Here is a 57,671-nt window from a genome sequence, read left to right on the forward strand (position 1 = left end):
AAGAAAAATTAAACCACCTATCCCCTAAAGAATTTAGGGAACAGATGGTTTAGGTGTTTTAATAGGTGTCCCGTTTTCAGGGTTCACTTCAAGTCATTAATGAAAGGTGTTTTTTATATACATTATCTTTATTGATGTAGCGATTAGTCTTATTGCATTATTTCTTCAATAATCGGTACCTGCTATATAAAGGTTAAATTTTTATAATACTTTCAGAATGAAAACGTGATGTCTTTTATGGCAACCAAGTTTATTTTTATCGTTGTGGGGGGCATTAAAACCTTAAGTTGATGGGCATGTGGGCAGGAGACCCCATTAGGCTCCCTTTATCATAGTTCTATGTTTTTAGAAGCATTTTCTCTTTGCTTCTCTTCTTCTTTCACTAACTGTATATTTGCATAAGCTAAATTTGCAATCATTAAAAAGTGACCACCTAAAATCCCTGTACCAAATGCCCACATTTCCATTTCATGCTCAATTTCATACATAATGATAGCTCCTAATATGGCAGCTGCAAATCGGTTTAAAACTCCTAATCCAGGAGCCTTTTCTTTCAGTACAATACTTCTTCCTATTTTCTCCACTCTGCGAGCTAATAACCAAAGGCAGTATGCACTTACCGCTAATCCAATACCAAACCCTGTCACTTGTTTTCCAAACGGAGTAATCGTCCACATAAGTAGTAAACCACTAAAGATCACATACAATTGTAATCGATATACACGTAAGGCTACTTGAATCAAAATATCCGCTCCTAATTTCGCATTTTTTATACTTTAGAAGAAAAGCAGCAACTTAAACAGTTGCTGCTTTCTCTTGTTCTTGTTCATGATCCATTTTACGAATTTCAACACGTTTAATTTGATAAGCGTCTTTTTCTAACACTTTAAATTCATAACCTTCTGCTTCAACGTGTTGTCCTTCTTCAATTTCATGGTTTTGCATCATAATCCATCCACCGATTGTATCTACATCATCTTCTTCAATGTGTAATCCAAACAAATCTTTCACTTCTGTGATGAGCACTTTTCCATCAACAATTTTATGGTGCTCGTTCACATGCTGAATTGGTGGTGCTTCATCTTCATCATATTCATCACGAATTTCGCCGACGATTTCCTCCAATATGTCTTCAAGCGTTACAATTCCAGCTGTTCCTCCGTACTCATCATATAAAACAGCCATCGGAATTCGCTTCTTCTGCATTTGCAGTAATAAATCATGAATCGGAGTCGTTTCCATCACTTCAATAATCGGACGCATATACGTGCGAATCGATGATAAATCTTCTTTATCGTTGTTCATATATCGAATAAAGAAATCTTTTACATTGACCATACCGATAATATCATCTTTATCTTCTCCAAAAATCGGATAACGTGTGTATCGTTCATTTTGGATTACTTTCATGTGCTCTTCTACTGAATCTTCAAGATAGAAACCAACGATTTCCGTACGCGGTACCATGATTTCTTTCGCAATACGATTATCAAATTCAAAGATGTTATTTACATACTTGTATTCAGCTTGATTAATTTCTCCACTTTCGTAGCTCTCTGAAAGAATAAGACGTAACTCTTCTTCTGAATGAGCTACTTCATGTTCAGAAGCTGGCTTCAAACCGAATAAACCAGTTACTACACGAGCAGAACTATTCAACACCCAAATAAACGGATACATAACTTTATAGAACATCATTAACGGACCCGCAAATAACAATGTCACTTTTTCAGCTTTTTGAATTGCCATCGTTTTCGGAGCTAATTCCCCGACTACAACGTGCAAGTACGTCATCGTCATAAATGCAAGGCCAAACGTTAATACTGATGAAATAGAAGGATTTAAATTCAATTTCTCAAATAACGGATGTAATAATTTTTCTATCGTCGGTTCACCTAACCAACCTAGTCCCATCGCTGTAACCGTAATACCTAATTGACAAGCTGATAAATATTCATCTAAATTTGTTGTTACTTTTTTCGCTGCTAAAGCACCGCGTTTCCCTTCCGCAACAAGCTGATCAATGCGACTTGAACGCACCTTTACAATCGCAAACTCTGCTGCTACGAAAAATCCAGTAAATGCGATTAAAATCGCAACCATGACTAAATTAAATATTCCCAATGAATCCCCTTAGTTAAAAAACTAAGGTGTCCACCTCCTGTATACTATAATGTTTTCTTATGTGCTCATGAGAAAACATAGCCCGATACAAAAATTAAAGAGGTCGGATTTCACTTTTTCTATAATAATAGAGCAAGTGTCTGTATTAAAGCTGTCGTTTGACCAGATAAAGATTTCGATATTTTTTCACGTTGTGAATCAGTCAACTCATCTAAAAGCGGCTTTAACTCCGTTAACTCTGCTTCTAATCGATGAATATGGTCTGTCACTTCATTCACTTGTTTCGAAACGTGTTCATTGATACCGAGCAGCTTCTTCTTCTCCTCGATTTTCTCTTTAATCTCACAAAGCGGCATATGCATTTCTTTGCACTTCTCAATAAATTGTAATGTCTCAAATGCTGTTTCGTCGTAATAGCGATAATTAGATTGAGATCGCTCCGCTTTTAAGATACCTAGATTCGTATAATAATCAATCGTTCGTTTCGACACGTGAGCCATGAGAGCCAACTGTCCGATTCGATACACCTTCCCAACGATCTTCCCCCCTTGTTTATATTACTATCATCATACAACACACAAACTGTACAGTCAAACGTGACGGTTTATTATTCATATTTTATACAAATTTCCACATCTTTTCTTAAACTTACAAACTATGACTTTAACTAAATAATCAGATTATAAAATTTATAAAATGCCAAATTAACGAAATATATTCATGAAATCATCTGTTCTTCTCAGCCCTTCTTACTTTTAGAACATACTACTCCATTTTCAAAAATCAGATCCATACAATAAACATTCAAATAAACTGAAAATTAAGTTATAATATCCTTATAAAAGATGAAAGGAGACTACACTCATGTACTACAACACTTCATTCGAAAACGATCAACCTGTAGGCCGTCTATAAACTAAGACGGGCATTCATATAACAAATGCACTATGCCTCGTCTTAGGGAACTGATAATATCCTAAAAATAGACGGAGGTAATTCAAATGAAACAAACAATTTTAGGAGCTATCTGTTTATCATTAGCAGCAAGTATATGGGGCGGTATGTATGTCGTTAGCAAATATGTACTCGACTTTATCCCACCGCTTACACTCGTTTGGCTACGCTTTATTATCGCTTTTATTGTTTTATATGCAATTTTGAAAATAGCTGAGAAAAAACAAAAGAAAAAAGCAACCATCCGTAAAAAAGATTGGCTCCTATTCACTTGGATGGGATTTATCGGATATTTCATTTCGATCACATGTCAATTCATCGGTACTAAATTATCCGACGCTCATACAGGCTCTTTAGTAACATCAGCTACACCTGCATTTATGGTTATATTTGCAGCGCTCATTTTAAAAGAAAAACTAACTGCTCGTAGACTGTTATCTACTATAATAGCAACTATTGGTGTCATTATCGTAATTGGATGGGATATTGAAATTGGCTCTTACTTTATCGGTACAATCATATTAGTTGGGGCTGCTATTACGTGGGCTTTACTTTCCATTTATGTAAAAATCGCTTCAGCTCAATTTTCATCTTTAGTTATTACAACGTACGCGATATTCTTTTCACTCTTTTTCATTACACCTTTTATGATATGGGAAATACAATCAATCTCTATCGAAGCAGTAAATACGTACGTAATACTAGGCGTATTATACTTAGGAATCGTCTCAACGGCAGGTGCATTTTTCCTTTGGAATAAAGGATTAGAATTAATGGATGCAAGCATCGGTTCATTATTTTTCTTTTTCCAACCTATCGTTGGATCATTACTTGGTTGGTTTCTATTAAATGAAACATTAAGTAGCAATTTTTTCATTGGTGGTATTCTTATTATATGTAGCGTTTTAATCACTACTCTTGAAAAAAAATAAAAAAACAGGCAGAGATTCTTAGTCTCTGCCTGTTCGCATAATTGGGTCTTGAGCGTGAAAACCAATACAAATTTGTATATTACTTTGCACTCCAATGCGCGGGACGGGACAACAATTCCGGCAATTTCGTATGTTTGTCCCCTCTCGCCGCATTAATTTGAACTTGCGTAAGAAAAATACTATTTGTAAAATCCGCCCCGCGAATATCTGCATCTCGCAAATCTGCTCCGATGAGATCTGCCCCTCGTAAGTCTGCACCATTTAAGTTAGCCGCAATTAAATAAGCTCCTCTTAAATTCGCTCCCTGTAAACTTTTCTTTTTCAGATTCGCTCCCATAAGGTCTGCTCCACGGTGAATGATCCGTTTCTTACGCGCAGCATTCATTTCCTTCCACACTAATTCGCTCGTTTCTAAAAGAAGAATGTTCACTTCCGCTCTGTGCAATGGAACATTTATTTTCATTAACTCATCGGGACTTAAATTCGAAAGACGCTCTGTCTCTTCAATTGCTTTCTTCAGCTCTTTATGAATTGGCTGCGTCGATTTTAATAGAATAGCCTCATTCAAATACCACAGCATTTCATGAAGCTGATGCATAACCGGAAAAGCATCATACATTTTTCTCGCATGCTCAGCATCTTTTCGCCAATCAATCCCTTTAAACGTAACTTGAGAAATCTTTTGTCCAGCACCGAAACACTCAAATACTGTACAACCTTTATACCCATTTCCTCTAAGATTTTTATGTATACTACATTTAAAATCTGATTGTAAGTTGGAACATGGTTTACCACCATCTTTATTCACCGCAAAATCTACCGATGCTGCGAACGGTAACGCCACACAACATAGACCGAAGCATTTTTCACAGTTTGCTTTTAAATGATCGTTATGATTAGTCAAAATCTATACCCCCTGTTGTCCTTTGACTATTTCATAATATTCTAACTGTAATAAATAATCAATTTTAATATAAACAGGCATTTTTCATCTCAATTCATAACTTTATCATTCAATTTCCTTTCAATTGAAAAAGACAGCTTCTATTTGATGAATTATAATTAAATTGTAAATATTCGAACTAAAAGGAGAATTATAATGGCACTAGAAATGAAAACAAACTGTCAAATTTGTGATCAATCCCTAAAGCAAGATTCCGAAGCTTACATTTGTGTGTATGAATGTACATTTTGTGCACCATGCACAGAAGAAAGACAAAACGTTTGTCCAAACTGCGGCGGCGAGTTAGTGCGTAGGCCGAAAAAGAAACAGTAAAAAGCAAAGCGATATCGCTTTGCTTTTACTATACTCTATTTTTTTGGGTAGATGAAATTATGTCGGACATAAGCTACACATTTAAAAATTTAACACAAACAGGCTCTGGCACAACAATATCAGATTGTAACAGCGTTAGCTTCCCTGTAGATTCATTTCTTGAAAATAGTACAAGATTATGCGACTTTTCATTTGTAGCAACAAGAAACTTTTCAGCAGGATCTAATACAAAGTCCCTCGGCCAATTTCCTTCTGTATATGTATGTTCAACAAATGTAAGCTGACCTGAGTTTTGATCCACACTGAAAACAGCAATACTATTATGACCGCGATTCGCTGCATACACAAAGTGGCCGTCAGAAGAGATGTGAATAGCGCTCCCTTGACTATTTTCATCAAATGCTTCTGGAATGGTAGAAATATACTGTAATTCTGTAAAGGACCCTTCTTCCGAATTATATGTTAACACAATGACTTCTGAACTAAGTTCCGTCATCACATAGGCGTACTTTCCATTCGGGTGAAAAGTAATATGTCTTGGACCACTTCCTGGATTCACAGACAAGCTATTCACTTCTATTAATGTACTATCTTTCATTTCATATGTAATTAATTTATCAATTCCTAAATCAACACCCACCACATATTTTTCGTCAGGAGTATATCCCGCGTAATGTGCATGTGGTTTTTCTTGTCTTTCTTTATTCGGACCCGAACCTTCATGTGTAATAATAGAGGAAGCTGAATTTACCGTTCCATTTTCTTCATTTACTTCAAAAGACTCAATCGTTCCTTTATGATAATTTGCTGTAACTACTATGCGATTTTTACTATCAACACTAATATGACAAGGAGACGCACCTTCTACTACTTGTCTGTTTTCCTCCTTAAGCTCTCCAGTATGACTATCAATCGAATAAGCAGCTACACCACCAGCTTCTCCTTCCTTTACAACAGAATAGAGATACTGATTATTTCGGTTAATAGTTACATATGTAGGGTTATCCAGTTTGGCCGCAAGTGCTACATTACTAATTTTTTTTGCTTCCGTGTCTAAAGTAAAAGTATATATTCCTTCACTCTTTTCTTTCGTGTACGTTCCAACATATCCAATAATTTTTTTGTTATCAGTCATTTTCATAACCCTCTCTCCCTATAGTATTTGTTCATCATACTTTTTACGAAACAGCTTTAAATTATTTTATATTGAAAGAATACCCTAAAAAATCGGAGTACCCCTTTATAAGTTACCATATTTTCCTGCCAAATAGCTTCTAAACCCACTTTTTCTGAAAAGCTGTTATTTCCAGTAAGCACTTCCTATGGGTCTTTTCCTAAACGCTTCGCATGTTCAACCTCTAACGTACATAATTGGTCACGAGCCCATCTAAAAATCATACTACCGTTATGAACTGGTTCACCAACTCCCCAAAGTCCTATCCTTTGGAGCCGTTACAAGATGATTTGTTACAGCTCGTATTGCACCCCTTGTACCAAGCGTAACGGTCACACCACCAGGTTCTATTGCATTTATCCCTAAATTATCTCCATAATGTAAGAGGTTAAAGATCTATCTGCCCATATTCAATTTCAACATCCCTGACTCTATAACCCAACTCTTAATATCCTTATAAATAAATATTAATATTATAAAAGAGAAACCAGATTTATACGAAAAAAGACTCTCCCTATCAGAGTTACGTTTTAACAAACTTTACTGATAAGGGAGTCCTTTTCCTAAAGTAAAACTTATATTTTTTGAAAGTTAATAGCTGCTTTTTATCTTACTGTTTTCATGTAGTAAGATTCCCAACTCGAAAACAACGAAGTTACATAAGGAGCGGTACCCTCATTAAAAAGCAATTAGTGAAAGCTTCACTTCATTATAATTTAGGCGCTTTTGCCCAATCCGCAGCAAACTTTTCCATACCTTGGTCTGTTAATGGATGCATAGCAAGTTGTTCAATTACTTTATAAGGAATTGTTGCAATATGAGCACCTGCCATCGCTACACGAGTTACATGATCTGGGTGTCTAACAGAAGCAGCAATAATTTGTGCATCTAATTGATGAATATCGAATAATTCAGCAATTTTAGCAACTAATAGTACGCCATCTTCAGAAATATCATCTAAGCGACCTAAAAATGGAGAAACATACGTTGCACCTGCTCGAGCAGCTAAAAGTGCTTGGTTCACAGTGAAAATAAGTGTAACGTTCGTTTTAACACCTTTTTCAGTAAGGTAGCGGCAAGCTTCTAGCCCTGCTAGTGTCATCGGAAGTTTTATCGTGACGTTTTTATCGCCACCGTTAATTTTAATAAGCTCTTCTGCTTGAGCAATCATTTCTTCAGCTGTAACAGCATCTGGAGTTACTTCTGCCGAAACAGATTCAACTTTAGGTACTGCCTGACAAATTTCTGCAATACGGTCTTCAAACTTAATACCCTCTTTTGCTACTAAAGAAGGATTCGTTGTAACACCAGCTAAAACTCCTAGTTTATATGCTTTTTTTATGTCCTCAAGATTTGCAGTATCAATAAAAAATTTCATGATCAATTCCCTCCAGTTTTTAAACGTTAACGAGTTATAATTTTAGGGTTTTTATTTCTTCTCGACTGCATGTCCGCCGAATTCATTGCGCAGAGCTGCTACTTCATGTTTATGATCAATTAAATTTCCCCCTAAGTTCAATCCCATTTTATCTAAGCCAATTAATCCTACTTTCATAATAGAATTCCCCCTTAAATTACCCTTTATCATAAATACATATCACTAAAATCATGAATACCTTTTTCTCATATAACTTTTACGTATTAGACAACATTTTCTGTCGTAAATGCATGACCTTAGCTTCAGCTCCTGAAGCTGCACATGTTTCAATAGTAAACTTCACTCTAAATACCTTCATTTAAGAACGTACTTATTTTTTAAATTCCTCATCTAACCACCACTTAAATTCACTTTCTTGTAATAGAGCATTCGCCGCATCTGGACCAAAAGATCCCGATTCGTATTCATGAAGAGGCAATAGGTTTTCCTCGAACGCTTCAAGTATTGGCTGCACCCATTCCCATGACAACTCGACTTCTTTCCAGTGTGCAAAGAATGTAGAATCTCCACATACAGCATCATAGATGAGTCTTTCATATGCTTCTGGTATTCCCACTCCTGTTTGCTCACAAGTAAAATGAATACGCATCGGTTCAAGTTCTCCATTTTTCAATGGATTTTTACTATTTAATTGTAGTGAAACATTTTCACTTGGACTGATTTCAATTATTAACAAATTAGGCTCTACATTTGGATTATTATCTTGATATTGCTGTTTTAACGTATTTTTAAATTCAATTACAATACGAGTAGACTTTTCTTTCATTCTTTTGCCTGTTCGTATATAAAAAGGAACATCTGTCCAAAATGGGTTATCAATCCATAAGCGAGCAGCAACAAATGTGTCTGTATTAGAAGAAGGATTTACTCCTGGTTCCTCTTTGTATGCTACAACTTGTTGACCTTTTATCTCTCCAGAAACGTATTGTCCGCGTACGATATGGTTCTGGGCGTCTTCTTTTTTCACTTTACGAAGAGTCTCCATTACCTTTCGTTTTTCCTCTCGAATTTCAGATGCATTGACCTTTTCCGGAAGGTTCATGGCAGTCATCATTAATATTTGTAACATATGATTTTGAACCATATCTCGAATGGCTCCTGCCTGATCATAATATCCGGCTCTTTCTTCAACCCCAACCGTTTCACTAGCTGTTATTTGTACATTCGCTATATGTTCTTTGTTCCAAATCGACTGGAGAACAGGATTTGCAAATTCAAGTGCTTCAATGTTTTGAACCATCGGTTTCCCTAAATAATGATCAATACGGTATATCTCGTCTTCTTCAAACGTTCGACTAAGCTTATCATTAAGCTCACGAGCAGATTTAAGGTCGTGCCCAAACGGTTTCTCAATCATCAGGCGTTTCCATCCATCCGTTCTATCAAGTCCGCTTTCCTTAATATTTATAGCAATTGTCTCAAAAAAGTCAGGTGCAACTGAAAGATAGAACATTCTATTACCTTTTATATTTAGTTCTTCTTCCCTTTCACGAACTACTTGTAATAACCTCTCATAGTCTTCTGGCTTACTCACATCTAATGGGCAATAACGAAAATTATCTAAAAAACCTTCCATTTCCGGAGTACCTTCTTCCCTAGGACGAGAAAAAGTTTCTATTGATTCTTTTATTTTTCTCTGTAAATCTAAATGAGATAGTTGACGTCTTCCAAGTCCAATAACGGATATTTGTTTTGGAAGCTTTTTATCTATATATAAGTTATATAGTGCGGGATAAATTTTTCTTTTAGCTAAGTCCCCTGTTGCTCCAAATAAAACAAAGGTCATTGATTCCAATTTCAGTCCCCCTTGTGATGTAAAATCATTGTCAACATAGTAAAAATGAATTATATAGAAGCTAATACTTTTGTTAATTCAGTCTTGTTTCTTACCTTCTAAATTCATGGTTTTATAAAAAAAGCAAAGAGTTATTTGATTCCATTTTTATATTTGCCGCTCTCTAATTGTCCCCAATATTAATAGTGGCAATGCAAAGCATTTCTACCACCCCTATCTACTTATCTTACTTTAAAATATATATAATTACTTTTAGTAATCAAATAACCTTACGCCTAGTATATTAACCACATACATTATTATCGCCAAGAAAAATATCTCGAATTAAAGATTCTTCAGAATAATACGGTGTAATCCAATAAAGAGCGTACCACCGAAAATAGAATGTTCTTTAACTGATTGCGGTTGACCTTTCGGGTTCATACTAGATTCTCTTCGTACTTTTTTGGGGAACGTCATCTCGAAAAGAATGGAAATGCGTCCATGCTCATTACCGTAGACGAATAATAAAAAGGCAAAAACGAACAAGAATATGTTCATTTTTGCCTTTTTATTATTGCTTTAAATGATTTTTAACTGCTCTTATAACCAATTCATGATCTACTTCTGGTGGTAATCCTGAGACTGTTATCATTCCAATAACCCCTACGTTTTTTATTTGGATGGGAAAGGATCCACCAAACGCAGCATATCTCGAGCCATCTAAACGGTATTTTTCATGATATGGGATTCCATTTATTTCACTTTCTATCTGCATATAATACGAGCTATGATTATGCAGAGAAACGACCCGTTTTTTACGCTCAATCCATTTCGTATTTTCCTCAGTTGTCCCTGTCATCTTGAAGTGAAATAGTTGCACACCATTTTTTGTTATATCAACAGCAATCAATTTCCCCTCGCGCTTTGCTGTTTCAATGATATATAAACCTAATTGCAATGCATCTTCATTTGTAAAAGAGGAAAATTGAAGTGTTTCCTCCTCTATTAAAATTTGTTTACTTATTTCACTCAGATTTGAAGTACTCATACCTTTAACCTCCCTAATCGCTTACGCCACCTCGGCATTTTTTGAAATTTTTAAGTCCTCGTACTACCTTTCAATAATTCTGAATCTACATAAGCTGCTGTAACATCGTTAATAACTAATACCGTAAAACTTGTTTTTTTCTTATGGGTGCTATTATGAATTATATTTAACGCACTAAAAATGTATGTACTTTAAAATGCTATAGATAGTAAACATTTGGCATAAGAGTTGTCTACTTCCGTGAGCCAGATGCTACTACTTTAGAGCTTATTGCTCTAAATGGTCATTTAGAAAAGATATTAAGGTATTTGCATTTTTGCATGGTTACAATGACATTGCGAAAAAACCACCTTATGTGAAAGGTGGCTTTTTGTGACTACTTTTAAAAAAGGGACAAACTCTCCAAAGTGAGAAGTCTGTCCCAAAATCGTTATATCTTATCTATAATCTTTTTCTTTTTTCAAATCCACTATTTTCACATCTGAATTAACAATAGTGAATTAGAATAATGACTTAATACTTGCTAAGACAGTAAGTATACCTATAATAATGACAAATACATTGCTCATTTTCCCTCTGTATTTAGCCAGTACTGGTACTTTACGAATCGCATACATTGGTAATAGACATAAGATGGCAGCAACTAACGGACCGCTAAGGGCATCAATAATTCCAAGAATACTTGGATTTGCATAAGCAACATACCAGCATGTTAATACAACAAAAGTAAGAACCATTGTCTTAACTGTTTTTTCTTCGATATCTTTTCCGCGTGTTTTACCGAACTTCATAATCACATCACGCATTACCTCATATGCTCCTATATAATGGCCAAGGAACGACTTTGTTATAGCCACAAAAGCAATGATAGGAGCTGCAATTGTGATTACAGGCGAATTAAGCTCATTAGCAAGATATGAAAGGATTGATAAGTTCTGTTCTTTCGCCATTTTTAGATCCTCTGGAGTCAAACTTAGTGTGCTACTCCAAACAAAGAACATAACAACAACGAATGTCATGATATAACAAACTTTTTGTATTTGAGCACATTTAGCATCAGTAGCTTCTATTCCATACGTAGCCCTCTGTTTCACAACAAATGATGAAATCATAGGTGAATGATTAAATGAGAATACGATGATCGGTAGTATCATCAATATCGTCCCAAAATATCCTGTTCCTGTTGAAGCAGTTGAAACACCTGAAAAGCTAAGCATTGACGTATTCCACTGTGGAATTAAAGATATTGCGATAAATAGTAGAGAAGCTATGAAAGGATACACTAGCATACTCATGACCTTTACAGTAATATCTTGACCAAAATTTAGTATAGCGATAAGGCCGAGCACTAATACAAGAGATAAAATGGCCCTTGGAGGCTCCGGCATGTGCAATTGATGCACGATAAAACTACTTGCAGTATTTGTAAGCGCAACCGAATACATCAGTACGATTGTGTAAATTGAGCTGAAATATACGATGTTAAAAATGATACTTGCCTTATTTCCGAAATACTCTCTTATTGTACCTGTAATCCCTTCCTCAGCAGAATTAGAAGCGTATATCATTTTAGCAAGCGCCCTATGTGAGTAATACATAACTGGATATGCAAGTAATGTAATTAGTAATAATGATAATAAACCACCTGAACCTGCATTAATCGGTAAAAAGAGTACTCCTGCCCCAATTGCTGTTCCAAAAAGGCTTAATGCCCATGTAGTATCCTGCTTATGCCACTTTTTAGGATCTGGATATTGCTCATTTTTGACTGCGTTATTTTCAGCTTGAAATTCTAGTTTCTTTGCAGTATTACTATTCATATAATAACTCCCCCTCGTATCCTATTCTTGCGTCTCTCTTTATGGCTAACGAATATTTACCTTTTTGAAAAATGAATTACTCACAAGGTGCCCCACATTGTATGTAATTCATCAAAGTTCATCCAAATTGAAACATTCGCTAGTCATTAACTCGATGGATTTATTAGCGCTCACAAAATACTTTAATTATATAGAAGTATATTTTAGTTCTTAGGATTCCCCATATACAAACATCCTTAAGAAAACAATAACAATAGAATTGTTAACTACTTCGTAATATTTCTAAATAAACGCCAATTGATTTGATTATTTTTTCTGAAAATTTAGTTTTCAATCGTGATTCATGTCGGTTTGGCTACAATTACGCCTAAACCTGTCTCTTTTCATTCGAGAGGCATCTTTCTTACAACTTTATACATCGCTTCAATACCTTCCTCAACATTTATGGTATTGTTTCCACCAACGAACGCGATGTCCCTTGCTCCAAAAATATTTTATATAAATTCTCCTTTCTGATCACACACCTTTCTCAGATTAATTTTGTCAGTTTTTCCGATTTTAAACTTTTGATGCTTTCTTCAGAAATAATGAATTATCTCTCGACGTCCTCATTATAACTTGTATATTTACAAACTTAATATTTTTATATTTTTAGAAAGATTGAATAAACAGATTTTTAATGAATAATAAATTGCATTTTGAATATAGTAATTTTTCCCAGCGTTTAAACCAACATTTGATTGAAATTACTTTTTATCGCTTACTACTCCCCTACGTTATCAAGTGACGCCATGTAACTCCCTTCTAAAAATTATATTAGAAAAATAATAAATATAATTTTTATGAACGTTAATTCATTATAAGATACAAAAAAAGCAAAGCGTGGGCGCTTTGCTTCTTCCAAAATCCCTTTTAACTTTTCACCAATTATTTTCGCTAAATGCTCATAACCTTGTGGTCCAAAGTGTAAACCGTCTTTTTCATCAGCTGTAATACTATCACCAAAGCATACTAACGTTTTCATTCATCTAACTCGCCTTTTACGTATGAAATAATTTACCTTCTAACGCCCTAATATACCTTTCAGCAGAACGTTCCACTGCCTCGTTTGCATTCTCTTTTACTACTCGGTGAAATGCATTATATAGACGATTAAATTGAAGCGGTTTTACTCGATTCGCCATTTCTTCCACTTTCCTCACCGGTAATGGAATTAAGTTCGGATAGCTGTACATGAAACTCACCCACTGTTGATCCGCCACAACTTGAATAATATCGCCAGTTAATAAAATACCTTTCCCGTCATTTCCTTCTTCCCAATGTAAAACAGAACCACCTTTAAAATGTCCACCTAAACGATGAATGACTAATCCATCAGCCAGTTGTAAAGTCTCACCAGACCAATAAATAATGCGACTACTTGGACGCATGACCCACTCTTTATCATCTTCGTGTATATAAATTGGTACATCAAAAGTTTCTGCCCATTCTACTTGCGTTGAATAATAATGCGGATGAGATAGTGCAATCGCATCTAATCCGCCGAGTTCTTTTATTTTCTCTATCGTCATTTCATCTAAATAAGTAATGCAATCCCATAGTAAACGATACGATTCTGTTTTCACCATAAATGCCGTTTGACCAATTGCAAATTCTGGTTCAGTTGTAAAACTGTAAAGTCCTTTTTCTTCTTCGATAATTTCATTTTTATATGTATCACCAGCTTGCAAGTTTTCTAAAGTCGTCCAAGACTGCCCTTTCGGATTAATATATTGTCTCTCTTCATCACAAATAAGACAACTCACCGGTTCTTCCATACCCGCTGCATACTGAACGCCACACGTTGTACAAACGAAGTTATTCATAGTCATTCTCCTATCCTTATATTTTTAACTAAGTCGATAATTGACAAACTAAATCTCATTCATCCAATAACGCCAAGCTACTAGATAATCTTCTAAATCTTTTGGATGGTGTCTTATACACGTATCTATACGCAAATATAAACCTATTACTATTTCTTCATATACATCTCGATCTCTTTTACGGAATACACATTGTTTCAGCACATACTGAATGGTTTCTTTCGTTAAATCTTCCGGAGTTGAACAGAACGCGTAAATTAAATCATATAAAGGACCCCCTAACACTGGTAAAGGGTCAATTACACCGCACAGCTTATTCTCCCGAAATATAAAATTATGGAATCCGAAATCACCATGCAATAAAAATGGCTTATCTATTCCAGTCCCCCTCTTTGGACTATTTGCTAACTTAAGAACAATTCCATACTCTTTATCACTTATGTAACGTCTTACATTTTCATGAGCTTCCATCACATTTGTCGTTAAAAATCCAGTCCAAGTTTGAACCGGACTTCCTTTCCACCCCCAGCCATTTGCCTCTGGAACTATTTCATACTTATTGATAGCTTTTTTTACAAGTTTACAAAGTGTGCTCCGCTTATGCCCACTTTCGTACATAGTAGTTCCCTCAAGGAAAGAATACACAATATATCGACTTAATGGATTCTTATATATAAGCTCCGGAAACATACCGTTACTCTCATAAAACTGAAGAAAATACGCCTCTTCACGTATTACTTCTGATTCATTCGACTTCACAACATATCTTCCATCCAACAAATATACAGTACTTGTCGTTCCTCCGTTCAACACTTTCATGCTATTTGGATAATGTGAAATAACCTTCTCATTAACGAGTTGTTCAGCGATTATTGAAATGTCCATATCCCTCACTCCAAATGCTCTTCATATAATCTAGTAATTTCTATTGCACGATCTCTTTCTTGTAATTTATGAGCCAAACTTTCTACACCAAATACTTCTGTAAATGTGTGGCTTCCTACAATTAAGTTGATGCCTTTAAATTTCGCATGTTGCACTGTATATAATGTTTTTTCTCCCGTAATGTACGTATCACAACCTTTTTCTAGCGCACGTTCAATAAGGTTTGTATTGTTTCCTGCACCGGTTAAAATCGCAATCCGTTTTACTGGTTTATCGTGATTACTCCAGCTCTTTACTTTCTCTTCCATTCTTTCTTCAAGTTTTTCAACTAAGTTTGAAAATGGAATCTCTTCCTCATATTCCCCTATTCCAGGTAATTCTTCTTTCTCATACGTAGAGTATTCTAGAATTGTATCTATCCCAATTTCATGAAATAACGACGTACACGTGCCAAACTTTACGAAATCTAATGGCAGATGAATCCAAAAATGATTCATTTCATATTGTTTTAACTTCTCAATACAAGCCTCTTCCATACCAAATAAAAAACTCCAAGGCGCATGATGGGTAAGTATCATCTCAACCCCATTTCGATATGCTTCTTCAATTGTTTCTAGCGTCAAATTTGTTGTGTAACCTATCTTGTGAAACTCCTCTTTACTAATATGAGTAAAACCATATTCATCATCACCGTATTTATGCAGGTGCTCTTCAAAAAGTGATGTAATATGTTCTTTAAACTGCGTTATATTCATTTTCATTTCTCCTTTCTCCCACTTTTATATTTCAAAAATAAGGAAATACTAATAACAACGTTACATACATATAGGAGGACAATATGAAACCTGAATTTTTAAAAGCTATACATAATGCGATCGGAAACGTCGAACACATTCATATAGAAGAAAGTGGTTCCGACAGCTTACTTATTCATCATGATGATGCACAGCAACTAAAACAAGTTGCAGAAACGTTAGAACATAACAATTTCCGCTCTACAATTCGAACAACTGGAGATGCTTCTTATATTGAAGTGTTGAATAGATAACGTAAAGCCCTGGCTATATGCCAGGCTTTCTTCATTCGTTACTTTTAGGATCCAAATGTACTTTGAATGGCTATAAAATCGCACATTACCACTTCAACTCCCCTACACCCGGTTCAATAAACTTTCCTGAAACATCCTCATTCGAATCTATAACCCACTTATATATATTTTGAGCCCCTTCAGCAGGAGTCATATCCGCATCAAAAGCACCAATTTCAGTCTTTAATTTTCCTGGATGAATTGCAGTTACACGAATTCCTTTATTCTCAAACTCTTGTTGTAAACAGAGTGTTAACATATTTTGTGCAGCTTTAGCAACTCGATATGAATATGAAAAATGACCTTGTGAAAACTCTTTTCCCGCCATTTTATGTAATGAACCTAATCGAGAGGACATATTGATAATTCTCGGATGATTTGACCTAGTTAAAGCCATATATGTACCTTTTATAGCTCGAATTACACCTAAGCAATGAATATTAAATAGTTCCGTTAACTCTTCTGAATTTGTCTGTAAAATTTCGGTTTCCTTTCCAGGTATCCCAGCGTTATTTATAACTAGATCAATATGCTCCGTATATTTCTCAAGCTGCTCCTTAATACGTTCAGTACTATCATCAGCTGATAAATCTGCTAATATAGGAAAACATCTAGAAGTACACATCTGTTTTAATTGTTCTATCGCTTCCTCACTTCTAACTAGCGGATAAACGATATGTCCATTTTCATGAAATACCTTTACTAACTGTAACCCTAATCCTCGATTTCCACCTGTAATAAGTACCCTCATATATCTAGCTCCTTATTTTTATAATAAATAAGAAAATCTGCCCACTTACCATTCTCCTGAGAAAATGCTTCTCTCTTACATTCAAATGAAAAACCTGCTCTTTCTGCAAGACGAACGGATGGCTCATTATCGATATGTATATGTAATTCAATTCTATGAAATTGAAGGCTATAAAAAAATAACTGCAGCGCAGCTACTACACTTTCTACTCCGTATCCATTTTTCCAATATTGATTATGAATTGAATATCCCATCATCGCCCATTGATAATCCATACGTAAAATTTTTATAAGTTCTAGCTTTCCAATATTGGCACCATCTTCTTTCTGAAAAATACCTAGAACGTACATTTCATCCCGCCGTGCCGCCTCATCAAATCCTCTTATCCATTCCGTGAACCATTCTTTTGTTGAAGACGACATATCATGATAGCCATCATCGTATTTATATTGAGATGGTAACCTCTTATTGAATCCATCTAACCAACTTTCATAATCCTCTTTTTGAAATGGACGAATAATAAGTCTCTCTGTCTCTACTTGTAAGAGTGGCAGCTTCATTTATATCTCTTCCTTTAATTATTAATTGAATATTCTTTATTATCTTACACAAAATACAAAATCTAGTAAATTATTATGTTTTTTATAAACAAGAATCCAGTTATGCTTACTGCATAACTGGATTCTTCATTATTTAATAACTTTTTATTTTACAAGCAAAACATCCCTTAATTCCCTCTTCAACACTTTCCCTAAAGCGTTTTTCGGTAATTCGTCCATAAATACAACTTCTGGTATTTTATAGCTTGCTAGTTTTTCTTTACAATGCTGAATAATTTCTTCTTCTGTTAAAGATGTTTGAATGTCTTTTACAATGTAAGCTGTCGGAATCTCTCCCCAAAAATCATTTGGAATCCCAACTACTGCAACTTCTAGAACACCATTTATTTCATGAATTACACCTTCTACTTGATCTGGATATACGTTGTCACCACCGTGCACAATAACATCTTTATATCTTCCCATAATATGTAGGAATCCATCATCATCTATCATGCCGGCGTCACCCATGTTAAACCAATTATCTTTTACTACCTTCTCCGTCGCCTTTTCGTTATTCCAATATCCTTTAAACATGTAAGGACTTCTTACGTGGATCTCTCCAACTTCATTCGTTGCTAGTTCATCACCCGTTTCTGGATGAATAATTTTTAACTCTACATGCTTAAGTGTTTTCCCTGCAGAAGACATTTTTTCTTTTCCCATATTTGGATGCCATGAGGTTACGACCCAACCTTCTGTACTACCATAACCTTGCACCATGTATATTCCTTTTTCCATATATTTTTGAATGAGCGTTTCCGGTACTTTTGTACCACCGCTTTGTGCTACTTTCAAAGTCGAAATGTTACGCTTTTGTTTATTTAGTTCATCAAACATATAACTATAAACAGCTGGGAACGCAAGCATCGTAGTAATCTTTTCTTCTTCAATCTTATCCCAAATAAGAGTAGGATTCGAATCAGCTAAAAAGACCATCGTAACGCCATGATAAATACAATTTAAAATAGAAAGCACGCCACTCATATGAAACAATGGGTGCACTGATAAAAAGCGTTCACCTGCTGGAATTTCTCTTTGCCCCGCAATCTCAGTAAAATAATGGTGTAAGTTTTTATGACCAATTACACATGCTTTTGCCTGTCCAGTCGTTCCTGAAGTAAACAAGTAAATGGCATCATCTTCTTCATGAACTTCCACGTTCGGTTCTGTTATTGGCTGTTCCTTTAATTTTAATTCAAATGAGCCAAAGCCTTCTTTTGTCGTCTCAATTACATAAGGAATTTCTTTAACTGCTTCAATTTTTAATAAAGCTTCACTAAATTCATTATCAATAACTAATACTTTTAATTTTGCTTCTTTTACAATCGTTTCTAACTCATAAGTAGTAAGCTGATGATTAAGTGGAATAAATACCGCTCCAATTTTTAAACTTGCCATCATAACGCTTGGAAACGGATGATTATTTTTGCATAAGATCCCTATGCGATCTCCTCTTTGCACACCGCAATGTAACAAGTAATGTGCAAGCTGGTTTACTCGTTCATTATATTGTTGAAACAAATACCTTTTCTCTCCCCCGACAAGTGCTTCCAAATTCGGTGATTGCATTGCTCTCTTTTGTAATAATTGTCGCATCGTTCTCAAGTAAAACTCCCCTTTATATATATTAGGTTTTTTATTTTATCAGATTAACTATTAATTTACTAAAGATTAAACTTAGTGCATTAAATATATATACAAAAATAGCCATCTACTTAACAAGTAAATGGCTATTTCTCCTTATATATTAGAATACTCCTTATTCATCACATATCGCACATACTCCGGTGCACTTTTATTAATCTCTTCATCACTAATTTTATATTCCGCTCCGTATAAATAAAATGACGGTATAAATTCCATACCTGCATATAAGCATGTAGCGTGAAATGGTTTCGTTAACTCATCCATTGTAATTCCACTATCTTTATAGTCTTTTTCTAATCCCCCTATAGAAATAGCTACACCAAATTCTTTCCCCTTCACTTTATCCCCTTTTGATCCGTACGCAAATCCATATGTTAATACATCATCAAACCATTTTTTTAATAATGGTGGTGAACTATACCAGTAAAGCGGAAATTGGAAAATATATCGATCGTGTTCTACTAACAGCTTTTGTTCCTCTTCAATATTAAACTCCCAATTCGGTGCCACTTTATATAATTCATGCACTGTTATTTCATCCGAATATTTCTCAAGTTCTTCTATCCATCTTTTATTAATTCGTGATTTTTCAATATCAGGGTGTGCTACAATTACAAGTGTTCTCATCATTTTCCATCCCCTTTATAAATTAATCAATCTTTACGTATTAGTATGTATGAGTTACATATAATTGAAAAGTACGTACTTTCAAGTGCTATAGGAACCTTGAAGTACCTTTGGAGGTGTTATATGAATCAAAATGATGACTGCCCAATCACAACGACTCTCGACGTGATCGGCGGAAAATGGAAAGTTCATATTTTATGTATTTTGATGGATGGAAAAATGCGAACAAATGAAATTAAACGCGAAATTCCAAGTATCACCCAGAAAGTTCTCACACAACAACTTCGGCAACTTGAAGCTGACAGGATTATCCATCGTACTGTATATCAAGAAGTACCACCAAAGGTTGAATACACAATAAGCGAATACGGAAAATCTTTAATGCAAATTATGGATGAACTATGTGAATGGGGAAAAGATCATCAGATGAAAAGATTAAATGACTAAAAGAAACGTTATATCTACTACTTTCATATTAGCAGCTTCAACCATGAGATATAGTAAATCTCTTTATCATGAATGGTTTGTATGTCTCCTAAAAGGAGTTTATATCTATGAACAAGTATACTTTTGACGATGCAATGCATGTTCATTTATTTTATTACAAAAATATAAAAACAAAAAAACTTTATCGTATTTTTCGTTCTGGGAGTTCCTGTTTCTATTAGCTTGATAGCGATGTGACGGGACCCCTTACTCTCCTTTTATCTACGTTTACTACTCGTTTCCTCTTGTTATTTAACGAAAACGATTCAATTTTTGCACTTATTCACTTATATTATCCCTTTTGTCACAGTACCTTCACTTTATACGAACAAGATCTTCACACTCTTCTCTTTGTACCTTACGAATTGAACTATCTCCCCTACCTCTAAACAAGCTTAAAGTAGGAATCTTCTAACTTAAAATTATATAAGAAAAACAAAAAAATACACTTAGTGAAATAAATATATTGATTTTGCATAAAATTAACATTATAATTGAAAATGATTTTCAATATCTATTTATACATAGTAATGAGGAGATGTTTTAGAATGAGGGGAAAAAAGTGGGCCTTTTCTATTTTAGCCGCTATTCTACTTTTTGCTTTAACAGCATGTGATAGCGATAAGGATAAGGAAAACGCAAAGGCCAACAACAAAGATGACAGCAATGCAGAAACAATTACTGTAAAACATGATTTAGGTACTACAGAAATAAAAGGAAAACCGAAAAAAATCGTTGTGCTAGAGTTTTCTTTCTTAGACGCTTTAGCTAACTTAAATATTTCTCCTGTAGGAATCGCTGATGATGGTAAGCCCGAACGCATTATTCCAGAAATAAAAGATAAAGTAAAGGATTATACATCTGTTGGTTCACGTAAACAACCAAACGTTGAAGTGATTAGTTCATTGCAACCAGATTTAATTATTATCGACTCTAGTCGTCAAAGTCATAAAGATATTTATAAGCAATTAAGTACTATCGCACCAACAATTGGCTTCCAAAGTTCAAATCAAACTTATGACCAAACACTCGAACAGTTTAAACAAATTGCGCATGCGGTTGGAGAAGACCAAAAAGGTGACGAAGTATTAAAAAAACATAATGAAAAAGTAGCGAATTTCCAAAAAGAACTAGATGAAAGTAAATTTAAAGATTTAGTCATTGCTCCAGCTCACGCAACAGTAGATAAAATGTTTTTACACTCAGACATTTCATATGTAGGAACAATCTTTAAAAAACTTGGCCTTCCAACTGCACTACAAGATAAAGATGCACAAGTATTTAAAGAAACAGCTGGTGGCCCATACTATAACGTTAACTTAGAGCAATTCTTAAAAATAAATCCAGATGTCCTATTCCTAATGACAGATGGTGAAAAAACAGTTGAAAAAGATTGGGAAACAGAAGCTCTCTGGAAAGAAACAAAAGTTGCAAACAACAAACAAATCTACTATTTTGACCGTATGACATGGGCTCGTTTCCGTGGATTAATTCCAGCCGAAATCATTATGGATCAAACAATTGATACACTGAAAAAGATAGAACAGAAATAATAGTAAACAAAGTAAGGTGTATGCGGAGTAGTAACTTCCATCTACGTATATACCTTACTTTTTTATTGATGATAAAAGGAGCGATTAAAGAACATGAGGAGCACTAATCAAAAACGTGCCATCATATTTTATATTTTACTTTTTCTTTTACTTATTATCGGGGCATTGGGTAGCTTTTTAATCGGCGCTACAAATATACAAATGCAAGATTTATGGGCACCAAGAGATCATAAAACATATTTAATAATCCGAGATATTCGTTTGCCTCGCCTTATTGTTACCTTCCTCGTTGGTAGCGCCCTAGCCGTATCTGGTGCGATTATGCAAGCAATCACTCGTAACGCCCTTGCTTCACCACAAGTTTTTGGAGTAAATGCGGGTGCTTCCCTTGCGGTCGTTACAATCATGGTACTATTCCCTTCTGTTGCAAGCACTGGAATGGTTATAGCTGCGTTTATCGGTGCGGCATTTGGCGGTTGTATCGTCTATATGTTAGCCAATATAAAAGAAATGTCACCCGTACGCCTCGCACTAGCCGGAATGGTCATTCATTTAATCTTATCTTCATTTACACAAACACTAATTCTAATCGATGAAAATTCTACAGATAGTATCATTTATTGGATGGCTGGTGGTGTAGATGGAGCTCGCTGGATTAAAGTACAAATGGCCTGGCCTTGGTATATCCTTGGTTTAATCCTTGCTATTTGGTTATCTAAATCTTTAACTCTATTAAATATGGGACAAGAAGTAGCAAAAGGACTTGGAACTAATGTAAAAAGAACACAAATTCTAGCTGCAATTAGCGTTGTACTACTATCAGGCTCTTCTGTAGCAATTGCTGGCCCTATTGGATTTATTGGATTAATGGGACCCCATATTGCGCGTTCACTTATCGGATCGTCTTACCAAAGACTCATCCCATTTACCGCTCTACTAGGCGGTGTACTATTAGTATATGCCGATATTTTATCACGCTTTATTTCGTACCCTTACGATACACCTGTCGGAATTGTAACAGCGATTATCGGCTCTCCATTCTTCTTATTTTTAGCTAAGAAAGGAGCGAGACTTGAGACGAAATGAAAACAACAAACGTAAATCATAGAAAAAAACTATTCATTACTTTTACAACTTTATTAGCTCTTTTAATTATTGCGAGCTTACTTAGTTTAGGGGCTGGAGCCATTTGGATTTCCCCTCTCGACATCATTCAGTGTCTATTTACTGGAGAGCCTACTTCAGTTAAAAACATTCTTATTACATTTCGCTTACCAAGGTACTTTATTGCTATTCTAGCAGGAATTGGTCTTTCTATTTCTGGAGCAGTTTTGCAAGGTATTTTAAAAAACCCACTGGCATCTCCTGATGTTATTGGTGTATCTAAAGGTGCTGGGCTAAGTGCTGCAATTGTTATTTTGCTTTTCCCAAGCGCACCAGCTTATACCCTGCCTATCTTTGCATTTATTGGTGCCATGTTTGTTACAGTATGCTTATACTTTTTTGCACGAGGTAACAAATTAAAAACTTCGACTTTAGCTCTTGCCGGAGTTGCCCTTTCAGCACTTTGTCAGGCAGGATTACAACTACTGATGGTGAAATTCCCAGTAGAAATTAATACTGCACTCGCATGGTTAGCTGGGAGCCTTTGGGGACGACAATGGGATCACGTCTATCAACTACTACCATGGATCGTCGTTCTCGTACCACTTGTCATATATTTCTCGATTCGCATTGAAGTACTCTCATTAGGGGATGAACTCGCGACAGGTTTAGGAGCAAACGTGGATCGCACAAGGATGCTTCTATTATTCTTATCCGCATTACTTGTCGCTGCTACCGTTGCCATTGTCGGAACAATTGGTTTTGTTGGGTTAATCGCACCGCATATTGCAAGAAGGCTTGTGGGAGGAAAATATTATGTACTCCTTCCTGCCTCTGCTTTAATAGGGATTATTGTTTTACTGCTTGCTGATACTTTAGGAAAAGGGCTCGTACCTCCTTTAGAAATTCCTGCTGGGGTCTTTACAGCACTTATTGGTGGACCATACTTCGTTTGGTTACTTGCCCGTTCAAAAAAATAATAGTAAAAGCCGCAATTCTTCAAGTGATCCCATAAAGTGAAACTTTAATCAGTGGGGGTTTTCTTCATCCCCACTGATTATTAGTTAAACCAATCGGGCGTTTACGGTTAGACAGATTATTTCATTAGGCAAAACTAAAAGGCATGGGTCCGGTATTGTACCGGGTCCATGCCTTTTAGTTTTGCCTTAATTCTTTTATGATGATAGTACTTTATATATTTTGCTAGTTCTTTCGTGAACTACCCACCACTTAGTATCTCTTATGATTTTACTTGAAGTGGGGGCTTCTCGGTTCATCGCTACTTTTGATAGCTAACGAATTTGTCTTAGGACAGCCGAGCTAACTCCCTTGTTCCAAAGGTTATTTTGTTACTATTTATGCCAACGCTAATAAGCGGATCGCTTCCTTTTTGATATTGATAGCTGCGTTATAGTCACGACTCATTGTTAGTCCACACGAACACTTATACATGCGTTCAGATAGAGACATATCTTTTTTGTTTCCACAACCACTACACATCTTTGTAGAAGGAAAATCACTTTGACCACTAAAAAAATTCTTATAAGCAGTTTGCAAGTTTAATTGAGCGTTGACCAGTGCTAATGAATCGACTTCTTTCGGATAATGGGTTTACAACAAACTTAATAATATCGCTTTTGTACGATTATCCGTTACTTCATAATAAATTTCTAACCCTTTACGAGTACCTGTAACGATTTTAGTAGCTTTTAGCTTGGATAAATGTTGACTAATTGTACTTTGGGGCATTTGTAAATCTCTATACATCGTCGTTACGTTAGTAGGACCTTTTGCAATCATTATTTTTACTAAGGATAAACGGACAGGATGCGCCAATACCTTTAATACTTCAGTAATTTCTTCATACATTTCTTTCATATTTTTTCTCCCCTTTTATATAAATATTAATGATATCTATATATATAATTCGAAAGGATATACAATTTTGTGTCCGTCATTTTAAAAAAATATTATGAAATCCCTTCAGATTGAACGAATCCCCCTGTTCAATATTCTATGGATTCTCCTTTTCTTTCCCTTGATGTTGTGTGGCAAGAATGTTTTTGTCCTCATTTTTAGACCCGTTGTTTTCGATGTGTACTTTTACTTTCATGGCTTCTTTTTCATTCATTTGCTTTCTTCACTTGATTTAAAGAAAAAAATGTTTTTTATATCATAGTTTAAAAACCTTTAACAAATTCATCACAAAATTCTCCCCCCTAAAAGTTGCATCATACCTTCATATAGTCATAAAATTAGTCTGTGATCAAAAATACGTAAAGAGCTGCTGGAATGAATTACTGAGAATACGAAGAATAAAGGAGAGAAACGAAGTAAAAACTAAAAAAATTAGATAAGGAAAATGGAGAGATGAATTAAATGTTAAAGATCATCAAACATTTAAAACCATTTGTTGCTTCCATCATTGCAGTTGTATGTCTTTTAACTGTGCAGGCAGTATGCGATCTATCACTGCCAGACTACATGTCTAACATTGTCAATGTAGGGATTCAACAAAAAGGTGTAGAAAATGCAGTACCTGAGGTTATTCGAAAAAGTGAAATGGATAAACTTACGCTCTTTATGAATGAAAATGAGAAGAAAAAAGTAGCTGACAACTATGCGCTTTTAGATAAGAACAACCTCTCTCAAAGTGAACTAAAAAATGGCTTAAAAGATTATCCGCAGCTTGATAAAGAGCCACTTTATAAACTACATACAGAAGATAAAAAAATAATTAACGAACTTAACGATATCTTTGGGAAACCAATGTTAATTACACAAGGAATTGAAAAAGGCGGCGCATCTGCTTTCCCACCTGCTGCGACAGGCGACAACAAAACACCAGCGAAGCTACCGCCAAATACAGATCCTTTTACAATCATTGCGAAACTTCCTCAAGATCAAATCAATGCAATGAAAGACAAGGCAAATGAGAAGTTCAAGAATATGCCCGGTAGCATGGTAACACAGTCAGCTGTTCCATACATTGAGAATGAATATAAGAAGATCGGTATCAATACTAATAAACTTCAATCTAATTATATTCTTACTTCCGGCGGGAAAATGTTGCTTTTATCCTTAGTAAGTATGGCAGCTACCGTTATCGTGAGTTTACTTGCTGCAAAAGTAGCTGCTGGATTAGGTAGAGACCTTAGAAAGAAAGTATTCCGGAAAGTTACAAGCTTTTCAAATGCGGAGTTTGATAAGTTTTCCACTGCATCTCTAATCACAAGAAGTACAAATGATATCCAGCAAGTTCAAACACTTATGGTTATGATGCTTCGAATTGTATTCTATGCACCGATTTTAGGTATAGGCGGCATTATTAAAGTACTTACTACAGACGTTTCAATGGGATGGATTATCGGAGTTGCCGTAATCGCAATTTTAAGCTTAGTCATTGGTTTATTTAGCGTCGCGATTCCTAAGTTTAAGCGTATCCAAAAGTTAGTAGATAAAATTAACTTAATCACTCGTGAATCCTTAACAGGTATGCTCGTTATACGTGCTTTTAATAATCAAAAACATGAAGAAAAGAAATTTGAAAAAGGAAATCAAGATTTAACAAAAACAAATTTATTTGTAAGCCGTTTAATGTCATTTATGATGCCAATGATGATGTTTATCATGAATGCTGTTACTGTACTTATTATTTGGGTTGGATCACACCAAGTGGATATGGGACATATGCAAGTTGGTGATTTGATGGCATTTATGCAATATACAATGCAAATCATCATGGCCTTCTTAATGATTTCAATGGTATCTATTATGGTTCCACGTGCTTCAGTTTCCGCACAACGTATTGCAGAAGTTTTAGATACTAACGTTACCATTAGTGATGTAAAAGAGCCGAAAACATTTGCTTCAGACAAGAAAGGCTACGTTGAATTTAAAAATGTTGGCTTTAGATATCCAGGTGCAGAAGAAGATGTGCTTTCCAATATCACCTTTACTGCAAAACCTGGTGAAACGACAGCTTTCATTGGAAGTACAGGTAGTGGTAAATCAACATTAATCAACTTAATCCCACGCTTTTACGATGTCACAAGTGGTCAAATATTAATAGATGGTACGGATATTAGAGAAGTATCTCAGAAGGAATTAAGAGAGAAAATTGGCTATGTACCGCAAAAAGGAGTTCTATTCTCAGGTACAATCGAAAGTAATTTGAAATACGGTAAGAAAGAAGCAACTGAAGAAGAACTCACAAAAGCGGCAGAAATCGCACAAGCTATGGAGTTTATTAACGCGAAACCTGAAAGCTTCCGTACAGAAATATCACAAGGTGGTACGAACGTTTCTGGTGGTCAAAAACAAAGACTTTCTATTGCACGTGCTCTTACGAAAAAATCGGAAATCTTCATATTCGATGATAGTTTCTCAGCTCTTGACTTTAAGACAGACGCAGCATTGCGCAGAGCTTTAAATAATGAGATTACAGGAAGTACTATTTTACTTATTGCCCAAAGAATTAGTACAATCATGAATGCCGATAAGATCATTGTACTTGACGAAGGAAAAATAGTTGGAACTGGTACTCATGAAGAGCTTATGGAAAACTGTGAAGTTTATAAGCAAATTGCTTTATCACAACTTTCAAGAGAGGAGTTGTCATCATGAGTGATAGAAAAATAGAAAATAAAAGACAAGGCGGTCCTGGTCCTGGCGGTGGCGGTCATATGGGCGGCGGCATGAGAAAGATTGAGAAGGCAAAAAACTTCAAAGGAACGATGAATAAACTCCTTCAATACTTGAAGCCCTATAAATTATCAATCTTAGTCGTTATTCTTTTCACAATCGGTAGTGCAGCCTTTACAATCGTTGGTCCAAAAATTTTAGGCAATGCGACAACAAGACTTTTCGAAGGACTCGTAAGCAAAGTATCAGGAGCACCCGGTGCGGCCATTGACTTTACCTATATCGGAAACATTGTCATTTTACTCCTTGGATTATATATACTGAGCACTGTGTTTGGTATTATCCAGGGGTACATTATTTCTGGAGTAGCTCAAAAAGTATCTTATAACTTCAGAAAAGAAATCGATGAAAAAATTAACCGTATGCCGCTGAAATACTTTGATAAAACAACGCACGGCGAAGTATTATCGAGAATTACAAATGACGTAGATACGGTGAGCCAAACTTTAAACCAAAGTATGTCGCAAATCATCACATCCGTTATTACAATCATCGGTGTACTTATCATGATGTTATCAATAAGCTGGCAAATGACATTAGTGGCGCTTTTAATATTGCCAGTATCGATGATTCTCATCATGGCAGTCGTAAAACGATCACAAAAATACTTCAAATACCAGCAAGAATATTTAGGACACGTAAACGGTCAGGTCGAAGAAATTTATAGTGGTCACAATATCGTAAAAGCCTTCAACAAAGAAGAAGAAGAAGTAAAAAAATTCGAAGAGGTAAATGATACCCTTTACCACTCCGCATGGAAATCTCAATTTTTATCCGGAATGATGATGCCGATTATGACATTTATCGGTAATATCGGTTACGTCGCTGTATCTATTTTAGGCGGATGGCTTGCGGTAAAGAGAACCATCGCAGTTGGAGACATTTTAGCCTTCGTGCAATATGTTAGAAGCTTTACGCAACCAATCGCTCAAGTAGCGCAAATCGCGAACGTACTTCAATCCACTGCAGCTGCTGCAGAAAGGGTCTTCGAATTTTTAGAAGAAGAAGAGGAAGTGCCAGAAGCAGAAAATCCAGTGAAGTTGCAAAAAGTTCAAGGAGAAGTTACCTTCCAAGATGTTCAATTTGGATACAATCTAGATAAGATCATCATCAATAATTTCTCATCTAACATTAAACCTGGACAAAAAGTAGCAATCGTCGGACCAACCGGAGCTGGCAAAACAACGATTGTAAAACTGTTAATGCGTTTCTATGACATAAACAGCGGTGCAATATGTATCGACGGTCACGATATAAAAGACTTTACGCGAGAAGACCTGCGTAACATGTTTGGTATGGTACTTCAAGACACTTGGCTATTTAACGGATCCATCATGGAAAATATACGTTACGGTAGACTCGATGCTACAGATGAAGAAGTAATTGAAGCAGCGAAAGCAGCTCACGTTCACAGCTTCGTAAAAACATTACCAAATAAATATCAAATGGAACTAAACGAAGAAGCAAGCAACGTATCCCAAGGACAAAAGCAACTACTAACAATTGCACGCGCCCTTATAGCGGATCCGAAAATATTAATACTCGATGAAGCAACAAGCTCCATTGACACTCGTACAGAAGTACTGATTCAAAAAGCGATGGAAAACCTTATGGAAGGTAGAACAAGCTTCATTATCGCTCATAGATTATCAACAATACGTGATGCAGATTTAATCCTTGTCATGAAAGATGGGGATATTGTAGAACAAGGTAATCATGAAGAGTTATTGAAAGCTGATGGTTTCTATGCTTCGCTTTATAATAGTCAGTTTGAAGGTGCGGATGCTTCTTAAGATTGATGGGACACTCCTCTTTTTTAGAGGGGTGTTTTATTTTTAGCCCCTATTTTAATAACATTCATTGAAAACATAAAAATAGCCATCATTTCACGTATATTGGGCTAACCCCCATCGCTATCAAGCTAAGATTTTAATATACCCCCTAAATAAAAATTTTCTCTTTCTACTGTAAAAAAACAACTAGCCCCCACAAAAGGTGCTAGTTGACGTAAATTTCGTTATCGAAAGTGAAATGAGCTTACATATCCAAGCTGTTGATGATTACTGAATTCTTCAACTTGCACTATATTCTCCTTTAATTACAAAAAATGAACCTCGAATTGTTCCAGCAAGTTTAGACTTCTGCCTAGCAAACTTAAACTTCTCTTCTAACTCCTTTGGTATCTCCATTCCCTCAGAAAGCTTAAATCCAACAGCTCGCTTCTTCGGGTTATCCAATGTATACATGACGTTGACTGCAAGACCATCCTCATAAAAGACATAGGAAAATTTAATATTTTCCACTTGAAAACACGATGTTTCTAACGGTTTAGCCGTAAACTCAATATCACGTTCTTCTTTCAAAATGCGGTTCACATAATCAAGGGTCTCCTCGCTTTCACTAGCTGGAACAACCGTAAATTCATGTTTGTATTTGTTCATAAAGTAACGGGCTTCATGGGCACGTAAACCAGCAAGTGTTTCAGCTACAGGTGAGGACTCTAAGCCAGCTGTGGTTACATTTTTAAAATCTACAATATTGGACAATTCCATCTCTCCTTTTAACTCTTTACTTCCTAACAACCGGAATCCATATTTCACCAAATACTAGGCCGTTTCGCTGCCCCATCTCAACTGTTGTATTTGGCCCACCAACATAGGCAAAATCTTTCGCTTCTGCTAATGCTTGACCAAATGCAATACCAGTAAGCTTATTACTTAGCTCCTCAGATGTCTTGCCCTCCCCTTTCACTACTAGGTATGCTCCCCTCGGAAACTGGATAACTCTAGACTCTTCTTGTATCGTTGCCTCTGTCATGACACCAGCGTAATACATCATCTTGTTATTCACCGCTTCACTCACAGCAAAAATGTAATCATTTGTAGCTAAAGCCTTTAAAGTATCCAACCTTCCATCTTGTTCGACGGCCAGCCAAAAGTCTGCCTTTTCCTTGTTTATGCCCGCAAAGTCTGTGTAGTGGCTCTTAAGTTCAGTTCCAATACCTAACACGATAAAGCTATCTTTTTCTTCTATTTTATAATTTTTCATATTCAAAACCTTCCTCACTTTTAAATGAATCAAACGATTTATCTTTTCACTTGATGAGTTTATAATATCCTTAAATCATGTCAAAAAATGATACTGTTTAGGAGAACAAAATGAAAAAAGTTGAACGAATTAATACTATCATGCGGTACATCAATAACCGCTCCCACTTTACAATTTCTGAAATCATACGAGAATTTAACATCTCACGATCAACAGCTATTAGAGACATTAGAGAAATTGAAGCTATGGGGATGCCACTTGTCGCTGAAGTTGGAAGAGCTGGTGGATATTTTGTTATGCATAACTCTATCCTGCCCGTTGTTCGCTTTACTGATAACGAGGTTAAAGCTCTTTTTATTGCCTTTATGGCTACTAGAAATCAACAACTTCCCTATTTAAAGAGTCGTCAGTCTTTAGCTGAAAAACTACTAGGACTCATCTCAGAAATCCAGCAGGATGACCTTGTTCTGTTAAATCAAATCTTGCTTTTTGGAGGAACTAATCCCAATAATCCCGACCTACTTGAGCTTTCTGACCTCCCCCATCCAATATTAGAAAAACTCATCCAAATCCTTCTTTTAGATAACCATTTATTGATTACTACAAAAGAAGAGGAGGAAATCAAGTCTTATCCAATTTATTTACTACACCTTTATCAAGAAAAAAGCCATTGGATAATTGAAGGCTTTGACTTAGATGAAGAAAAAAAGAAGATGTTTCCTGTCGATCATCTCATCGATATCGAATCATACACGCTGAAAAAAAGATTAAGTAAGAAAAAGATTTTAGAAAAACTAAGTAAACAAGATGAAGTAATCAACCTTGTACTAGAACTTGGTCCAAAAGCGATTGCCCAGTTCAAAAAATACCATCCTTTAAAAGTTTCGATTTCCTACACAAACCCTTTTCAATCCACAGCCATTCTAAAAACTTTTATCAATGTTAACAATACCGATGAATTGACAGAAATCACGAATTGGCTACTTTTCCTAGGTAAAGATATTAAGGTCAGGGAAGTGCCTGAAGAAGTGTTAGAAAGTTTACAAGAGAGATTATGCTTATACCCGCCCATAAGTAGTGAACAGTATAACCCAAAATGATATTTGGCTTTACTTATCCCTATTTTCAAATACCTAGGGAAAACATTGTATTTGCTACTATAACTTTAAAATAAAGTTTGAGCAAATTGATGAGAATGACGTTGCTAAAAGACAAATAGAAAGAGCATGTTTTGAAAAAAGATTAATCAAAACATGCTCTTATTTCATCTAATTGCTCCAACGTTTTATAAAAAAGTTGGAGCAATTAGATGAGCCTCCCTCAACTAAAGCACCCGTTAATTCAATAACCATCTCACATAATTTTTTTCAATACCTTTACCATAAATGGTATCTTTAATGTCTCTTTTATTAGTGAATTTTTGTGTTTCATAAAATTACTGATCTGTTTTCGTCTATTTGGAACCATTAACAAAGGTAACCTACTAGGATTAAACCACCCAATTTTTGCAGTTTCAGGTCCATTATTTATCGGCTCGCCCCCTAGTAATTTCCCTGAAAATAAATGTTGCATATCATCGTATTCAGGTTGGTGATATTCTCCTATTTTACGCTCAATAGCAATTATATAGCCCGTTTCTTCTTTAGTTTCTCTTATAGCACACTTCTCTAACTGTTCATTTTCTTCTAGTCTTCCCCCAGGCAAATCCCAGATAGGATAATCATTTCGTTTAACCAGTAATATTTTTCCTTCATTATTATCAACAATAGTGAAGCACCCTGTGGTTTTTGTAGTATTCATTATAAATATGATCTCCTTAACTTACTCAATTGCCAATCAACTTGTATTTCTCTTTGTCTAATAAATTTTCCTTCTTGCTGAATTCAATGGGCCCTATAAAAATAAAAGCACGGAAAATCTTCCGTGCTTTTCAAAATATATATATTATTCCGGAAGGTTTAGTTACCTCGGTACTTACCCTAACTGACGTTTAAATGTTTTACTAGCGAAGAAGTAAGCGATAATCATAATGCCCACGCACCAAGCAAGTGCAATCCAAATGTCGTTGCCAACACTCCCTCCATATAAGAGAGCACGAATCGCATTCACGATGGACGTCACAGGTTGGTTCTCAGCGAACGCACGAACAATTTTTGGCATCGTTTCGGTAGGAACAAAGGCTGAACTAATAAAGGGAAGAAAAATTAGCGGGTACGAGTAGGCTGTCGCCCCTTCCATAGACTTAGCTGTCAACCCTGGAATAATAGCCAGCCATGTTAGCGCCAGCGTAAACATCCCGAGTATCCCAGCTACCGCGAGCCAATCTAGAATATTAGCGCTGGAACGGAAACCCATTAAAAGTGCAACGAGAATAACCACCACCATAGTAAGGACATTAGCAACAAGAGAGGTTAATACGTGAGCCCATAATACCGACGAGCGCTTGATGGGCATAGTAATGAAACGTGCCATCAGCCCGCTCTTTACATCCGTAAACAAACGCACGGATGTATAAGCGACACCAGATGCGATAGCCATCAGCAAAATCCCCGGTAATAAATAATTGACATAGTTATCCGTTCCTGTCTGTATGGCACCACCAAATACGTAAACAAATAACAACATCATCATAATCGGTGTAATCGCTACTGTAATAATCGTATCCGGACTGCGCATGATGTTGCGCATTAAACGACCTAGTAATACCCCTGTTTTACTTTTCATTTTACATCTCCTCCTTTTTTACCGATGATCGCAAGGAATATTTCTTCCAATGTCGGTTGCTTCTCTATATACTCCACTTTTGCTGGTGGGAACATCTCTTTAAGTTCAGTAAGAGTACCAGTCGTAATGATTTTTCCGCCATGCAAGATCGCAATACGGTCCGCTAGTTGTTCTGCTTCCTCCAAGTACTGAGTCGTCAATAAGATCGTTGTGCCTCCGCCGGCAAGTTCCTTAACGGTATCCCAAACTTCAATCCGAGCTTCAGGGTCAAGCCCTGTCGTTGGTTCGTCAAGAAAAATGACTGCTGGCGTCCCGATCAAGCTCATAGCGATATCAAGCCGGCGCTTCATCCCGCCTGAATATTGGTCTGCTCTCTGATTTGCTGCATCGGTCAAGCTGAATCTTGCAAGCAAATTGTCAGCGACTTGAGCGGAATTGGAAACTCCACGTAACTTGGCGATCATTATCAAGTTTTCTCTCCCGGTAAGCATACCGTCTAAAGCTGCGAACTGCCCTGTCAGACTGATACTTTGACGAACATGATCTGATTGACGCTGAACGTCAAAACCGCAAATACTTACTTCACCACCATCTTGCTTCATCAGCGTCGAGAGGATGTTGACCGTTGTCGTCTTGCCCGCTCCATTTGATCCCAGCAGTGCAAAAATTTCGCCACGCTGCACTTCAAAATCCACCTCTTTTAAAACTTCCTTGTCTTTAAAAGATTTTTTTAACCCTTTTACAGAAATCGCTGCATTACTCATACTTTTTTCCTCCTTATAAAAATGTTTTACGAAGATAGATTACCTATCCCCCTCTATTTAGTAGCACTGATAATCTGTACTACTTAGTACCGAGTTAAAAATATAACTGAATAGCGATGGCGGTAATTCATATTTGTAACCAGCTAATCAGTCGGTATTTTCTATTGCATTTATTTTTTTCTCAATTGCTTCATAATACTCTCATTCAAATCTTCACGATACTTGGAAACATAAGTTTTAGCGTTTGCCACTAGTTCGTCAGCAAAGGAAGCTACGTCGTCTCCAGTGATTTCAAGCACTTGTCTTCCTTCCGCCGCACCCGCTTCGAACAAATCGATTAATTCATACTGTATGTGTAACATATCCATCCCATTACCCGCTGAGAAATTCCACATGTAGTTTTGAATTTTCTTAAACACAAACTGATAGTCCTCTGGCAAAGCTCCAACTCGTGCCATCATCATTTTGTACTCTCTTTTATCACCAATTAATTTTTTGAACATTTCCATCATATTATTTTTCCTCCTTTTTTATAAAACAGAACAAGAAATCCCAAAAATATCGGACGCAATATTTTATCTTATGAAGCTAGTTTGACTTCAAGACGTTAATTTTTGATGATACAAAATCCCACTTTTTCCAAAACAATTCAAGCTCCTGGCGGCCAGCTTCATTAAGTGAATAAAACTTACGAGGTGGCCCCATATCTGACGGTTTCTTTTCAATATTCACAAGCTTTTTCTTCTCTAATCGTACGAGGATGGTATAGACCGTTCCTTCCACGACTTCGGTAAACCCAAGATCATTCAGGTGACGTGTAATCTCATAGCCATAAGTTTCACGGCGACTGATGATTTCCAGCACACAACCTTCCAACGAACCTTTCAGCATTTCAGTTAAATTTTCCATGTTCTGATCCTCCTCTACCCCCTATTCTGTCTGACTTATATTCAGTATCACAGAGTACTAAGGCGAATTTTTTACCGAATAGCTTTTGAGAAACCATACTATTCAGTATTGCTTATTACAAGTACATTGTATGACTAAGTAGCGGTGAATGTCAATTGGATTTTAATTTTTTTCTAAAATCCGCTATTCCCTATTGTTTACTGAATATATTTTGAGAAACCAAACTATTCAGTATTACTTATTACAACTACATTGTATGACTAAGTAGTTGTGAATGTCAACTGGATTTTAATTTTTTTCTAAAATCCGCTATATCCCCATTGGATACAGCGGATTTTCTTTTTAAAGAAGTCTCGCCACATACCTATCCAGCTAAGAAAAGAAAATATCACAAAACAAAATATGCTGACTTTGATGGATGTGGCGGGGTCTCCTTATTAATAAGATTGATTATTTTTGTGTTCTTCTATTAACACACCTGCGAATCTAATACATGAGTTTTCGAATACATACAAATTCTTTATAATGCCCACCATTACATATAAGACATCTTTTTTGTCACGATAACATCATATTCATATCTTCTGCTGCAGTTGTAATCAGTTTTAAACCAAATGTTTCTTGTAATACATCAAGCACACCAGGCGAAATAAATTCAGGTGCCTTTGGACCAATGCGAATGTCTTGAATCCCAAGACTAAATAGCCCAAGTAAAATGGCAACCGCTTTTTGTTCAAACCATGATAGGACAATACTCACTGGCAATTCATTTACTTCACATTGAAAAGCATCTGCTAAAGCGGCCGCTATTTTCACTGTAGAAATTGAATTATTACATTGTCCTAAATCAATGTAACGCGGAATCTCCGTACCAGGTACAACACCATAATTTACATCATTAAAGCGGAATTTCCCGCAAGAAGTTGTTAAAATAACCGTTTCTGGCGGAAGTGACGTTGCTAATTCACGATAGTATTCTCCGCCTTTTCCTGGTGCATCACAACCTGCGATCACAAAGAAACGCTTTATTTTCCCTTCCTTTACTGCTTCAATGATTTCTGGAGCTAATGATAATACTGTGTTATGGTGAAACCCTGTTACTAACTGTTCATCCGACTCCATATGTACTTCGGGAAGTTCTAGCGCTTTTTGAATCAGTGGTGTAAAATCATCCTTTTCAATTTTTTGTACGCCCTCTAAGCCTGCAATATCATATGAAAAGAATCGATCAGAGTAGGATCCTTTAATCGGCATAACACAGTTCGTTGTAGCCAATATGGCACCTGTAAATTTTTCAAAAAGACGTCGTTGATCATACCACGCCTTACCAATATTTCCTTTTAAATGTTTATATCTTTTCAATTGTGGATATCCGTGCGCTGGTAGCATTTCAGAATGCGTATAAATATTAATGTCTTTTCCTTCCGTTTGCTTTAATAATTCCTCTAATGCAAATAAATTATGACCAGTAACTACAATTGCTTTACCTTCTACATGATTTTGTGTAATTTGAACAGGCTCTGGAACACCAAAATGATTCGTATGTGCCTCATCCAACAACTCCATCACTCGTAAAGCCGATTTCCCAACTTTCATAGCCATATCAATATGTTCTTGTTCATTAAAATTAGAATTTGTTAATGTCATATATAACGCTTCTTGAGTTGTAGCATCTACAAAAGCATCTGTATACCCTAGCTGAGCAGCATGTGTACGATAGGCCGCAATTCCTTTTAATCCAAACACAATCGTATCTTGTAAACTTGCGATTGTTTCATTCTTACCGCAAACACCCATTATTTTACATCCGCCTGTTGGTGTTTGTTCACATTGATAACAAAACATATCATCCCACCCTCTCCCAATCATTGGTTACAACCTAAGCATAATATCCATTGAGAAAAAAGGATGTGATATCAATCACAATAATATATAAAAATTTGTGACACTTTTATTGTTAACATAATATTTTTATTGACTTCTAAAATCCGTACATACGCATGGACCTTTCTGTTGATTCTTCCAATCAGCTAGAAAATTGATTTAAAGAAATGATAGCAATATTTTTATTATTCAATATATAGAAATGAAATAAATCTTCTGCTTGATATTTTCTATTTCATTGTACGGTGCCAACATCTCTAGCAAGATTTCATAGGATATTTCAAAATAAAGTGCCTTGAATCTCTTGAGCAGATAGTTGTAATTCATCAAATATAGAAATAGACACATAAAAACGTCATCCTTCCCCATAATTCACCAGAAAGAATAGCGCATTTTTTCATTTTGAGGAACAATCAATTTCTTTAGTGAAAAACGTTTTAAGGGCATTACAGGAAATCTCTTTATTTACAATACCTTTACACTACCTTAACATTATTTTCATTAATTTATGATATATTGATATAGAAAAAAGAAAACATTTCAAAAAAATGAAGTGTTTTCTTTTTCACTATTTCTATTACAACCCACCTTCTTATTCCATTCATAACATTTCTTTTTTTACTAATGTATAATAAAATTAATATTCTGTTTTATTAGAAGGGAGAAACTATGAACTTAAAAAATAAAAATATATATGAAAAAATGAACCAACATTCCGTTGCCGGTTTAAGCCTTGCCGTTATACGCGATGGCAAGCTGGATGAAGCAATCTCCTTCGGAACACTTGAATCTGGTACAACTAGAGCTGTTACTACAAACTCCATATTTAATTCTTGTTCTATTAGCAAATTCATCACTGCCATGCTCGTACTAACATTATCCGAGCAAGAAATCGTACATTTAGACGAAGATGTAAATGATAGACTCACATCCTGGAACATCCCTACCAATCTATTTACTTCACAGAAAAAAATTACGTTGCGAAACTTATTAAGTCACCAGTCTGGAATCATTGATCCTCCTAATAGTTTTGAACATTATACACTTGTAAAAGGACTACCTAACACTGCTGAACTCCTTGCTGGTAAATCATTATATTGTCCAGTACCTATAGAAGTGAGTTATGAGCCAGGAAGCGAATTTCACTACTCAGACGCAAACTTTTGTATAATCGAATTACTACTTGAAGATATTACTGGAAAACCATTCAACCTCTTACTACAAGAATATATCTTTCAACCACTTCAACTGAAAAATAGTACGGTATTTTCTCCTGAAGAAATAAATAAAATACATACATTTGCTTGCGGGCATATTAAAGATGGGACTGTAACAACTGATAAATATCCATTTTATCCATTCGCAGCCGCTTCTGGCATTTGGGCAACACCAACTGACTTAGCAACTATAGTAATCGAACTCATTCATTCCTTACATGAAAAAGGCAAACTAAAACTTTCTCAAAAAACAGTGCAAGACATGATTTCTCCTCAAGGTTGCTCAAAATGGACCGGATTAGGTATTTTTCTAAATGATTCGAATGAAGACTTACAGATTTATTCACTCGGATGGGGCGTTGGATTCCAATGTATGGTGGCTTGTTATCCCTACCTTGGTAATGGCGCTGTTATTATGACGAATTCCGATTTAGGTGTTCATCAAATGGAAGGGATTATCGGTGAGGTTCTAAAAATATTATCCTTATCATGAACTAAGTACATACAAAGAAAGAAGCTAATTCTCTCAGCTTCTTTCCTTTAATAGTGCATAATGATCTTTCTTCTTAATTACTAAATATTGATTTTCTTCCGTTACAAGTACAGAACCTAATCGGACTCCTAGTAAGCGTTGATCATCAAACTTCATAATTGCTTCCCCTTCCCTCACATAAACAAAATTATCATGAAAATAATTACATTTATGGAAACCCCTCTAATTCAGACTATATCATAATTTACCAAAATATAAATATCATTGTTCCTTTTAATAAAAATCCCTATTTTTTCATATATTTCGATACGAAAAACTTTCTCAATAAAAAAATAAGAATTTTCAGTTTTTTATTCCATGAAAATCTATTATAATAAAGTTAATAAATATTTGACCTCTCCTAATTCATGTACATATGGATGATCAGTAGTTGCTGCTACTGATCTATTTTTTGTTTTTTCTACTACTAATAAAAAACACGCTAGCAACTAAAGAGCTAGCGTGTTTCTATACTTCATATTATTCTACAGTTTTAGGTTTACGGAAAATCCCCATTAAACCAGCAATTAATAGTAAAATACCTGGTAGTAAATATACAACCGAAATACAAATAAATCCACCAATTGCTGCGATTGTCATCATAATGCCTGCTGCTTTCGCTTTACTCTTTACCATAACAGCTCCAACAATCCCTAGGATAGATAGGAATATTGCTACCCATCCTAATCCAATGATTTCATTTGCTCCTTACGCTTCAAATGCCGCACCCATACCACCAATTAATAGTGGAATAAAAGAACAAAGAACACCAAAAATACCACCAATTAGACCTAAAACAAATTCAGTCGTTCTTTTCATATTTCAAATTTCCTTTTTCATCGTTTTTATAAGCTCTTTCTCAATTAATCTTGTTTATTTATATACATCCGCCGCCAATTCTCTCAAAACATCCACATTCACTACTTCAAAGCATCCATTGTTTTTCTTTATAATCTCTTTATCACAAAAGGTATTCAATGTGCGCAATAAATGCCGATAACTCGTTCCTAACAATTCCGCTGTTTCCGTTAAATTCCCGCTAAACACAATTCTATTTCCGTGCTGAACCGCTCGTTCCCCTGCCGCTAACATGTAACTCGCAAGTCGATTTTCAAGCGGGTATAGTAAATTAATTGTACTGTTTTTTGAAAGTCGATTTAACTTATGTGCTAATGATCCACAAATACATCTTAAAAACTTTGCATCATGAAATAGTTGATTTCTCACTTTCCCTAAAGGCAAAGCAACACAATATGAATCTGCCATTACTTGTACGTTTGACGTAATCTTTTGAGAGTGAATTAACTCCACATCTCCAAGCAACTGCAAACTATCATAGAAACATAGCAATACAGACTTCCCATTACTTAATGTATTAAACGCTTTCGCTTTTCCTTCCACAAAGAAATATAAATAATCTATTTCTTCATTCTCCCTACAAATGAACTCATTCTTTTTAAAAAATATAAGTTCCATATATGGTTTCATATCATTACTAAAAAATGAATCAATATTATTTTGTTTCATATACTCTGCTAATTTATTTGTGTTACATACTTTCTTCATATTTCCCCCACCTTTACAACTCATCCCCATTGTAATCAAAATTTTCTTCTTTCACTATGACATATGTCATAGCAATATACAATTTCAGCGTGATACAGTCATTACAAACATGAAATATAAAGGGGATATTACATTGTATAACTTTCTTTCTGTCTTTATTGGTGTGCTCATCGCCATTATGCTCCCATTGAATGGGATTTTATCTGAAATAATCGGCAATTACACAGCGAGCGTTGTCATTCACCTCGTAGGTTTAGTAGCAGTTGTTGTCGTTTTAATTATTAACAAAAATAAAATTCGTTTTGAGAAAGGCATTCCGCTGTATTTATATAGCGCCGGAGCCATTGGAGTATTCACAGTACTCTTTAGCAATATAAGCTTCTCCGCTCTTGGCGCTTCTATTACTATCGCATTAGGTCTACTCGGTCAATCCATTGCTTCTATCATAATTGATCATTTCGGCTTATTAGGAATGAAAGTTGCAAAGTTTGAAAAGAAAAAACTAATTGGATTATTATTCATCTCTTCCGGGATTTTAGTCATGACAATTTATTAATGGGGGCAAGAAAATGTTATATATTTGTATCGCTATTTTAGTTGGAGTTTCTATCGTTGTTGCTAGAATTATTAACGCGAATTTAGCAAAGGAAATCGGAAATTGGGAAGGTACATTTTTCAATTATATTACCGGGTTATTTTTCTCCGCGCTATTTTTAATTTTCAGTTCAGATTCATTTTATATTCCAATGCATAAATTGCAATCCATTCCTATCGCTGTATACTTAGGCGGATTAGTAGGCGTTATCGTTATTTCATTATCTAACTATATTACTCCTAAAATATCAGCATTTTATTTAACGTTACTTATCTTTATCGGTCAATTGTTTACCGGAACTATCATTGATTTCTTTCTATCAAACGAGCTCTCAATCGGCAAAATTATCGGTGGAATTCTCGTATTAATTGGGCTAACTTACAATTTACTCGTTGACCGTCCTTTTAAAACTGTGAAGAATAACCAAGTTCAATTATAATACTTTACGCTTACCTATCATATATTAATAGAAAAGCTCTTCACACGAAGTAATAGAGAGGAGAAAATCCTATTAAAAAAATCATTTTACTGCTAGGTAGCGTATTGATTATTTCTGGAATCGTATGGTTTTTAAACTCTGGGAAATCTATTCAAGATCTCTATACAGCAAACAAACCGAAAAAGAAAGCGACTATCATTTCAACTTCACGAGATCCAAATGAACCCCCTGTTTTTTTAGGAAAACAAGAAATAAAAGATATACATGTAGAGTCAATTAAAACAAAAAAATCTATCTTTCTTACAAAGACAGATGAGTTGAAAACATTTATTAAAAGTATGGACACAGCAAAAAAAGGCGATTTAACGCTAGATGAAGAAGGTTCTGATTTAGTAGATTGTAACATGTGGATTACTTTCCAAGATGGAACTTATAAACAATATTTAATTTGGATAGTAGATAACAATAGTAGTGAAGTGATGATTGCTCATCAAAACACTCCTGATGATTTAGATCTTACTTATTATCAATTAAATGAAGGCAATTCAAAGAAAGTATATAACTTATTTAAAAAGATTATATAAAAGAAAAGGTCATGAGCTAATAGGCTCATGACCTTTTCTTTTTATATATATTCTGGGAACACTTTACAGTCCTTTTCCTGCTCTATATCATGTCCGAAGAAAACAATCGGGTTCTCTTTCATCACAATTTCTTTTAAACGTTTAATTGAAGATAAAGCTACTTCCGAATCAAATCCAGCAAACGGCACTTCATCTTCAAAATTTTCTTTCGTATAAGATGCATCAATTGTTAATAATACAGAGCCGGATTCTTCTGTCTCAATTAATAGCGACTGATGTCCTGGAGTATGACCCGGTGTAGACAATAATTGAACTCCTGGTACGACTTCATAATCCCCTTCAATGATTTTATAGTTCAAATGCGGCAATATACATTCTTTCATATATTCTTCTCTATGAAGTGCCGCCTCATATTCAGCACGCTGCACAATTATCGGTGTATTTGTAAAAGTACCATTTCCTCCCGCATGATCAAAATGCAAGTGAGAACTAATAATATAAAGAAGGTCTTCCGGCTCGTATCCAATTCGTTTTAAAATATTCACGATTCTATCTTCTTCAGTCATTTTCGGTAAAATCTGTCCTTCAACAAATGTACCGTTAAAAAGACCTTCATTATTAACCGCACTTTCTGGCATACCTGTATCTACTAAAATAGGCCCCTTTTCAGTCTCCAAAAGATAACACCAGACAGGCAAGTCTAACAGTTTACCCGGTGTTAAGGTACTGTTAACAGACGAATGATCCAACATACAACGACCTGCTGGGACGAAATAAAGCTTTTTCACTGTCATTATGTATCCACCTTTACATTTAGTTTAAGATAAAGTAACATAGTAAAAAATTCTGCTTTTTAGAAACATACTCCTTCTATACTTTCATTCCATACTCCGAATCAGCAACAGCATTCATAAAAAAATGCTTACTTTTTTACATAACAGCATTTCACCATCTATAATGAAAGAGAAAAAGACTCTTACTTTAATGGAGGAAATTAAAATGAAAGCAATTGGTTTACATGAATACTTACCTATTGAAGAAGAAAACAGTTTAATTAATGTGGAAATTGAAAGACCTGTTGCGACAGGAAGAGATATACTTGTTAAAATTAATGCGATTTCCGTTAATCCAGTTGATACAAAAGTTCGCTCTCCGAAAGATAAAAAAGAAGATGTAGCGAAAATACTCGGCTGGGATGCTAGTGGTGTTGTCGTACAAACTGGCGAAGGTTGTACATTATTTAAAGAAGGCGATGAAGTGTTTTACGCTGGAAGTATTACGAGACAAGGTACATATAGTGAATACCATTTAGTTGATGAAAGAATCGTTGGTAAAAAACCAAAAACTTTAAGCGATGCTGAATCTGCAGCAATTCCTTTAACAGCTATTACGGCGTGGGAAGGTTTATTCGAACGTTTAGGCATTGATTACGCTAAGAAAAGTGAAAATACATTTAAAAACATTTTAATTATCGGCGGAGCTGGTGGTGTAGGTTCAATCGCAATTCAGCTTGCGAAATGGGCTGGACTAAATGTTATCGCAACTGCTTCCCGCGGTGAAACGATAGACTGGGTGAAAAAGTTTGGTGCTGACCATACAATTAACCATCACAAACCGTTAAAAGATCAAATATTAGAACTTGGGCTAAAAGATGTCGATTACATCTTCTGCTTAAACAATACAGATCAACATTGGCAAGCAATCGGTGAACTCATTAAACCACAAGGGAAAATTTGCTCTATCGTAGAAAATGAGCACCCTCTTGAGATGGGGATTTTAAAAAGTAAAAGCGCTACATTCGTTTGGGAGTTTATGTTCACAAAAGCGATGTATGAAACTGGTGATATGATTACGCAGCACGAGTTATTAAACAAAGTGAGCGAATTATTAGATGAAGGTATCCTTCACACAACTTTAAACGATACGTTAACACCGATAAATGCAGAAAATCTTAAAAAGGCACATGCATTACTTGAGGGTGGACGTACAATTGGGAAGATTGTATTAGAAAAGTTTTAATAAAAAAGTCCGATTTCTAAATATGAAATCGGACTTTTTTTTACCTTTATTTACTTGAAATCTCTTGATCATTTTGAACGTCTAACGGAGCTCGCTTCCCTATTCCGAAAGCGTAGAAACTAATTGTAACGATAGCTAAGAAAACAATACCTACAACTAGTGAAATACGAGTATCATCGTTAAACCACATTCCGATTAATACCATAATTAAAAAGGCAATCGTTAAATAGTTTGTAACAGGAGCAAATGGCATTTTGAACGGATGATCTTTCATCTCTGCTCCCTTTTCTTTTCTAAAACGAATTTGACTAATTAAAATAACGAACCATGGTACCATACCAGGAAGTACACTTGCGCTATATACATATACGAATAAGTTTTTCGGTGCAATGTAGCTTAAAACAACACCAACCGCTAAACCGATAATTACGCCAACTGTACCGAATAAAGGTACACCATTTTTAGAAATTTTTGCAAAGTATTTTGGTGCTTGTCCATTTACACCTAACGTATACAGCATACGCCCAGCACTATAAATACCACTGTTACAACCTGACATTGCCGCTGTAATAACAACGAAGTTAATAAGTCCAGCGGCTGCCGTAATACCAACCTTCGCAAAAGTCGCTACGAACGGACTACCAATTGAACTTAATTGATCCCAAGGATAAACAGTTACAATAACGAAGATAGCACCAATATAGAAAATTAATATACGCCAAATTGTACTTTGAATTGCTCTTGTAAGTGTCTTCTTCGGATCTTTCGCTTCACCAGCAGTAATCCCGATTAATTCCACACCTTGATATGCTCCAACTACAAGTGATAATGCAAAGAAGAATCCTGAAAAACCACCTGTAAAGAAACCACCGTTTGCCCAAAGATTAGATATACCAATCGCTTCTCCGCCGTTACCAATTCCGAAGAAAATAAGACCAAATCCCGCAATAATCATTAATAGAATCGTAACGATTTTAATCATCGCAAACCAAAATTCAAATTCTCCAAATGACTTAACAGAAATTAAGTTAGCTGCCCCAAGAATAACCATTGCAATAATACCCGGTATCCAAGCTGGCAAATCCGGGAACCAATATTGCATATACGCTCCAACCGCGATAATCTCTGACATCCCAACGATAACCCACTGGAACCAGTTACTCCACGCTGTCATATAACCAGCTAACGGGTGAATATACTTATGACCGAACGTCGCAAATGAACCTGTACTTGGCTCCATATACAACATTTCTCCCATGGCACGCATGATGAAGAAGATAAAAATACCTGCAATCGCATAAGCAAGCATTACTGACGGACCTGTCCATTTAATCGTGCTGGCTGACCCCATAAACAAACCAACACCAATTGTTCCGCCTAAAGCAATCATTTGAATATGACGTGCTTCTAAACCTCTTTTCAATTCTTTGTTTGCCACTTCATTTCCCCCTCTTAGATGATTCATAGCCGCATTTTAAAACAAGATGCTGTACCCTAATTCCTTTCGGCTCGAAAATGATGAAGCAAACGTCATTTTAAGATAGCTTTAAAGTTATCTTAAAATCGTTTATTGCCTCTTATAAAATTTCCAAAACCTCTCATTTTCCGATTTTCTATAAATCTGAAAATTTCTTACTTTATATTAATTTATTTATCTGAAAAATTCAATTATTTTTTCAATAAATTATTATTCATAAATCTAATTAATCTTTAACTAATTTAACAATAAAATACATCTATTCAATATGATTCCTGTATAAATATTATTACAATATAAATAACCGAGGAAAGCATATCTTCCTCGGTTTCATATCGCATGTACTTTAATATTTATAGTTGATAACGTCATTTCCTACCATTTAAATGCATTTTATTTCCCTTGCTACTATCACGTAAAAATTCTATTTTCACACATCACCTGAGGATTTAGTATATTAATAAAATTACCTATCTTTGCATACCTAATACATCCGTCCAATCTTAATCACTCAATTCTTATTTCTGAGAATTGATCCTTAGTAGTACGAAAACAAAGAAGTCCAGTAATACATCACTGGACTTCCTCTTTATTTTCTAACAATACTTCCTTATCAAAACGAACAAATTTACTCTGCACTTCCATTCCAGCTGCTTCGTATACACGAGGTGCGCCTGTAATATTCTCAGAATCTACATTCAAATGAATTTTTGAAATCCCCTCTTCGTACAATTTACCGAATGCATGATGTAATAGCGCTAATCCTAATCCTTGTTTCCGCTTAGAACGCCTTACACCTAAGTGAGTAATTTCAGCTTTATCGTCAGCACCCTTTTTACTAAAGATAAAACCTACTACTTCATCATCAAGCATCGCTAGTGACCATAATGTAGGATGAAACCCCTCTCTATCAGTACGCTGTAAAAACTCTTCTAACGTAGAAGGTTGCGAGTTCCAGTGATCTGCAAAGGCTTCATTAAAAGCTTGATGCAATCTCTCATCATCCACACCAGGTATGTAATGTCGCACTGTAACACCATTTGGCCATAGTGGTGTTGGCACATTTGAGTTCAATTCAATCCCCATCCCCCACCATATACGCGTGGGAATAAAACCACCTTCTCTTAACACTTTTTCCTCATAGAAATTATTTGCTTGTGTTATAATCGTGCCATTCGAGCAAGACGAATTACTAACAAGCTCCGTAGCACGCTCTTCAAGCTTTGACCATATTACATGTTCAATTTCTTGATTCATATAATCAGGGTTTACAAATACGGCAGATGGAAACTGTCTTTCATTCCCTGTCAAAATTCCATAAGCGATTATTTCATCTTTATCCATAACAACATAAGAGTTTTTACTAACATCAATACCTTTCCATGAGTTAGTAATATCCTCTACCGTTGTATCAATTTCACCGTACATAGCTTGATCATAAATTGTACATAGCTTTAAAATTTGTTGTAGATCTTCTTGTGAAGTTGCTTTAACATTCAGATTGTTTACTAAGTTCCGCATACATTTCAACTCATTTAAACGAAATAATAAGATTATAATAATTAAAAATTCGAATCTTAGCAGGAGATTCCGATAAATATATATTATTTTTATCCAATCACTTCAAATTAAAATATAATCAATATACAGTAATCTTATTCTATATATATCTTTCAATTTCCTTTCGTAAATGTTACAAAAGTCTTTCAACCGACTCATTTTTTTCTGGTGTAACAGGAAGAGTAAACCAAAATTCACATCCCTGTTTCCCATCTTGGCGGTCCCGAACACCAATTTGTCCTTTATGCAGTTCAACTAGCGATTTTGCAATGGCTAAACCAAGTCCAGAACCTCCAGATTGTGAACTTCTTGATGGATCCGTTCTAAAGAAACGGTCAAATATACGCAATTGATCATCTGGAGAAATCCCTTCCCCTTCATCACACAAAGTGAATTGAACTTGCTGCTTCTGTTTATTTTCCTCTACAATTAATTCGATTGTCCCACATGTAGGAGAATGCCGAATCGCGTTATGCAACAAATTATTGATAACTCGTGCTATTTTACATGGCATAATCCAAATTCGTGGTAATGTCTCAGAAACATGCAATTGTAGATTAATCTCTTTATCTTGCAATAAGATATCATGTGAATCTATTACTTTTAATAGAATGCTATCCACATGTATTAAACTTGGATGAAAAACTTCTTGTCCAAGTTCTAACTTAGAAAGATCAAATAAATCATTAATTAGTCCACTTAATCGTTGTATATCATTTAGGATTGTCTTTAAATATTGTTGTTTCATATCAGGGTCTTCAATTAATCCATCTTGTAACGCTTCTACCATCAATTGTATGCTAGCCATAGGAGTTCGTAAGTCGTGGGAAATATTTGCAATCAACTCTGTACGTGCTTTTTCTCCTTTTTCTAACTCAGCAAAGCTTTCGTCTAGTTTTTTGGCCATTTCTTGAAAAGCTTCCGCTAATTCTTTAAATTCTTCCGGTTCTTTCCCTATGATGTACATCGTTCCAAATTGTCTATCACTAAATTGTTTGGTTAAGGCAATTAGATTTTGAATAGATCTCATAATAGGGCGTGTCATTAACCAGTAAATAATCGTAGAAATAATCATTGCTACAATTACTATTACTATTAATAACCGTGTCTGTTCTGGTCTAAGTAGCATTTGCCTTTCACTGTACCATATAGAAATCACCATGATACCCGTGCTTAATAGATTCATCAATAACAGTTGATATCGTAACTTCATTTATCGTTTCCTCCATCTGGTTCAAAACAATAACCGATGCCCCAAACCGTATGAACCCAACGATTCTTTGTTGTATGTTTCTCCAATTTCTCACGTAAACGACTCATTAATACAGTTACTGCATTTGTGCAGCCTTCATACTCAAATCCCCAAATTTGTTCAAGAAGTTGGGAACGTGAAAACACCTGTTTAGGATGTTTTGCCATGAGATAAAGCACCTCAAACTCTTTCACCGTTAGCTCAATTTCATATCGACAAACAAATACACGTCTTTTCGTTGGATCAATTTGCAAATCTAGAAACTCTATCATTCCTGATTCAGGCTCTATTCCTTGAAGTGTTACTTGATTTCCTCTTCTTAATATAATTTGTACCCTTAATACTAATTCACGAGGCGAAAAGGGTTTTGTTACATAATCATCCGCCCCCATTGTTAATCCTAAAATCCGCTCCCTTTCTTCTCCTCTCGCAGTTAACATAATAATAGGTACATTGGAATGCTGACGAATTTCCTCACATAGTTCCCAACCATCTTTTTCTGGCATCATTAAATCTAAAATAATTAGATCTGGTTGAAATTGTTGAAATACATTCCATCCTTCTGCTCCGTTCACAGCAGTGTATACCTCATATCCTTTCCTTTCTAAGTACCGTTTACATATCTCCCGTATATTATCTTCATCTTCTATAATTGCAATTCTTTTTTTCATACATTAAATCTCCTCGGTTCCTTCATCAATGGCGATTGATATAAAATCAATATGCGCAAGTTCATCTTAGTTCATAGATATTGCATTTTTCTTTCAAAAATATAACAAAACCCTTTCACAAATATCATAAAAATTGTTACTCAAGTAAAAAAGTTTCTTTTTCTATAGCTGAGAAAAAGAAACTTTTCACTTTTTAGATATATATGCAGCATAACCTAAATGGTATTTAGAGCACCCTTCTTTTCCCTAAATTAATTTTTATCTCCCGTTACATTATGAATCTAACTTTTTAAGTGAATTTTGAAAGGAGCCTCTTACTTCTATGCATAAAATATAACGTCTACTGAAACTAGGAGTTGTACTTCAATTTCAAGTTTCATTATCTCTATTAAATCCATTTTTCTTTGCCTGATCAAATCACTTCAGACCACCTATATTTCTACAAGATAATAGTTTAATTTTCATTTTCAAAGATTTATTTGTTAGTTATGATTACATGCTATTTGGACTAACATCACCAGCTGAGTCACCGTTATAAATTGGGAAAAACAAAGTAACAGTAGTTCCTTTCCCAACTTGGCTTTTTATACTTATTTTCCCACCATGACTTTCAATAATTCTGTAACTCATCATGAGCCCCACACCCGTCCCTTTTTCTTTTGTACTATAAAAAGGTTCACCTAGTCTTTTAATTCTTTCTGAAGGAATACCTACTCCTTCATCTAAAATACAAATCTTAACCTCGGTACTATTATGTTTTTTCACATTAATGATGATTTCTTGACCATTTTGTATAGCCTCAATAGAATTTTGTAAAATACTATAGAAAACTTGTTTTAATTGAATTTCGCAACACTTAATCAATAAGTTTTCAACATCCATATTCAATGCAATACGAATATTCTTCATAATTGCTTGTGTACTTATTAAGTCGACTACATTATCTAATATAGTACAAAGGTTTTTCGGTTCAAATACTGCAGCATTCGGTTTTGCAATAGATAAAAATTCTTGAAGAACTGTTTCAATACTACTGATTTCAGAAAGTATTAGACTTAAATATTCTTTATCCTTTCCTACTTCCTGCTGCAATAATTGTATGAACCCTTTAATTACTGTTAATGGGTTACGAACTTTATGAGCGATCCCAGCTGCCAATTGCCCTACTGCATTAAGGGTATCTGATTTCTTTAATAACTCCGTCGTTATTTTACGCTCTGTAATATCACGTACAATAATCATAATTTTATCCTCAAAAAGTGGTAAAAGTCTTGCTTCAAAATAATAAATTTCATCATCTAGTTGTAGAGAATAATCTATTAATACAGGAGCGGATGAAGTTTTTATTTGATTAATAGCCTTCTCAAATTGCTTTACGATAGGAACTGGTAATATCTCTTGGAATTTCTTCCCTATAAATTCTTCAATTGGAACATAAAATTTGGATATAGAATTTACTTTACAATCCTTAATGGTCCCATCAAGTTCTGATAAAAAATACAAATCAGGAATTGCTTTAAAAATTAATTCTAGTTCAGTCGAGGTTTGTTTAAGTTTCTCTTCCATCCTCTTACGCTTAGTTATATCAATTCCAATCGCTCCGATACTCCACCCTGAATTTGGAATACTATGTAAAATATTGGACCACATAATAGTTTTTATCTCACCATTTTTACATGTGATATCCATCTCCCAATCTCTAAAATCTTGACCATTTTGCAACAAATCGTTACGATTAGGTCTATGAGGATGTAGCAATTCCATCGCTTTTGGATTGTTAATTATTTCATCTGCATTATATCCAGTTACTAATTCGCATTCCCGATTCCACATGATAATATTTCCTTTTTCATCAATAGCATTAATCATAATCGGCATATTTTGTAATATACTGCCTAAACAATTTTCCTCATGATTTGTTATCGCATTCATTTGTGAATCTTTTCCATGAATTTTTTTAAGGTGTAATTGTTGTGTTGCCATCTCTTCAATTAGGTTTGCAATGCATTTAAAATGTGTTATATGAGAATTCGCAATAACCTCTTTATTAATACTTGTTCCTATAACAAAGGTTGCTATATGTTCCTGCTCAATAATGATGGGAATATGCATTTCTTGGGATAATTGGATTTTTTGATTACGAAAAAAAGGGTTACCTTTGGAAAATATAACATTTTGATTATTATCAAGGAGACAGAATGGAACTTTAGTTAAATTATAAAATTGCTCTGTTATATTCTTAAACTCGTTTATATTTATAAGATCTTTAAGTGTGTATTTCATTATTTAACCCATCTCCTTTATATTTACTATATCTTTAAGAATCCCAATATAAATTTTCAAACTAGAAGCAATTAACAATTACCTATTACAATGATAATCTTGTTCTGAATTACCATAGGATTAACCGCGTACTTGTATAGAGTAATAAAACAAGGGTTTAAAACATAAAAGACCGCAAAGCTTTCTTAAAAAACGCTCTGCGGCCTTATACTTTCTTGTTTCACCAAAATAAAAATCAATTGTATTTCTTTCTGAATCAACGGCTCGCTATAAGTAAATCTATTATCCTCTTACTTTTATATAAACTAATTAATTCTAAATCATACTTATAAACTTAGTTTATAATCATTGTACAAACAAAAAACAATCTATATTTCCCTATTATCTTTACTAAGTCACTTACCGTTAACAACATATTACTTAGCTGATAGTATGAGCATTTTCACACTTGATAAATTCCTTATACCAGCTAAAGTTTTTTATTATCTCATCCGTTGGCGGGCGAATAGGACTCCACCTAAAATCAACATCACCATACCTGCGATAATAGAAATCATCTCCATTGATGTTCCGCCTGTTTTAGGAAGCCATGCTGACGTCTTATTATTTTCTTTAGTAGGCGAAACCTCTGTATTAATCTTTGAAGATGTATTTTCTTTTGTTGGTGGAACTTCCAAATCAACCTTTGAAGGTGCATTTTCTGTTGTTGGTGGAACTTCTGTATCAACCTTTTGGGGTGCATCTTCTATAGGATCAACAACTGTTCCATCTTTTATTTTTGTATTCGTGATGTCATAACCTTTTACTTCGGATTTGTATCCGTCTACTGGTTGTTCTTTCACTTCATACTTGTACGCTTTTCCTTCGGCATCATATGCTGCTAAATCTTTGAATTCATATTTCCACCCTGTTGCTTCACTTACTTCTTGTGTCGCAATCACTTGACCATTTTGTAGTAAGTCTACTTTGATTGTTTTCGGACGATCTGTCGCATTGCCATCTTTCCACGTCTTCGTTCCTTCTACTTCTGTTTGTGCTACTTTTGTATTCGTGATGTCATAACCTTTTACTTCAGATTTGTATCCGCCTACTGGTTGTTCTTTCACTTCATACTTGTACGCTTTTCCTTCGGCATCATATGCCGCTAAATCTTTAAATGCATACTTCCAGTCACTTGCTCCACTTACTTCTTGTGTCGCAATCACTTGACCATTTTGTAGTAAGTCTACTTTAATCATTGAAGGACGATTTGGTGCGTTATCATCTTTCCACGTTTTTGTTCCTTCTACTTTTGTTTGACCTACTTTTGTATTCGTGATGTCATAACCTTTTACTTCGGATTTGTATCCGTCTACTGGCTGTTCTTTCACTGTATAGATGTAAGCTACTCCGTTTGTATCGTATGCTTGGAGTTTTTCAAATGCATACTTCCAGTTTGTTTCTGCTGTTACTTCTTTTGTGTCTACTACTTTACCGTTTTGTAGTAATTCTACTTTTACTAAGCCTGATCGATTTGGTGCGTTGTTATCTTTCCACGTCTTTGTTCCTTCTACTTTCGTTTCGCCTACTTTTGTATTTGTGATGTCATAACCGCTTACGCTAGATTTATAGCCCGCAATCGGCTGTTCTTTCACTTCATACTGATAAGCTACTCCATTCGCATCGTATGCTTCTAAATCTGCAAATATATATTTCCAACCCATTACTGCTAGTACGTCTTGTGTTTTGAATACGTTACCATTTTGTAGTAAGTTTACTTTGATCATTGACGGACGGTCTATTCCATTTCCGTCTTTCCATGTCTTGATTCCTTCTACTGTCAATTTTGCTACTTTTGTGTTTGTAATGTTGTAGCCATTTACTTCCGATTTATAGCCCGCTACTGGATGCTCTTTTACTGTGTAAGTATAAGGAACACCATTTGCATCATATCGTGCCAAGTCTGCAAATATATAATTCCAACCATTTAATGCTGTTACATCTTGTGTTTGAATTACGTTACCATTTTGCAATAAGTCTACTTTGATTGTTGTTGGTCGATCTGATGCATTGTTGTCATTCCAAGTTTTCGTTCCTGCTACTGTTGTTTTCGCATCTTTCGTATTCGTAATGTCATAACCTTTTACTTCGGATTTATATCCGTCTACTGGTTGTTCTTTCACTTCATACTTGTACGCTACTCCATTCGCATCATATGCCGCTAAATCTTTAAAGGTATATTTCCACCCTGTTGCTTCACTTACTTCTTGCGTTGTCATGACCTGACCATCTTGTAGTAAGTCTACTTTGATTGTTGTTGGTCGATCTGATGCGTCGTTGTCATTCCAAGTTTTCGTTCCTGCAATGAATATAGTTTTCACCTTATTCGGAATTGGTAACTTAACTCCATTTACAGAACCGGATTTAACTTCGAAACTTATTTTTTCTTGGGGATCGAAATCAACATAATCTGGTGCTGAAACTTCTTGCACATAATATTTACCTGGTTGTAAATTAAGGATTTCAATTATCCCTTTTTCATTTGTTTTATGTTCATTTCCAACTTGCTCACCCGACTCTTTATACAACTTAAACGAAACATTCGGGATTACTTTTTCTTCATTTCCTTCAAGATGCTTAACAATTCTTAGCGTCCCTTTTGAAGGTAACTCACCTTCAGCGCCACCACCAGCTGCCATATTTTCGACTTGATAACTACCTGAGTCAAAAACCGGTTCTTTGTACAGAACTTGGTAATCAATTGTATAATCATTCTTAAAGAATTCTTGCTTCTTTCCAGCTTCCGTTATAGTAGATGTATAAGCAATTGAAAAAGCTGCAAGGCGTGCCTTATCCTTATAAAGCACTACTTTAAATGAAGTGTCACTAGTAAATGTAATCTTTCCATAACCTTTAGATTCAAAGTCTTGCAGTGATAAACTTTGTCGGCCTAGATAGTTATCAACACTTATTCTGAAACTATCTTTATTAAGTATTTGACCTTCTTGCAAACTATCAGACACAACAATATTACGGCTTAACTCTTCTTTATTTAAGTTTATGTTCAAGAACCAACGTACTTCATTGTCCTTACCTGAGAGCGTATCACCAGTTTTATAAAAAAACGGCTGCTTTCCAGGATTTGTACCACCGCCACCACTTGGGCCGGTAATCGTTACAGTTTGCTTGTCTAAATTTATACCTAAATTTGTTTCAAACTCTTTCTTTTCACCTGTTCCTGCATTAGTAGCTTGTACTCTAAAGTTTAAATACCCTCTAATATTTTGATGCGTATCTGCTTTATCATTAAATGTACATACCACCGTACCTGAAGTTACTTTACAAGTACCATAATCACTTAAATCAAACGTTGTATTCAAGCCGTTTAATTCTGGGGGTAGTGCTAATGTTAGTGTGTCTCCAGGCTGCAGCTTAATTCCGTTTTTTTCACTGAAGTTTACAGTTATTTTAGTCAGTTCTCCGCTCTGTAGATCTGATTTATCCAGCTTAAAACTATCCACAAGTCCTATTGTATTTAACTCTTTTGCACTCGCAATTATAGGTACCAAACTCTGACCTATAGTCAACATAAAAAGCATTAAAATTGAAAAAAACGAAGTTATTCTTTTTATCATGTCATTCTCCCATCAATTATTATTAGATGGCTTCTAATATGACTATGTAATGACAATGACTTAATAGGTTGATGGCATTTCTGCTCTTTCAACTGTTATAAACTTGAAAATTGATTGCTATAAGCCTTCATTTTTCTAATGCAATATTCTCTTTACTAATTTTAATATTTACAAACTAAGCAATTACTGATAATGTTGTAATCAGTATCATTACATCGTTTCATCATCCCTATCAAATCTCGAAATCTTATGTTGTATCATATCTGCCATCTTAAAATGAGCATAAATTTCTGATTAATAATGTTTTCATTTAAATGCCATTGGTTTACTCATACTATTCCCCTTCATTTATAGATTCATAACATGAGTATTTCCAATTTTGATACCGTATTTTTAATGATTCACAATTTTTATTTACCAAAATCTTTTGCCCCCTCCTAAAGGCATTTTTCATGCTCTCCTCCGTAATATAAGACTATTTAGGTAACAAAAATAGTTTTTGTAACTTTTGAAACTGATTTTGTAATTAATGAAACCAAACATAAACCAATAGCAGGTTTTGGATAAAACCTGGTTTCCCCCCTCGCCTTCATCTATCAATCTGTTTTAAATTATGAATTTAGTATTTTATTTACAATCTACATGACCTATATATGTAATGTTTAAATCTCGCTATACTGGATCTTCAATCAAATTTCCTGCATGAAGACTAGATTCACGATTTATTGTAGATGATGAAAAAACGGTTACTAAGGAAATCCCTTACTCAATAAATAAATTTTGTAAAACCGTAGCACTAAAAAAGAGGTTGTTGGAAAAGTAGGCTAGTTCACGGATGAGACAACACCCTTGTAGCTAAAATCGTGGTTAATCAAAAAAATGGTAGCGCAGGCATAAGCACCTGCGCTACCATTTTCGATTTGATTTTTTGCTATTAGCATTTTTCTAATACAATCGATTCATGAACAGATTGTTACTAAAAAAGATATGAATTTCTCTTCAAAACCATCACTGAAGTGACGGCGCCTTTTCTATGTAAGAGCTACTAGAAGGTATCCTTCTAGCCTACTCCCATTTATAAGTCCAAAATTGCTCAAGTTGCAGCCATTTTAATGTTGCTGCATCTTTATTTTTTATTTTTGCATGCGTTTCTTCAAGCATCGCTTCTGTTTGTGAACGGTGCGCACCTAGTGCAGCTAATTTATGTTCAAATACTTCACTAATATTATTTACAACATCCGGCTCACCTAATACAGCTTCTCGATTTTTCGTAATCGCAACTGCATGAATGACTGGACGTTCTTCTTTTGACATACGTGATACTGCGCGGGCTACAGCGCGGCCAAATGCATCATGATCTGGATGTACGCCGTGCTCTGGATAAAATGTAATAATTCGAGATGGATTTACTTCTTGAATGATCGCTTCAATTTTATCTGCAACGAAATCAACATCTTCAAATTCTAACGTTTTATCATGGAAACCGAGCATTCTTAAATCTTGAATTCCCATCGCTTCACATGCATCTTTCAATTCTTTTTCGCGGATATTTGGAATCGTTTCACGGTTAGCGAATACGTTTTTCCCCATGTTACGTCCCATTTGCCCTAAAGTACCACATGCATACGTTACAGGTACTCCTTGATCTGTTAATAAGCGAATTGTTCCTCCCGCAGCAAATGCTTCATCATCTGGATGCGGAAATACAACAAGTACATGTCTCTCCATAAGTTTCCCTCCTTCTTACTTAAATGGCGTTAAGCTTAACTCAAGTGCAACCGCTAAGCGGCCCTGATTATCATGCCCTGCAAGTAATAAACGCTCTTTATCGTCTACTTCCCAGTGCGTAATACCTTCTGCATATACCCAGCCATGATCCATCTTTAGACCAACTCGGTATGGGTTTGTTCCAGTTATCTTCCCACGCTCAAAGCGAATAATTGCATTTCGAATGAATGCTCCAACTGTCATCATCTTTTCATTAAAGTGTGACGCATACGCTCCGTTCGTCGTTTCTAAATGAATATATACATCTTTATTTACAAAACGTTCAATTTCATTTTGAATAAGAGAACTATCTTTTACTATTTCCATCGGAATTCACCTCTTTAAACCATTTTACGCAAAAATAATGTAAATTGCTATCTCTATATTAGAGGACAACGCTCACTTTTCCTAATAATTTGCACTGTGTTTTTTATATTTTTTATATGATATGTAAAAAATACATTTTTTCCTTCACTTTGTGAAATAGTTTTCTTTCTTTTTTGAATTTGCTACAATATAAATTATACAGAGGGATGCATATTTACAATTGAATACATACTTTAAAGAAGGTGACACGATTGGAACAATCAGTACACGAAGTAGCAAATTGGCAATATTATTTTGCAATTGCCGTATTTTTAGTCACATACGGTTTTATTATTTCTGAGAAATTGAATCGTGCTGTAATTGCACTATTCGGCGCTGCTATTATGATTATTTTTGGAATTGTAGATTTACATACTGCTTTCACATCACATATTCAATGGGAAACGATTACCCTTTTAATTGGCATGATGATTCTCGTACATATTACGAGTCAATCAGGCGTATTTGAATTTGTAGCCATTAAAGCAGCAAAAGCAGCTGGCGGAAAACCAATCCGCATTTTATTATTACTATCCCTATTAACCG

At 35.2% G+C, this 57,671-nt stretch carries 54 protein-coding genes and 6 pseudogenes (1 of these 60 running past the window's edge); 16 read left to right on the forward strand and 44 right to left on the reverse strand.

Annotation, left to right across the window (positions count from 1 at the left end; translation table 11 throughout):
* Positions 1-329 precede the first annotated feature (329 nt).
* The 3 genes from MR065_RS18845 to MR065_RS18855 all read right to left on the reverse strand — a co-directional run bounded on the left by MR065_RS18845 (position 330) and on the right by MR065_RS18855 (position 2,651).
* Positions 330-743 carry an ATP synthase subunit I gene (locus MR065_RS18845; RefSeq protein WP_242214710.1) on the reverse strand — a complete coding sequence of 138 codons (414 nt, stop codon included), beginning with the start codon at positions 741-743 and terminating at the stop codon, positions 330-332.
* Between the two features lie 52 nt (positions 744-795).
* The gene (locus tag MR065_RS18850; RefSeq protein ID WP_242214711.1) at positions 796-2,124 is read right to left on the reverse strand and encodes a hemolysin family protein; all 1,329 of its coding nucleotides are present in this window, start codon (positions 2,122-2,124) and stop codon (positions 796-798) included.
* Positions 2,125-2,243: 119 nt separating this feature from the next.
* Positions 2,244-2,651 carry a MerR family transcriptional regulator gene (locus MR065_RS18855; RefSeq protein ID WP_025149265.1) on the reverse strand — a complete coding sequence of 136 codons (408 nt, stop codon included), beginning with the start codon at positions 2,649-2,651 and terminating at the stop codon, positions 2,244-2,246.
* 474 nt (positions 2,652-3,125) lie between these two features.
* On the opposite strand from MR065_RS18855, the gene MR065_RS18860 reads away from it, so the two are divergent.
* Positions 3,126-4,010, forward strand: coding sequence for a DMT family transporter (locus MR065_RS18860; protein WP_242214712.1), 885 nt, complete (start codon positions 3,126-3,128; stop codon positions 4,008-4,010).
* Positions 4,011-4,089: 79 nt separating this feature from the next.
* On the opposite strand, the gene MR065_RS18865 is transcribed toward MR065_RS18860, so the two are convergent.
* Entirely contained in the window at positions 4,090-4,914 is an 825-nt protein-coding gene (locus MR065_RS18865) for a pentapeptide repeat-containing protein (protein WP_242214713.1), read from the reverse strand.
* A 195-nt stretch (positions 4,915-5,109) separates the two neighbouring features.
* On the opposite strand from MR065_RS18865, the gene MR065_RS18870 reads away from it, so the two are divergent.
* Positions 5,110-5,286, forward strand: coding sequence for a DUF1272 domain-containing protein (locus MR065_RS18870; RefSeq protein WP_001162797.1), 177 nt, complete (start codon positions 5,110-5,112; stop codon positions 5,284-5,286).
* A gap of 73 nt (positions 5,287-5,359) precedes the next feature.
* Here the strand turns inward: MR065_RS18870 and MR065_RS18875 are convergent, their stop codons facing one another.
* From MR065_RS18875 to MR065_RS18930, 12 genes and pseudogenes are all read right to left on the reverse strand, one after another.
* Entirely contained in the window at positions 5,360-6,421 is a 1,062-nt protein-coding gene (locus tag MR065_RS18875; RefSeq protein WP_242214756.1) for a lactonase family protein, read from the reverse strand.
* A 188-nt stretch (positions 6,422-6,609) separates the two neighbouring features.
* Positions 6,610-6,829, reverse strand: a pseudogene (locus MR065_RS18880) (gluconate kinase); the annotation flags it as partial.
* 340 nt (positions 6,830-7,169) lie between these two features.
* Complete coding sequence (gene fsa, locus MR065_RS18885) at positions 7,170-7,838, reverse strand: fructose-6-phosphate aldolase (protein ID WP_242214714.1); 669 nt, start codon at positions 7,836-7,838, stop codon at positions 7,170-7,172.
* Between the two features lie 51 nt (positions 7,839-7,889).
* Positions 7,890-8,015 (reverse strand): hypothetical protein, encoded by a 126-nt coding sequence (locus MR065_RS18890; RefSeq protein ID WP_472927170.1) that lies wholly within the window; start codon positions 8,013-8,015, stop codon positions 7,890-7,892.
* A 193-nt stretch (positions 8,016-8,208) separates the two neighbouring features.
* The gene (gene zwf / locus MR065_RS18895; RefSeq protein ID WP_242214715.1) at positions 8,209-9,693 is read right to left on the reverse strand and encodes a glucose-6-phosphate dehydrogenase; all 1,485 of its coding nucleotides are present in this window, start codon (positions 9,691-9,693) and stop codon (positions 8,209-8,211) included.
* A gap of 324 nt (positions 9,694-10,017) precedes the next feature.
* Positions 10,018-10,233, reverse strand: coding sequence for a hypothetical protein (locus tag MR065_RS18900; protein WP_242214716.1), 216 nt, complete (start codon positions 10,231-10,233; stop codon positions 10,018-10,020).
* 13 nt (positions 10,234-10,246) lie between these two features.
* Positions 10,247-10,723 carry a heme-degrading domain-containing protein gene (locus MR065_RS18905; RefSeq protein WP_098267495.1) on the reverse strand — a complete coding sequence of 159 codons (477 nt, stop codon included), beginning with the start codon at positions 10,721-10,723 and terminating at the stop codon, positions 10,247-10,249.
* Positions 10,724-11,223: 500 nt separating this feature from the next.
* The gene (locus MR065_RS18910; RefSeq protein WP_242214717.1) at positions 11,224-12,543 is read right to left on the reverse strand and encodes an aromatic amino acid transport family protein; all 1,320 of its coding nucleotides are present in this window, start codon (positions 12,541-12,543) and stop codon (positions 11,224-11,226) included.
* 901 nt (positions 12,544-13,444) lie between these two features.
* Positions 13,445-13,528: pseudogene (locus MR065_RS18915) on the reverse strand (esterase); the annotation flags it as partial.
* A gap of 55 nt (positions 13,529-13,583) precedes the next feature.
* Positions 13,584-14,408: an MBL fold metallo-hydrolase gene (locus MR065_RS18920; protein ID WP_242214718.1), complete on the reverse strand. Its 825-nt coding sequence runs from the start codon at positions 14,406-14,408 to the stop codon at positions 13,584-13,586.
* 48 nt (positions 14,409-14,456) lie between these two features.
* Positions 14,457-15,293, reverse strand: a complete 837-nt coding sequence (locus MR065_RS18925) for an aminoglycoside phosphotransferase family protein (RefSeq protein WP_242214719.1) — start codon at positions 15,291-15,293, stop codon at positions 14,457-14,459.
* Between the two features lie 5 nt (positions 15,294-15,298).
* The gene (locus MR065_RS18930) at positions 15,299-16,048 is read right to left on the reverse strand and encodes a Nif3-like dinuclear metal center hexameric protein (protein ID WP_242214757.1); all 750 of its coding nucleotides are present in this window, start codon (positions 16,046-16,048) and stop codon (positions 15,299-15,301) included.
* An 83-nt stretch (positions 16,049-16,131) separates the two neighbouring features.
* Here MR065_RS18930 and MR065_RS18935 point away from each other — a divergent pair, with 83 nt between their 5' ends.
* Entirely contained in the window at positions 16,132-16,341 is a 210-nt protein-coding gene (locus tag MR065_RS18935; RefSeq protein WP_097903309.1) for a hypothetical protein, read from the forward strand.
* Positions 16,342-16,426: 85 nt separating this feature from the next.
* Here the strand turns inward: MR065_RS18935 and MR065_RS18940 are convergent, their stop codons facing one another.
* The 4 genes from MR065_RS18940 to MR065_RS18955 all read right to left on the reverse strand — a co-directional run bounded on the left by MR065_RS18940 (position 16,427) and on the right by MR065_RS18955 (position 20,007).
* Entirely contained in the window at positions 16,427-17,131 is a 705-nt protein-coding gene (locus tag MR065_RS18940; RefSeq protein ID WP_242214720.1) for an SDR family NAD(P)-dependent oxidoreductase, read from the reverse strand.
* Positions 17,128-17,691 (reverse strand): GNAT family N-acetyltransferase, encoded by a 564-nt coding sequence (locus MR065_RS18945; protein WP_242214721.1) that lies wholly within the window; start codon positions 17,689-17,691, stop codon positions 17,128-17,130. Before MR065_RS18945 ends, MR065_RS18940 begins: the two co-directional genes overlap by 4 nt.
* 144 nt (positions 17,692-17,835) lie before the next feature.
* A complete protein-coding gene (locus MR065_RS18950) occupies positions 17,836-19,338 on the reverse strand; it encodes a class I adenylate-forming enzyme family protein (RefSeq protein ID WP_242214722.1) in 1,503 nt (500 codons plus the stop codon).
* Between the two features lie 135 nt (positions 19,339-19,473).
* Positions 19,474-20,007 carry an NAD(P)H-dependent oxidoreductase gene (locus MR065_RS18955; RefSeq protein ID WP_242214758.1) on the reverse strand — a complete coding sequence of 178 codons (534 nt, stop codon included), beginning with the start codon at positions 20,005-20,007 and terminating at the stop codon, positions 19,474-19,476.
* Between the two features lie 123 nt (positions 20,008-20,130).
* Between MR065_RS18955 and MR065_RS18960 the strand changes: the two genes are divergently transcribed.
* The 4 genes from MR065_RS18960 to MR065_RS18975 all read left to right on the forward strand — a co-directional run bounded on the left by MR065_RS18960 (position 20,131) and on the right by MR065_RS18975 (position 24,130).
* Positions 20,131-20,454: a winged helix-turn-helix transcriptional regulator gene (locus MR065_RS18960; protein WP_242214723.1), complete on the forward strand. Its 324-nt coding sequence runs from the start codon at positions 20,131-20,133 to the stop codon at positions 20,452-20,454.
* Between the two features lie 587 nt (positions 20,455-21,041).
* Positions 21,042-22,046, forward strand: a complete 1,005-nt coding sequence (locus MR065_RS18965; protein WP_242214724.1) for an ABC transporter substrate-binding protein — start codon at positions 21,042-21,044, stop codon at positions 22,044-22,046.
* Positions 22,047-22,139: 93 nt separating this feature from the next.
* Positions 22,140-23,132 (forward strand): FecCD family ABC transporter permease, encoded by a 993-nt coding sequence (locus MR065_RS18970; protein WP_242214725.1) that lies wholly within the window; start codon positions 22,140-22,142, stop codon positions 23,130-23,132.
* Complete coding sequence (locus MR065_RS18975) at positions 23,129-24,130, forward strand: FecCD family ABC transporter permease (RefSeq protein ID WP_098267484.1); 1,002 nt, start codon at positions 23,129-23,131, stop codon at positions 24,128-24,130. The genes MR065_RS18970 and MR065_RS18975 overlap by 4 nt, the downstream gene beginning before the upstream one ends.
* Positions 24,131-24,264: 134 nt before the next feature.
* Here the strand turns inward: MR065_RS18975 and MR065_RS18980 are convergent.
* The 3 genes and pseudogenes from MR065_RS18980 to MR065_RS18990 form a co-directional block, all read right to left on the reverse strand.
* A pseudogene (locus MR065_RS18980) lies at positions 24,265-24,369 on the reverse strand (IS3 family transposase); the annotation flags it as partial.
* Between the two features lie 137 nt (positions 24,370-24,506).
* A pseudogene (locus tag MR065_RS18985) lies at positions 24,507-24,665 on the reverse strand (zinc ribbon domain-containing protein); the annotation flags it as partial.
* A 96-nt stretch (positions 24,666-24,761) separates the two neighbouring features.
* The gene (locus MR065_RS18990; RefSeq protein WP_242214726.1) at positions 24,762-25,028 is read right to left on the reverse strand and encodes an ArsR/SmtB family transcription factor; all 267 of its coding nucleotides are present in this window, start codon (positions 25,026-25,028) and stop codon (positions 24,762-24,764) included.
* A gap of 501 nt (positions 25,029-25,529) precedes the next feature.
* Between MR065_RS18990 and MR065_RS18995 the strand changes: the two genes are divergently transcribed.
* On the forward strand, positions 25,530-27,776 hold the full coding sequence (locus MR065_RS18995; protein WP_242214727.1) for an ABC transporter ATP-binding protein: 2,247 nt from the start codon (positions 25,530-25,532) through the stop codon (positions 27,774-27,776).
* Positions 27,773-29,647: an ABC transporter ATP-binding protein gene (locus tag MR065_RS19000; protein WP_242214728.1), complete on the forward strand. Its 1,875-nt coding sequence runs from the start codon at positions 27,773-27,775 to the stop codon at positions 29,645-29,647. The genes MR065_RS18995 and MR065_RS19000 overlap by 4 nt, the downstream gene beginning before the upstream one ends.
* 279 nt (positions 29,648-29,926) lie before the next feature.
* Here MR065_RS19000 and MR065_RS19005 read toward each other — a convergent pair whose 3' ends face one another.
* On the reverse strand, positions 29,927-30,436 hold the full coding sequence (locus MR065_RS19005; protein WP_242214759.1) for a phage tail protein: 510 nt from the start codon (positions 30,434-30,436) through the stop codon (positions 29,927-29,929).
* Positions 30,423-30,902: a GyrI-like domain-containing protein gene (locus tag MR065_RS19010; protein ID WP_242214760.1), complete on the reverse strand. Its 480-nt coding sequence runs from the start codon at positions 30,900-30,902 to the stop codon at positions 30,423-30,425. The genes MR065_RS19005 and MR065_RS19010 overlap by 14 nt, the downstream gene beginning before the upstream one ends.
* A 110-nt stretch (positions 30,903-31,012) precedes the next feature.
* Here MR065_RS19010 and MR065_RS19015 point away from each other — a divergent pair, with 110 nt between their 5' ends.
* Positions 31,013-32,002 (forward strand): helix-turn-helix transcriptional regulator, encoded by a 990-nt coding sequence (locus MR065_RS19015; RefSeq protein ID WP_242214729.1) that lies wholly within the window; start codon positions 31,013-31,015, stop codon positions 32,000-32,002.
* A 253-nt stretch (positions 32,003-32,255) separates the two neighbouring features.
* On the opposite strand, the gene MR065_RS19020 is transcribed toward MR065_RS19015, so the two are convergent.
* The 6 genes from MR065_RS19020 to hcp form a co-directional block, all read right to left on the reverse strand.
* Entirely contained in the window at positions 32,256-32,702 is a 447-nt protein-coding gene (locus MR065_RS19020) for an NUDIX hydrolase (RefSeq protein WP_242214730.1), read from the reverse strand.
* A gap of 174 nt (positions 32,703-32,876) precedes the next feature.
* Positions 32,877-33,626: an ABC transporter permease gene (locus tag MR065_RS19025; RefSeq protein ID WP_242214731.1), complete on the reverse strand. Its 750-nt coding sequence runs from the start codon at positions 33,624-33,626 to the stop codon at positions 32,877-32,879.
* Positions 33,623-34,390, reverse strand: coding sequence for an ABC transporter ATP-binding protein (locus tag MR065_RS19030; RefSeq protein ID WP_242214732.1), 768 nt, complete (start codon positions 34,388-34,390; stop codon positions 33,623-33,625). Before MR065_RS19030 ends, MR065_RS19025 begins: the two co-directional genes overlap by 4 nt.
* 170 nt (positions 34,391-34,560) lie before the next feature.
* Positions 34,561-34,902: a DUF1048 domain-containing protein gene (locus MR065_RS19035; RefSeq protein WP_097905646.1), complete on the reverse strand. Its 342-nt coding sequence runs from the start codon at positions 34,900-34,902 to the stop codon at positions 34,561-34,563.
* A 76-nt stretch (positions 34,903-34,978) separates the two neighbouring features.
* Positions 34,979-35,299, reverse strand: a complete 321-nt coding sequence (locus MR065_RS19040) for a PadR family transcriptional regulator (protein ID WP_000429483.1) — start codon at positions 35,297-35,299, stop codon at positions 34,979-34,981.
* Between the two features lie 558 nt (positions 35,300-35,857).
* Complete coding sequence (gene hcp, locus MR065_RS19045; protein ID WP_242214733.1) at positions 35,858-37,144, reverse strand: hydroxylamine reductase; 1,287 nt, start codon at positions 37,142-37,144, stop codon at positions 35,858-35,860.
* A gap of 708 nt (positions 37,145-37,852) precedes the next feature.
* On the opposite strand from hcp, the gene MR065_RS19050 reads away from it, so the two are divergent.
* Positions 37,853-38,893 (forward strand): serine hydrolase domain-containing protein, encoded by a 1,041-nt coding sequence (locus MR065_RS19050; protein ID WP_242214734.1) that lies wholly within the window; start codon positions 37,853-37,855, stop codon positions 38,891-38,893.
* Between the two features lie 33 nt (positions 38,894-38,926).
* Here the strand turns inward: MR065_RS19050 and MR065_RS27485 are convergent, their stop codons facing one another.
* The 3 genes and pseudogenes from MR065_RS27485 to yeiL all read right to left on the reverse strand — a co-directional run bounded on the left by MR065_RS27485 (position 38,927) and on the right by yeiL (position 40,498).
* A complete protein-coding gene (locus MR065_RS27485; protein WP_277927468.1) occupies positions 38,927-39,049 on the reverse strand; it encodes a hypothetical protein in 123 nt (40 codons plus the stop codon).
* A 363-nt stretch (positions 39,050-39,412) separates the two neighbouring features.
* A pseudogene (locus MR065_RS19055) lies at positions 39,413-39,751 on the reverse strand (DUF4064 domain-containing protein).
* Between the two features lie 54 nt (positions 39,752-39,805).
* Positions 39,806-40,498 (reverse strand): transcriptional regulator YeiL, encoded by a 693-nt coding sequence (yeiL, locus tag MR065_RS19060; RefSeq protein ID WP_097905652.1) that lies wholly within the window; start codon positions 40,496-40,498, stop codon positions 39,806-39,808.
* A gap of 109 nt (positions 40,499-40,607) precedes the next feature.
* Between yeiL and MR065_RS19065 the strand changes: the two genes are divergently transcribed.
* The 3 genes from MR065_RS19065 to MR065_RS19075 all read left to right on the forward strand — a co-directional run bounded on the left by MR065_RS19065 (position 40,608) and on the right by MR065_RS19075 (position 42,116).
* Complete coding sequence (locus MR065_RS19065; protein WP_242214735.1) at positions 40,608-41,054, forward strand: DMT family transporter; 447 nt, start codon at positions 40,608-40,610, stop codon at positions 41,052-41,054.
* A 13-nt stretch (positions 41,055-41,067) separates the two neighbouring features.
* Complete coding sequence (locus tag MR065_RS19070; protein ID WP_242214736.1) at positions 41,068-41,532, forward strand: DMT family transporter; 465 nt, start codon at positions 41,068-41,070, stop codon at positions 41,530-41,532.
* Positions 41,533-41,621: 89 nt separating this feature from the next.
* On the forward strand, positions 41,622-42,116 hold the full coding sequence (locus tag MR065_RS19075; RefSeq protein WP_242214761.1) for a hypothetical protein: 495 nt from the start codon (positions 41,622-41,624) through the stop codon (positions 42,114-42,116).
* 41 nt (positions 42,117-42,157) lie between these two features.
* On the opposite strand, the gene aiiA is transcribed toward MR065_RS19075, so the two are convergent.
* Positions 42,158-42,910, reverse strand: coding sequence for a quorum-quenching N-acyl homoserine lactonase AiiA (gene aiiA, locus MR065_RS19080; RefSeq protein ID WP_242214737.1), 753 nt, complete (start codon positions 42,908-42,910; stop codon positions 42,158-42,160).
* Positions 42,911-43,115: 205 nt separating this feature from the next.
* On the opposite strand from aiiA, the gene MR065_RS19085 reads away from it, so the two are divergent.
* Entirely contained in the window at positions 43,116-44,135 is a 1,020-nt protein-coding gene (locus MR065_RS19085; protein ID WP_242214738.1) for a zinc-binding alcohol dehydrogenase family protein, read from the forward strand.
* Between the two features lie 46 nt (positions 44,136-44,181).
* Here the strand turns inward: MR065_RS19085 and MR065_RS19090 are convergent, their stop codons facing one another.
* The 9 genes and pseudogenes from MR065_RS19090 to MR065_RS19125 form a co-directional block, all read right to left on the reverse strand.
* On the reverse strand, positions 44,182-45,573 hold the full coding sequence (locus MR065_RS19090; RefSeq protein ID WP_141436512.1) for an amino acid permease: 1,392 nt from the start codon (positions 45,571-45,573) through the stop codon (positions 44,182-44,184).
* A gap of 612 nt (positions 45,574-46,185) precedes the next feature.
* Complete coding sequence (locus MR065_RS19095) at positions 46,186-47,133, reverse strand: GNAT family N-acetyltransferase (protein WP_242214739.1); 948 nt, start codon at positions 47,131-47,133, stop codon at positions 46,186-46,188.
* Positions 47,134-47,305: 172 nt separating this feature from the next.
* Entirely contained in the window at positions 47,306-48,385 is a 1,080-nt protein-coding gene (locus MR065_RS19100; protein ID WP_242214740.1) for a sensor histidine kinase, read from the reverse strand.
* Entirely contained in the window at positions 48,382-49,095 is a 714-nt protein-coding gene (locus MR065_RS19105) for a response regulator transcription factor (protein WP_242214741.1), read from the reverse strand. The genes MR065_RS19100 and MR065_RS19105 overlap by 4 nt, the downstream gene beginning before the upstream one ends.
* 492 nt (positions 49,096-49,587) lie before the next feature.
* Positions 49,588-51,378 (reverse strand): PAS domain-containing sensor histidine kinase, encoded by a 1,791-nt coding sequence (locus MR065_RS19110; protein ID WP_242214742.1) that lies wholly within the window; start codon positions 51,376-51,378, stop codon positions 49,588-49,590.
* Between the two features lie 166 nt (positions 51,379-51,544).
* Positions 51,545-51,645: pseudogene (locus MR065_RS27620) on the reverse strand (DDE-type integrase/transposase/recombinase); the annotation flags it as partial.
* Between the two features lie 215 nt (positions 51,646-51,860).
* Complete coding sequence (locus MR065_RS19115) at positions 51,861-54,992, reverse strand: Cna B-type domain-containing protein (RefSeq protein WP_242214743.1); 3,132 nt, start codon at positions 54,990-54,992, stop codon at positions 51,861-51,863.
* A 1,065-nt stretch (positions 54,993-56,057) separates the two neighbouring features.
* Positions 56,058-56,720 carry a bacillithiol biosynthesis deacetylase BshB2 gene (gene bshB2 / locus MR065_RS19120; RefSeq protein WP_242214744.1) on the reverse strand — a complete coding sequence of 221 codons (663 nt, stop codon included), beginning with the start codon at positions 56,718-56,720 and terminating at the stop codon, positions 56,058-56,060.
* A gap of 15 nt (positions 56,721-56,735) precedes the next feature.
* A complete protein-coding gene (locus tag MR065_RS19125) occupies positions 56,736-57,086 on the reverse strand; it encodes a YojF family protein (RefSeq protein ID WP_000407039.1) in 351 nt (116 codons plus the stop codon).
* Between the two features lie 251 nt (positions 57,087-57,337).
* Here MR065_RS19125 and MR065_RS19130 point away from each other — a divergent pair, with 251 nt between their 5' ends.
* On the forward strand, positions 57,338-57,671 hold the start of the coding sequence (locus tag MR065_RS19130; protein WP_098991103.1) for an ArsB/NhaD family transporter. The gene runs 992 nt beyond the window's last position; 334 of the gene's 1,326 nt are visible here — the first part of the coding sequence; it begins with the start codon at positions 57,338-57,340; the stop codon falls past the right edge of the window.

The sequence above is a fragment of the Bacillus cereus group sp. BfR-BA-01383 genome, assembly GCF_022663495.1.
Lineage (GTDB): Bacteria > Bacillota > Bacilli > Bacillales > Bacillaceae_G > Bacillus_A > Bacillus_A cereus_AU.

Bases quoted from the DNA above. Each gene is read 5' to 3' on its own strand.
- MR065_RS18955 (WP_242214758.1), bottom strand. From the start codon at position 20,007: ATGAGAACACTTGTAATTGTAGCACACCCTGATATTGAAAAATCACGA.
- bshB2 (WP_242214744.1), bottom strand. From the start codon at position 56,720: ATGGAGAGACATGTACTTGTTGTATTTCCGCATCCAGATGATGAAGCA.
- MR065_RS18965 (WP_242214724.1), top strand. From the start codon at position 21,042: ATGAGGGGAAAAAAGTGGGCCTTTTCTATTTTAGCCGCTATTCTACTT.
- MR065_RS18995 (WP_242214727.1), top strand. From the start codon at position 25,530: ATGTTAAAGATCATCAAACATTTAAAACCATTTGTTGCTTCCATCATT.
- MR065_RS19040 (WP_000429483.1), bottom strand. From the start codon at position 35,299: ATGGAAAATTTAACTGAAATGCTGAAAGGTTCGTTGGAAGGTTGTGTG.
- MR065_RS18870 (WP_001162797.1), top strand. From the start codon at position 5,110: ATGGCACTAGAAATGAAAACAAACTGTCAAATTTGTGATCAATCCCTA.
- MR065_RS19095 (WP_242214739.1), bottom strand. From the start codon at position 47,133: ATGCGGAACTTAGTAAACAATCTGAATGTTAAAGCAACTTCACAAGAA.
- MR065_RS19070 (WP_242214736.1), top strand. From the start codon at position 41,068: ATGTTATATATTTGTATCGCTATTTTAGTTGGAGTTTCTATCGTTGTT.
- MR065_RS19025 (WP_242214731.1), bottom strand. From the start codon at position 33,626: ATGAAAAGTAAAACAGGGGTATTACTAGGTCGTTTAATGCGCAACATC.
- MR065_RS19030 (WP_242214732.1), bottom strand. From the start codon at position 34,390: ATGAGTAATGCAGCGATTTCTGTAAAAGGGTTAAAAAAATCTTTTAAA.
- MR065_RS19065 (WP_242214735.1), top strand. From the start codon at position 40,608: ATGAAATATAAAGGGGATATTACATTGTATAACTTTCTTTCTGTCTTT.
- MR065_RS19110 (WP_242214742.1), bottom strand. From the start codon at position 51,378: ATGAAATACACACTTAAAGATCTTATAAATATAAACGAGTTTAAGAAT.
- MR065_RS19100 (WP_242214740.1), bottom strand. From the start codon at position 48,385: ATGAAGTTACGATATCAACTGTTATTGATGAATCTATTAAGCACGGGT.
- MR065_RS19105 (WP_242214741.1), bottom strand. From the start codon at position 49,095: ATGAAAAAAAGAATTGCAATTATAGAAGATGAAGATAATATACGGGAG.
- MR065_RS18990 (WP_242214726.1), bottom strand. From the start codon at position 25,028: ATGAAAGAAATGTATGAAGAAATTACTGAAGTATTAAAGGTATTGGCG.
- MR065_RS18910 (WP_242214717.1), bottom strand. From the start codon at position 12,543: ATGAATAGTAATACTGCAAAGAAACTAGAATTTCAAGCTGAAAATAAC.
- MR065_RS18875 (WP_242214756.1), bottom strand. From the start codon at position 6,421: ATGACTGATAACAAAAAAATTATTGGATATGTTGGAACGTACACGAAA.
- MR065_RS18905 (WP_098267495.1), bottom strand. From the start codon at position 10,723: ATGAGTACTTCAAATCTGAGTGAAATAAGTAAACAAATTTTAATAGAG.
- MR065_RS18945 (WP_242214721.1), bottom strand. From the start codon at position 17,691: ATGAAGCTGCCACTCTTACAAGTAGAGACAGAGAGACTTATTATTCGT.
- MR065_RS19000 (WP_242214728.1), top strand. From the start codon at position 27,773: ATGAGTGATAGAAAAATAGAAAATAAAAGACAAGGCGGTCCTGGTCCT.
- MR065_RS18970 (WP_242214725.1), top strand. From the start codon at position 22,140: ATGAGGAGCACTAATCAAAAACGTGCCATCATATTTTATATTTTACTT.
- MR065_RS18940 (WP_242214720.1), bottom strand. From the start codon at position 17,131: ATGAGGGTACTTATTACAGGTGGAAATCGAGGATTAGGGTTACAGTTA.
- MR065_RS18960 (WP_242214723.1), top strand. From the start codon at position 20,131: ATGAATCAAAATGATGACTGCCCAATCACAACGACTCTCGACGTGATC.
- fsa (WP_242214714.1), bottom strand. From the start codon at position 7,838: ATGAAATTTTTTATTGATACTGCAAATCTTGAGGACATAAAAAAAGCA.
- MR065_RS27485 (WP_277927468.1), bottom strand. From the start codon at position 39,049: ATGAAGTTTGATGATCAACGCTTACTAGGAGTCCGATTAGGTTCTGTA.
- MR065_RS19125 (WP_000407039.1), bottom strand. From the start codon at position 57,086: ATGGAAATAGTAAAAGATAGTTCTCTTATTCAAAATGAAATTGAACGT.
- aiiA (WP_242214737.1), bottom strand. From the start codon at position 42,910: ATGACAGTGAAAAAGCTTTATTTCGTCCCAGCAGGTCGTTGTATGTTG.
- MR065_RS19010 (WP_242214760.1), bottom strand. From the start codon at position 30,902: ATGAAAAATTATAAAATAGAAGAAAAAGATAGCTTTATCGTGTTAGGT.
- MR065_RS18890 (WP_472927170.1), bottom strand. From the start codon at position 8,015: ATGAAAGTAGGATTAATTGGCTTAGATAAAATGGGATTGAACTTAGGG.
- MR065_RS19015 (WP_242214729.1), top strand. From the start codon at position 31,013: ATGAAAAAAGTTGAACGAATTAATACTATCATGCGGTACATCAATAAC.
- MR065_RS19020 (WP_242214730.1), bottom strand. From the start codon at position 32,702: ATGAATACTACAAAAACCACAGGGTGCTTCACTATTGTTGATAATAAT.
- MR065_RS18920 (WP_242214718.1), bottom strand. From the start codon at position 14,408: ATGAATAACTTCGTTTGTACAACGTGTGGCGTTCAGTATGCAGCGGGT.
- MR065_RS18935 (WP_097903309.1), top strand. From the start codon at position 16,132: ATGAAACCTGAATTTTTAAAAGCTATACATAATGCGATCGGAAACGTC.
- MR065_RS18975 (WP_098267484.1), top strand. From the start codon at position 23,129: ATGAAAACAACAAACGTAAATCATAGAAAAAAACTATTCATTACTTTT.
- yeiL (WP_097905652.1), bottom strand. From the start codon at position 40,498: ATGAAGAAAGTATGTAACACAAATAAATTAGCAGAGTATATGAAACAA.
- MR065_RS19115 (WP_242214743.1), bottom strand. From the start codon at position 54,992: ATGATAAAAAGAATAACTTCGTTTTTTTCAATTTTAATGCTTTTTATG.
- MR065_RS18860 (WP_242214712.1), top strand. From the start codon at position 3,126: ATGAAACAAACAATTTTAGGAGCTATCTGTTTATCATTAGCAGCAAGT.
- MR065_RS19035 (WP_097905646.1), bottom strand. From the start codon at position 34,902: ATGATGGAAATGTTCAAAAAATTAATTGGTGATAAAAGAGAGTACAAA.
- MR065_RS19085 (WP_242214738.1), top strand. From the start codon at position 43,116: ATGAAAGCAATTGGTTTACATGAATACTTACCTATTGAAGAAGAAAAC.
- MR065_RS18925 (WP_242214719.1), bottom strand. From the start codon at position 15,293: ATGGACATTTCAATAATCGCTGAACAACTCGTTAATGAGAAGGTTATT.
- MR065_RS18900 (WP_242214716.1), bottom strand. From the start codon at position 10,233: ATGAACATATTCTTGTTCGTTTTTGCCTTTTTATTATTCGTCTACGGT.
- hcp (WP_242214733.1), bottom strand. From the start codon at position 37,144: ATGTTTTGTTATCAATGTGAACAAACACCAACAGGCGGATGTAAAATA.
- MR065_RS18930 (WP_242214757.1), bottom strand. From the start codon at position 16,048: ATGAATATAACGCAGTTTAAAGAACATATTACATCACTTTTTGAAGAG.
- MR065_RS19050 (WP_242214734.1), top strand. From the start codon at position 37,853: ATGAACTTAAAAAATAAAAATATATATGAAAAAATGAACCAACATTCC.